Origin of the sequence: Streptomyces sp. B93 (assembly GCF_018070565.1) — a bacterium.
Classification (GTDB): Bacteria; Actinomycetota; Actinomycetes; order Streptomycetales; family Streptomycetaceae; genus Streptomyces.
Genome location: NZ_JAGPXL010000022.1, coordinates 55,778 through 105,845 on the forward strand (window position 1 = coordinate 55,778; position 50,068 = coordinate 105,845).

Below are 50,068 nucleotides of genomic sequence, written 5' to 3' on the forward strand. Positions count from 1 at the left end.
CTGGGTGTAGTCGGCGCCGGCGGCGAACAGACGCCCCCAGTCCGGGGTGGGCTCGACGAAGCCGACGCCCGCGAAGGAGAGGAAGGCGATGGTGAGGATCGTGCTGGGCAGCTGGTACGTGAACTGCACCAGCACCGGCGTGACGATGTTCGGCAGGACCTCCTTGCGGATGATCCGGCCCGGCGAGGCACCCGAGACCTTGGCGGCCTCGATGAACTCCCGCTCGCGCAGCGCCAGCACGACGGAGCGCACGAGTCGGGACATGCCCATCCAGCCGAGGATCCACAGCACGATCAGGATCGCCAGCGCCCGGAAGTACGTGGGCGTCTCGTCCCGCGGGTCCACGAAGAACGAGGTCACCACGGGCATGAAGGCGATGAAGAACAGCTGCGAGGGGAAGGACAGGAAGAAGTCCGTGACCCGGCCGAGCCAGTAGTCCGTGCGACCGGCGAAGTAACCGCCGACCAGACCGATGATGACACCGGTGACCGTCAACAGCACCGACACACCCAGCGCCATGAACAGCGACGTCCGCATGCCGTACACCAGCATGGCGAAGAGGTCACGGCCGTACTGCGGCTCCACGCCGAACCAGTGGTCGGCGGAGAGGCCGCCGAAGTAGCCGAGCGGGAGCCCGAAGTCGTCGAGGACGGGCTTGTCCGCGTACTCCGGGTCCTGGCCGTAGAGGGTGTACGGGTCGGTGCCGCTGATCGCGGTGAGCAGCGGTGCGGCCAGCGCGACGACGAAGAAGAAAATCACTACGCCGGCGCAGAACATCCCTGTACGGTCACGCCTGAAGCGCTGCCACATCAACTGCCCGGGAGAGCGACCCTCAAGCTTCTTGGGACTCTCGGCGACCTCGGAGGTCGCGTCGAGCTCGGGGTCCAAGGCGACCGCGGACCCGGAGCCCTCGGCCTTCGTCGGACTGGTCATGTGTGTTCTTCCCCCGGGGGGTTGGAGAGTTGAGCGCAGCACAGATACCGGCAGGTTCTGTGGTTTGGGGGAACTTTCGCCAAACGCATCAACGCGCGTCAAGGGCAGAAGGCATAGGGATCTCCCTACCGAGCTTTTTTTGAGCAAAAATTGCAAAGATTGACACCTGGGCGCGCTTGACAGCCGAGACTGAAAATCGACTTTCAACCCCAAAACGGACAATTCAATGGTTTACATGTCCGAAACTTGAGCGCAGCCATACCGATATCCGAACAGCGCGGAACAACCGCCATCACTCGCCCTTGCCGGGCGCCTCACAGGCACGCCGCGGACCCGGCTCCCCGTCATGGGAGCCGGGTCCGCGGCGGGAGCCCGTTACGGGCCCGTCAGGCGTGCTTGGCGCGGCTCGCGGCGCGGGCGCGCTCGCGGGCGTCCAGGTTGACCTTGCGGATGCGAACGGCCTCCGGGGTCACCTCGACACACTCGTCGTCGCGGCAGAACTCCAGGGACTGCTCCAGGGAGAGCTTGCGCGGCGGCACGATCGACTCGGTCACATCGGCGGTCGAGGACCGCATGTTCGTGAGCTTCTTCTCCTTGGTGATGTTCACGTCCATGTCGTCGGAGCGGGAGTTCTCACCGACGATCATGCCCTCGTACACCTCGGTGCCGGGCTCCACGAACAGCACGCCGCGCTCCTGGAGGTTCGTCATCGCGAACGCCGTGACGGCACCCGAGCGGTCGGCGACCAGCGAACCGTTGTTCCGGGTCTGGAGCGGACCGAACCAGGGCTCGAAGCCCTCGTGGATCGAGTGCCCGATACCGGTGCCGCGCGTCTGCGTCAGGAACTCCGTCCGAAAACCGATCAGTCCGCGCGAGGGCACGACGAACTCCATGCGCACCCAGCCGGAGCCGTGGTTGGACATGTTGTCCATCCGGCCCTTGCGGACGCCCATGAGCTGGGTGACGGCACCCATGTGCTCCTCGGGCACGTCGATCGTCATCCGCTCGACCGGCTCGTGGACCTTGCCGTCGATGTCCTTGGTGACGACCTTCGGCTTGCCGACGGTCAGCTCGTACCCCTCGCGCCGCATCGTCTCGACGAGGATGGCCAGGGCCAGCTCACCGCGCCCCTGCACCTCCCAGGCGTCCGGGCGCTCGGTGTCCAGCACGCGCAGCGAGACGTTGCCGATCAGCTCGCGGTCCAGGCGGTCCTTCACCTGGCGCGCGGTGACCTTGCGGTCCTTCACGGCGGCCTTGTTGTCGGCGCCCTTGCCCGAGCCGCCCCGCCCGACCAGCGGCGAGGTGTTGGTGCCGATCACCATGGAGATCGCGGGCTCGTCGACCGTGATCAGCGGCAGCGCGAGCGGGTTCTCCGGGTCGGCCAGCGTCTCACCGATCATGATCTCCGGGATACCGGCGACGGCGCAGATGTCACCGGGACCGGCCTTCTCGGCGGGCTTGCGGGTCAGCGCCTCGGTCATCATCAGCTCGCTGATCCGCACGTTGCTGACGGACCCGTCACGCTTCATCCACGCGACGGTCTGCCCCTTCTTCAGCTCGCCCTGCTGCACCCGCAGCAGCGCGATACGGCCGAGGAAGTTGTCCGCGTCCAGGTTGGTGACGTGCGCCTGGAGCGGGGCGCCCTCCTCGTAGACCGGGGCCGGGATGTGCTCCAGGATCGTCGAGAAGAACGGCTCCAGGCTGTCGCTGTCCGCCGGGACGGTGCCGTCCTGCGGCTTGGTCAGCGAGGCGATGCCGTCACGGCCGCAGGCGTAGACGATCGGGAACTCGATCTGGTCCTCGTCCGCGTCCAGGTCGAGGAACAGGTCGTACGCCTCGTTCACGACCTCGTCGATACGGGCGTCCGGCCGGTCCGTCTTGTTGATGCACAGGATCACCGGCAGCCGCGCCTGGAGCGCCTTGCGCAGCACGAAGCGGGTCTGCGGCAGCGGGCCCTCGGACGCGTCGACGAGCAGCACGACGCCGTCCACCATCGACAGGCCGCGCTCGACCTCGCCGCCGAAGTCGGCGTGGCCGGGGGTGTCGATGATGTTGATCGTGATCGGGTCGCCACCGGCCTTCGGGTGGTACTTCACCGCCGTGTTCTTGGCGAGGATCGTGATGCCCTTCTCACGTTCCAGGTCGTTCGAGTCCATGACCCGGTCGTCGACCTGTTCCAGCTGGTGCGCGGCGAAGGCACCGGCCTGCTTGAGCATGGCGTCGACGATCGTGGTCTTGCCGTGGTCGACGTGGGCGACGATGGCGACGTTGCGGATGTCGTGACGCGTTGCAGTCACAGCCATATTGCGGCGTACTCCCGGGATGGTGAGGACGGCTGCGCGTAGGTCTGCGTTACGCGCGCCCTGCCGGGCTTGACACGCCTCGGCCTTATCCCATGGTACGGGGCCTTTGGGTAGGGGGCTGCGTGGAGGGGGTTCGGGGGGGTGGGCCGGAGGTCCGGTGCTGGTGGGGCACCCTGCGGCACGACTGCCCGCGGCTACGTGGACGAGGGGCGGGGTGTGGGCTTCAGATAGCCCATGTCCTCGTAGACCGGGGTGGCGAAGCCGAAGGCGCCCGCGTTGGCGAGGTTCTTCTTCGTCGCGGTCAGCTGGGGGCGCTGGTACAGCGGGATGGAGCCCGCCGCCGCCCAGATGCGGGCGTCCGCCTTGCGCATCAGGGCGCGCGCCTCGCTCTCGTCCAGCGTGCCGACGGCCTGGTCGAAGAGCTGGTCGACCTGGTCGGTCCCCACCCGTGTGTAGTTCTGCTCGACGCTCAGCGAGCCGTCCGCCGCGGGCACCGGCTTGGCGTAGATCGGCCGCGCGTCCGTCGCCGGGAACGCCGACGTGGGCCACGAGTACAGGGCGAGGTCGTACTCACCGGACGCGATGTGGTCCTTGAAGTAGCCCTCCTCCTTGACCTTCGACACCTCGGTGCGGATGCCCACCCGGTCCAGCATCCGCCGGATCCGCTCCGCCACCGTCGCCAGCGTCTCCGACCCCGGCCCCGACGGCAGCACGAACCGCAGCGACAACGCCTTGCCGTCCTTCGCCAGCGGCCCCGCCCCCGCGGCACTGGACGGCGCCGCGGTCCCCTTGGGCGCGTACGCCCCCGGCGCGCTCCCCTTCAGGTGCTGCTTGCCGTCCTGGGCGAGTTCCTGGCCCTCGTCGCCCCCGCCCTCCCCCTTGTTGTCCTCACCGACGATGTACGTCCCGTCGTCGTCCTCAGCGGCGGACTTCTCCGGCTTGGCCTTGTCCGGCTTCTTCTCCCCCTCGGCAGCCTCCTTCTCCGCGCCCGCCGCCTTCTTCCCCTCCCCCGGCTCCCACCCGGCGTCCGCCAGCAGCGCCCGCGCCTCCTTCATGTCCTGGTCCCCCAGCGCCCCGCTGCCGTCCGCGTACGCCGCCTGTCCGGCGAGGGCGACATGGCTGCCGACGGGCTTCGTCGGCAGTCCCAGCGGCTTCAGCACCGTCCGCGCCAGTTCCCCGCGGTCCAGCGCCCGCGCCACCGCCCGCCGTACCCGCTCGTCCGCCAGCGGCCCCCCGGCGCCGTTCAGCGCGAGCTGGGTGTACGCGGGCTCCAGGGACTTGCGCACCTCGACGCCCCGGGCCCGCTCCACCCGCCGTACCGTCGCCGCGTCGACGTCGGCGACGTCGATCTCGCCCTTGGCCAGCGCGGCGGCCCGCTTCTCCCGCGGCACCGCGCTCAGCACGATCCCGTCGAGCTTCGCGGGCCGCCCCCACCAGCGCGGACTGCGGGTGAGGACGACCTCGTCGTCCTCCCGGTCGACCTTCTTCAGCGTGAACGGCCCGGCCGTCAGTTTCAGCTTGCGCCGCGCCCCCTCGTTGAAGGCGTCCGGCGACCCCATGACCTCCTTCGGGTACAGCGGCGAGAACAGCGACTTCCAGTCGGCGTAGGTGCGCCGGAAGGTGACCCTGACCTCCAGGTCGTTGTCGCCCCGTTCGATCCGCTCGATCCGCTCGTACCCGGCGTTGCGCGCCGTCCAGTACGCGCTGTCCTTCCCGGAGAGCGCCCGCCACTGCGCGGCGAAGTCCGCCGCCCCGATCTCCCGCCCGTTGCTCCAGACGGCCTGCTGGTTGAGCTTGTACAGGACGACCTGCTTGGGCTCGGTCTCGACGACCCTGGCCGATTCCAGATAGTCCGCGTTGATCTCCGCGCGCCCCGCCGCGTCCATCCGGTACATCGACGGCAGCACCGCCTGCGCGACCCGCGCCGTGGCCCCGTCGGCGTCGGCCTGGAAGGTGTTCAGCGTCTCCGGCACGGCGTCCACGGCCCACCGCAGCGTGCCGCCGTCGGCGATCCGGTCCCGCGCCGCGGGCGCGATGTCCGGCCCGGCCAGCGGCTTTCCGGCCGGGTCGGGCGAGCCGCACCCGGCGAGGGCGGGCACGGTGAGCGCGCCCGCGGTGAGGAAGACGGCCGAGCGCATCACCGTGCGCAGGCCGACGCCGTACTGGGACATCTCTGCTTACCTCCGGAGGCCGCAGGCGTTACGATCATTTTGGCGTTAATTGACAGGATCAGCCCGTATTAATGGGATTCGCCGGTACCGCAACGGCAACCGCCGCGAAGCCCACCCGTGCGGCGCAACCGCACCGGCAGTGCACCCACGCGCATCGGCCAATCGGTGCACGTCCCTTCCCACCGACCGGTGTGACGCGCAACACTCGCAGGCGCATGAACGTCGTCTGAACGTAGCCGCCCACGGCCGCACGGCCGACGGAAGTGAGGTCACGTCATGTCCGTGCACGATGAACTGACATCGGTCCAGCGCTGCCTCGACGACCTGACCAGGTACGTGAGCCGGCTGGAACAGCAGATGGGCAGCGGCGGAGTGGACATCCGCCGGGTCCGCGCCGACTGCGACCACCTGCGCGAGAGTGTGGCGCTGCTCCGCGAGTCGGCCGCCGCCCCGGGCACGGCCCGGCGCCCGGAGCTGGTCACCATCTCCGACGCCCCCTACGACAGCGCCCTGTGGACGGACACCGACGACGAGGGCCTGGGCGCCCGCAACCGCCACGCGCCCTGACCCCCGGCGCCGTACGCCGTAGCGCCGTAGCGCCGTGCGCTGTCCAGCCGTAGAGCCGACCCGACCGGAGTCAAGACTTGGCCACTGGTACGGAACCCCCGACAACAGAACCCCATCCGCCCGGCGCCGGTGTCCGGTCCGCCACCCGCGCCGCCATCACCGCCCCCCATCTGCGGACCGACCGCTGGTGGCTGGCCCCGGCCACCACGGCCCTCGGGCTGCTCGCCTTCATCGTGTACTCCACGTGGCGGGCCTTCGCCAACGCCGACTACTACGCGGCGCCGTACGTCTCGCCCTTCTACTCCCCCTGTCTGGCGGAGAACTGCGAGCCGATGAAGGCGGGCCCGAACTGGGAGATCTTCGGCAGCTGGTGGGGCCTGTCCCCCGCCATCCTGATCCTGATCTTCCCGCTCGGCTTCCGGCTGACCTGCTACTACTACCGCAAGGCGTACTACCGCGGCTTCTGGGCGTCTCCGCCGGCCTGCGCGGTCGCCGAGCCGCACCGCAAGTACACCGGTGAGACCCGCTTCCCGCTGATCCTCCAGAACGTCCACCGGTACTTCTTCTACGCGGCGATCCTGGTCGCGGGCATCCTCACCTACGACACGGTGCTCGCGTTCCGCGACGAGGACTACGAGTGGGGCCACATGGGCCTCGGCACCCTCGTCTTCCTCCTCAACATCGTCCTCATCTGGGCGTACACCATCTCCTGCCACTCCTGCCGCCATATCGTCGGCGGCCAGCTGAAGCACTTCTCCAAGCACCCCGTGCGCTACCGCATGTGGCGCTGGGTGGGGAGGCTCAACGCCCGCCACATGGCTCTGGCCTGGGCGTCCCTGGTGAGCGTGGCGCTCGCCGACTTCTACGTGTACCTGGTCGCGTCCGGTGCCTTCGACGATCCGCGCTTCTTCTAGTGAGTGGGGCCTTCTCTGATGACCGTGGTGGACCGACAGGAATGGGACGTCGTCGTGGTGGGCGCGGGCGGCGCCGGGCTGCGCGCGGCGATCGAGGCGCGCGAGCGGGGCGCCCGTACGGCGGTGATCTGCAAGTCCCTGTTCGGCAAGGCGCACACGGTGATGGCGGAGGGCGGCATCGCCGCGGCCATGGCCAACGCCAACGAGCACGACAACTGGCAGGTCCACTTCCGGGACACCCTGCGCGGCGGCAAGTTCCTCAACCAGTGGCGGATGGCCGAGCTGCACGCGCGGGAGGCCCCTGACCGGGTGTGGGAGCTGGAGACCTGGGGCGCCCTGTTCGACCGTACGAAGGACGGCCGGATCTCGCAGCGCAACTTCGGCGGCCACGAGTACCCGCGCCTCGCCCATGTCGGCGACCGCACGGGCCTCGAACTGATCCGCACGCTGCAACAGAAGATCGTCTCCCTCCAGCAGGAGGACCACAGGGAGACCGGTGACTACGAGTCCCGGCTGAAGGTCTTCCAGGAGTGCACGGTCACCCAGGTCCTCAAGGACGGCGAGAAGGTCTCCGGGGTCTTCGCCTACGAGCGGGAGAGCGGCCGTTTCCTCGTCCTTCAGGCGCCCTCCGTGGTGATCGCCACCGGGGGCATCGGCAAGTCCTTCAAGGTCACGTCGAACTCGTGGGAGTACACCGGCGACGGCCACGCGCTGGCGCTGCTCGCGGGCGCGCCCCTGCTGAACATGGAGTTCGTGCAGTTCCACCCGACCGGCATGGTCTGGCCGCCGTCGGTGAAGGGCATCCTGGTCACCGAGTCCGTGCGCGGCGACGGCGGGGTGCTGCGCAACAGCGACGGCAAGCGGTTCATGTTCGACTACATCCCGGACGTCTTCAAGGAGAAGTACGCCGAGACGGAGGACGAGGCCGACCGCTGGTACGACGACCCCGACAACAACCGCCGCCCGCCCGAGCTGCTGCCCCGCGACGAGGTGGCCCGGGCCATCAACACGGAGGTCAAGGAGGGCCGGGGCTCCCCGCACGGCGGCGTCTTCCTGGACGTGTCCACGCGGATGCCCGCCGAGGTGATCAAACGGCGGCTGCCGTCGATGTACCACCAGTTCAAGGAGCTGGCGGACGTCGACATCACCGCGGAGGCGATGGAGGTCGGGCCCACCTGCCACTACGTCATGGGCGGCATCGCCGTCGACTCCGACACCGCAGCCGCGCGCGGGGTGCCGGGGCTGTTCGCGGCCGGAGAGGTCGCGGGCGGCATGCACGGCTCCAACCGGCTCGGCGGGAACTCCCTCTCCGACCTGCTGGTCTTCGGACGGCGGGCGGGCTGGCACGCCGCGCAGTACGCGACGGCCGCCGACCGCGTCCCCGTCGACGAGGCGCAGATCGACGCGGCGGCGGCGGAGGCGCTGCGCCCCTTCTCCGCACAGGCCACGACCGACGAGCGGCCCACGGAGAACCCGTACGCCCTCCACCAGGAACTCCAGCAGGCCATGAACGACCTGGTGGGCATCATCCGCCGGGAGGCGGAGATGGAGCAGGCCCTGCGGAAACTGGCGGAGCTGCGCGAACGCGCCCGCCGGGCCGGGGTGGAGGGCCACCGCCAGTTCAACCCGGGCTGGCACCTCGCCCTCGACCTGCGGAACATGCTGCTGGTCAGCGAGTGCGTGGCGCGGGCCGCGCTGGAGCGCACCGAGTCGCGCGGCGGCCACACCCGCGAGGACCACCCGGCCATGGACCGCGCCTGGCGGCGCCTGAACCTGCTGTGCACGCTGACCGACGGCACCGGCGGTGCCGCCATCGCCCTCACCCGCGAGACCACCGAACCCATCCGCCCCGACCTGCTCGCCCTGTTCGACAAGGAGGAGCTGGTCAAGTACCTCGCCGAAGAGGAGCTGTACGAATGAGCGGCTACGACGCCCACTTCAAGGTGTGGCGGGGTGACACGGAGGGCGGCGGCCTGGAGGACTTCAAGGTGGAGGTGAACGACGGCGAGGTCGTCCTCGACATCATCCACCGCATCCAGGCCACCGCGGCGCCCGATCTGGCGGTGCGCTGGAACTGTAAGGCGGGCAAGTGCGGTTCGTGCTCGGCGGAGATCAACGGGCGGCCCCGGCTGATGTGCATGACCCGGATGTCGGTGTTCGGCCGCGACGAGACGATCACCGTGACCCCGCTGCGCGCCTTCCCGGTCATCCGTGACCTGGTGACGGACGTCGGCTTCAACTACGCCAAGGCGCGCGAGGTCCCCTCCTTCGTGCCGCCCGCGGACCTCGGTCCCGGCGAGTACCGCATGATGCAGGAGGACGTGGACCGCTCGCAGGAGTTCCGCAAGTGCATCGAGTGCTTCCTGTGCCAGGACACCTGCCATGTGGTCCGGGACCACGAGGAGAACAAGAAGGCCTTCGCAGGCCCCCGCTTCCTGATGCGCGTCGCCGAACTCGACATGCACCCGCTGGACGCCGCCGAGGAGTCCGGCCTGGACCGCAAGACCACCGCGCAGGACGAGCACGGCCTGGGCTACTGCAACATCACCAAGTGCTGCACGGAGGTCTGCCCCGAAGGCATCAAGATCACCGACAACGCCCTGATCCCGCTGAAGGAACGGGCCGTGGACCGCAAGTACGACCCCCTGGTCTGGCTGGGTTCGAAGATCAGGCGCCGCCGCGCCGACTGAGTACCGCACCGTCGGTCACCGTCCCGGTCGCGGCCCGCGTTTGCTGGTCATACGCTCCCAGATGTGACGCCATCCTTGATCCGGGGCCCGACGCGGCGGGGGAAGGGCCAGATAGCCGCGCGCATCGCTCAGGGGGTGCTCGGGGGCGGCATCGCGGTGCTGTGGCTCTGTCTGGTGCTGCCGAGGGTGGCACCGCGTGCCGGGGAGCCGGCCGCGGGGGCCGCCGCGCAGGACGAGGGCGGGACGTGGACCGCTGACCTGGTGCTGCCGCTGGTCGCGGCGGTGGCGGTGATCGCGCTGGCGGCCTACGGGTACGTACGGCGGAACCGGCGTGCCGCCACCCGGACCACGCCCGGCGGGACGGGGGCCGTCGGCTCGGTCGGCGCGCCGCTCACCGAACCCGACACCCAGGCGTGCGCGGCGCTGGTCGAGGCGGACGACTGTCTGCGCGCCAGCCGCGTGGAACTCGGCTTCGCGCGGGCCCGCTTCGACGCGTCCGGCCTCGCACCGTACGAGCGGGCCGTGGGGGCCGCCGGCACCGAGCTGCGGGCCGCGTTCGCGATCCGGCAGCGCTACGACGGCGGCGTACCGGAGGACCAGGCCGCGCGGCGGCAGGCGCTGGCCGGGATCGTCGGGCGGTGCGCGGAGGCGGGGCGGCGGCTGGACGCGGAGGCGCCGGGGCTGGAGCGGCTGCGGGAGGCGGACCGGGGGACGAGTGAGGCGCTGGAGGTGGCGGAAGGGCGCTTCCGGGAGCTGGCCGGGCGGACCACGGGCCTTGAGGCGGTGCTCGGCGACCTGCGGGAGCGGTACGCGCCCCTCGCGTCCGCCTCCGTCACCGGGTGTCCCGAACAGGCCAAGGACCGGCTGGTGTTCGCGACGATGCGGCTCAACGAGGCCCGGCAGAGCGTCGACCTGGGCGAACCGGAGCGTGCCGCCGGGCAGCTGCGCGCCGCCGAGGGCGCGATCGCGCAGGCCGCCGTCCTGGTCGCCGCTGTGGAGCGGCTCGGCGAGGAGCTGGCCGCCGCCGACCGGCTGGTTCCGGCCGCGCTGACCGGGGCGGAGGCGGAGGTCGCGGGCGCGCGGGAGCGGGTGGCGGCGGGCGTCGCGGAGGTGCCCGTGGGTGAGCTGCGGGCCCGGATCCGGCACGCGGACACGGTTCTGGGCACCGTACGCGAGGAGTTGACGGCCAGGCGGCCGTACGATCCGCTCGACCTGCTGCGGCGGATCGCGCGGGCCGTGCTGCCGCTGGCGGACGGGCGGGCCGGGGTGGTGGAGGCGGCCGCCGTGCTGGTGGCGCGGCACACCACCGCCGCCGCCGACGACTTCGTGGCGACGCACCTGGGCGGGGTGGGCGCCGAGGCGCGCACCCGGCTGGCCGAGGCCGTCCGGCTGCTGGCGCCCGGCCCGGAGCGCGACCCCCGGGCCGCCGACGAACTGGCCCGGCAGGCCCGGCACCTCGCCGAACAGGACGTACGCGTGCAGGGCAGCCCGTACGCGGAGGCCGCCGGGCCGGTCACGGGGTTCGGCGGGCCGCGCACCCGCGACCGCCGCGCCCCGGCCTGACCCATGACCGGATCAGAACGGCCAGACCCACGACAGGATCAGTACGGCCTGTTCAGAACAGGCTCAGCAAGGCCTCCGCGGGGTCGGCGAGGGTGTTCTCGCCGTCCGGCAGCGGCAGTTCGAACCACACCGTCTTGCCGCGCGGGGTGCGCCGGGAGCCCCAGGCTGCGGAGAGCAGGCCGACCAGTTGCAGACCCCGGCCGCCCTCGTCGGTGTCGCGGGCGCGGCGGCGGCGCGGCTGGACGAGTCCGGCGTCCCAGACCTCGCAGACCAGGGTGCGGTCCAGCAGCAGCCGGAGCCTTATCTCGCCCTCGCCGTACCGGAGGGCGTTGGTCACCAGCTCACTGACCAGCAGTTCCGTGGTGTCGACCAGGGGTTCGAGGTCCCAGCTGAGCAGCTGGCCGCGGGCGTACTCGCGGGCCCGGCCCACACTGCGCGGCTCACGCGGCAGGGTCCAGTCGCCGACGGACTCGGCGGGCAGTCCCTGCACCCGGGCCATCAGCAGGGCGATGTCGTCCTCGCCGTGGTGGGTGTCGAGGGTGTTGAGGACGTGGTCGCAGACGTCCTCCAGGGGGCGCGCGGGGTCGGTGAGCGCGCCGACGAACGCCTGCAAGCCCTCGTCGAGGGGGTGGTCGCGGCTCTCGACCAGACCGTCGGTGTAGAGGGCGAGCAGGGCGCCCTCGGGCAGTTCGACCTCCACCTCCTCGAACGGCTCCCCGCCGACGCCGAGCGGCATGCCCGGCGGTACGTCGAGCATCAGCGCCGCCTCGCCGGGCTCGACCAGGACGGGCGGCAGATGACCGGCGTTGGCGAAGGTGCAGCGCCGGGTGACGGAGTCGTAGACGGCGTAGACGCAGGTCGCGAGGTAGACCTCGGACAGGTCGGCCTCGCGGGGGCGGCGGGCGGCGCGGGTGGCCTGCTGGATGCCCCCCGCGGGCCCGAAGGCCTGCGCGGGGCCGCCGGGGGTGCCCAGGCCCCGGGCGATCTCGTCCAACTGGGAGAGCACCTCGGCCGGTTCCAGGTCGAGCTGGGCCAGGGTCCGTACCGCCGTGCGGAGTTCGCCCATGGCGACGGCGGCGCGCAGACCGCGTCCCATCACGTCCCCGACGACCAGCGCGGTGCGGTGGCCCGGCAGTTCGATGACGTCGAACCAGTCGCCGCCGACCTCGCTCGGCCGTCCGGTGGCGACGTTGCCGGGCAGGTAGCGGCAGGCGATGTCCAGTCCGGAGGCGACCGGGTCGCCGGGCGGGAGCAGGGACCGTTGCAGTATCAGGGCGCGTTCGTGCTCGCGCCGGTAGAGGCGGGCGTTGTCGATGCAGACCGCCGCCCGCGCCGCCAGCTCCACGGCGAGGTCGCGGTCCCGGTCCCCGAACGGCTCGCTGCCCTTCGTACGGGCGAACTGCGCGAGTCCTACGACGGTGTCGTGGGCGACCATCGGCACCGCGAGGGTGGACTGGACCAGGCCGCCCTCCTCGGCGGCGACCCTGCGTGGCCGTGCGGTGCGCAGGGCGTCCGCGCAGGGCGAGTTGAAGGGGTAGTGGTGGACGGCGCCGACGGAGACGGGCTGGCCGGTGCCGGAGAAGGGGGCGTCGGAGACGGCGCTGGCGAAGGCGACCCGGCGCAATTCGGCGCTGCCGTCGGGGAGGCCCGGCGGGGTCTCGTCGCCGACCAGCAGGCCCTGGTAGAGGTCGACGGTGGCGAGGTCGCAGAAGCCGGGGACGACCACGTCGAGGAGTTCGCGGGCGGTGGTCTCCAGGTCGAGGGAGTTGCCGATGCGGGCGCCGGCCTCGTTGAGGAGGGCGAGGTTGCGCCGGGCGGCGGCTGCCTCGCGGGCGGCGGCGCGGCGGGCGGTGATGTCGGTGCCCAGCCAGGCGATGCCGATGGGGCGTCCGCTGCCGCTGTGCACGCGGTAGAGGTTGACCGACCAGTGGCGGCGGTCCTCGGAGCCGGGCACGAAGCCCGTGATGTGCATGTCGGTGATGGACTCGCCGGTCTCCAGCACCCGGCGCAGGGTGGCCGAAACCCGCTCGGCCTCGCCGCGCGGCAGATAGTCGTGGACGCCCTTGCCGCGGTGGTCGTCGGGGGTGCCGCCGAAGATGGACGCGAACCGCTCGTTGGCGCGGCGCACCCGCAACTCGGCGTCGATCAGCAGGAAACCGAAGGGGGATTGGCCGAAAATCGCCTGCGAGGCGGCGAGGTCGGTCTCGATGCTGCGCAGCACCCGGACATCGACGACGATGCAGACGGCGGCCTTCTCCCCGCCCTCCGCCCGGGTCGGCATCACATAGACCTCGGCGAGCCCGTCGGCGCCGCGCCCGCCGTCCACGGGGTCCGGCAGCCGGACGGGGACGACTCCGGTCCACTCCCGCCCGTCGAGGATCTCGGCCATCTTCCGCTGCCCCTCGGCACGGCGGTCGGGGTCGATGAACGCCTCGATGGGGTCAAGGCCGACGGCACGGTCGGCGGGGATGCCGAAGAGCTGCTCGGCGCGGGCGCTCCACTGCTCGATCAGCCCGTCGGGGCCGATGGAGAAGGAGGCCACCTTGATGTAGTCGTAGATGGAGCCGGGCGGGCTGCTCTGCCACATCGCGTCACCGGGCGGCGCGCCCTCCGGCACCCCCGCGGCCAACGACCGCACGGCGTCGGAGACGTCGGCGGTCCGGACAACCCGGGTCCTCGACGCGTCGGGGCCGGGGACACCGGGGCCGGCGTCGGGGTCGGCCGGAGCACCGGCGGACCCGGCTGCGGCAGCCTCCGCGGCCCCGTCGTCCCTCGCGCCGTCCGACGGGTCCTCGGACTCCGTGGCCTTCGCTGGTATCTCGCTCACGCGAACCGTCCCCTCCAGCTCACCGCATCCGGCACCGGTCACCGGAGGCGGCTGCCCGCAGTATCCAGCACTACGGCGCCGCACGACACGGTGTTCACGATCACAGCACGGTCCTGGTGGCTTTCGGACCGGGCGGTGACAACACTCCCAGTCTTCTAACCAGCGGACACGCCCTCGAATCACGCCCGTCGACAACGCGTACCCGCAAGATCCGGCCGGGCCCGTTCACCGGGGCATCTCGGGCTCCTTGGGCACCGCCAGTTCGAACCAGACCGTCTTGCCGGTCTCCCCGGGCCGGGTGCCCCAACGACGCGTGGTGGATGCCAGCAGTTGCAGCCCGCGTCCGCTCTCGTCCTCGGGCCGGGCGGCGCGTTCTCGGGGCGGGTCGGGAACTGGGTCGGAGACCTCCACGAGCAGCGTCCCGTCGCTCGGTCCGGGGCGCACCAGGCGTACCCCGATGGGGCCGGTGGCGTGCCGCAGCGCGTTGGTGACCAGTTCGCTCACCAGCAGGGCGGCGAGGTCGCCGACATGGTCCAGGCCCCAGCCGCGCAGTTGGCGGCGGACCAGGCCGCGGGCGGCGCGCACCGCTCCGGGGTCCGCGGGGAACGTCCATTCGGCGTGGCCACCGGTGGTGTCCATCACGCCCATCACTTCCCAGCGGATGAGCCCGCCCCCACCCCCATGTCCGGTTTCATGGGGTTAATGGGCCCATACCCGATATCCGGGGCGCGCTATCGCTCCGGAGGGCTCGCCATCGCGCCGGGAGAGCCCGGCTGCCGCTCGGATGGGTGCGGCGTCAGGCCGGTGCGGGCCAGGGTCGCGCGGACCGCGGGGACGTCCTGGTCGAGCCAGTCGACGTCCCAGATCTCGGCGGGGGAGAGCCAGCGCAGTGCGTCATGGTCCTGGAGCGGCCGGGGCGCGTCGCTGCCGGGGCTCAGCCGGGCGGTCCAGACCCGCAGGACGTACGGCGGTCTCAGCGGCCACTCTCCCGGGACCGGCTCGCCGGGCTCGGCGTCGACGCCGAGTTCCTCACGGAGTTCACGGACCAGGGCGGCCTCGGGGGTCTCGCCGGGTTCGACCTTGCCGCCGGGCAGTTCCCAGCGCCCGGCCAGCTCGGGGGGCGCACTGCGGCGCGCGGCGAGCAGCCGGCCGCCGTCGGCGTCGAGGAGGGCGGCTCCCACGACCACGATCCGTTCACTCATGCGCCGGAGCCTACGGGAGGGTGCGCCGCCTCCTGCTCAGTCCTGGTCGGCGGGGGCTCCCTGGCCGATGCGTTCGACCCAGTAGAGCTGCTTGGGTCCGCGGCTGTCGAGGCTGTCGGCGATCTTCTGCGCCTCGGCACGGGTGGCGTACCTGCCGACGCGGTAGCGATTGCCGTTGTCGTCCTGCCGTATGACGAGCCAGGGGAGAGTGACCGTGCTGTCGTTCATCGCGCCCCTCCACTTCCCGTCCGCGGCCGGTGCCGGGCCCCACCCTCTAAGGAAACCGCAATCCGCATATGCCCGAGCGTACGCCTTACCTTCACGGAGCGAATACGGCTTTTCACAAAGAGGTACGCAACCGGCCACGCCCCAGGGGGCGCACAGCGCCGAACGCGCCGCCCGCCCGGCCCGGCGCATCCGGTCAGCGGCATGCCGTGCCGTTTCCGGCGCGTCCCGGGCGACCTGCGAGAACGACCGGATTCCAGCGCCGCGCACGCCGTCTCGGGACGGGCCGGTGCCGGGGGCAACTGCCGCCCGGGCGTGCACGCCCCATGCGCCGCTCTGTGCGCTACATCACTGCGCCGTACGCCGTACGGGCCGCGGCGGCGGGCTACTTCACGGGCAGGTGGTACGCGACCCGGTAGCGGTCCGCCGGAATGACCACGTCCGCCGTCTCCACGGGGCGGCCGGACGCGTAGAAGGTGCGCTGCACGACCAGGACGACATGGCCGGGGACACCGCCGAGGGCGTGCAGTTCCTCGGCGAGGCCGGGGCGGGCACCCACCTCCTCGGTGACGTTGTCCACGACGACATCGATGGCGGCCATGCGCTCGACCACGCCCATGCCGCCGAGCGGGCCCTCCTCGGGGAGCATCACGGGGGTGCGGCCGGTGAGGGCGAGCGGCTCCCAGGAGGTGGAGAGCATCATCGCCTCACCGCCCTCCCGGAAGACGTACCGCGTGCACATCACGCGCTCGCCGGTGCGGATGCCGAGCCGCTCGGCGATGGCGCCGCTGGCCTCGGTCTGCTCGCTGCTGGACTCCCAGGTGCCCCGGGACGCGGCGTCCGCCTGCTCCTGGCGGTACGGGGTGGCGCCGCCGGACGGGCGGTATCCGGAGCGGGAGATCTGCCGGGGCACGGGCCGCTCGCGGACGTAGGTCCCGGAGCCGGAGCGGCCCTCGACCAGCCCCTCGGCCATCAGCACCTTGCGCGCCTCCAGGGCCACGGTGTCCGAGACGCCGTACTCCTCGCGGATCCGGGCCTGGGAGGGGAGGCGGGTGTGCGGTGGCAGCAGACCGTCGACGATCTTCCTGCGGAGATCACCCGCGACACGCAGGTACGCCGGCTGCTCACCGAATGTCACTGGCCGCTCCCATCAGGTTGTACAGACAGCCACAGCGTGGCAACCCTGGGTTGGAGCGTGCAAGCAAGGGCCAGGGAATCACCCGATGTGATGACGTGCGGGTCGGGCGGGTTTCAGGCGTCCTCCGTCGCGTCCTCCGCGCCCTCGTCGTAGTCGTAGGCCGGAGGTGACGTGTCCAGACCAAGAGCTTCGCGGGCGGTGACGGTCGCCTCGCTGTCGTAGAACCCGTACGCGTTGTCGTAGTGCTCGTAGAAGGTGTCCACGTCCTTCGCGTCCGCCGCCTCGCGCCAGTCCTCCACGGCGGCCTCCAGTTCCCTCACCAGCTCCGCGAGGGGCCGCTCGGCGTCGGGCCCCCAGGTGTGCGCGCGCAGGACGCCGGTCTGCTCGTCGAGCACCGCGTGCACCTCGTCGGCCCACTCCCGGTTCCCCGGCAGGTCGTCCTCCGGGTAGGCCTCGGGCTCGGTGTCCAGCACCGCGTCGATCTCGCGGACCGCCTCCAGGTAGGCGAGCTGGTCGGCGTCCATGGCGGTGCCGTCGTTGCGCAGCGAGCCGGTGAGGCTGCCGCGCTCGTCCGTGTTGCCGAAGACGCAGGTGATCTCCCGGTCGCCGAGCCGCCAGCTCTGCGAGGTGGGCGAGAGGTAGTACACGTCGACGTGGTCGGGGACGGCCCACAGGTCCAGGGCGTAGTCCCCGAGCAGGGCGTAGCACTTCTCGTCGGCGATCTCCGTGACCCGGTCGTCCCCGGGGTAGCCGCCGTCCGGCAGCGCGACCGTGGCGAACACCTCGCCGTCGTGTTCGCCGGAGCAGGGCACCTTGTCGACGTCGTAGGTCACCCCCTGGAGGGACCCCGAGGGCGTGTCGAAGCAGTCGCCCTTGTCCAGGGAGAAGGCCGCGTTTCCCTCCCGCGCGCCCTCCTTGAACCCCTCCCAGAAGGCGGCGGCGCCGCCCGTGGCCAGCATCAGCGCCCACAGCGCCACACCGGCCGACGACAGCGCGGCCCCGGTGATCGCCAGCGCCTTGCCCCGCTGTCCCTTCCGCTTGATCTGCACCAGCGCGATCACGCCGAGCACCAGCCCGACGGCGGGCAGGAAGCAGAACACGCCCAGCACCAGCGCCGCGATGGCGACACCGTTGACGGGCGGCTGCGGCACGGGCGCGTACGGGTAGCCGTACCCGTAACCGTGCGGCGGCGGCCAGGGCGCCTGCTGCTGCGGGAACGGCGGCGGCGCGTACGGACCCTGCGGCGCGTACGGACCCTGCGGCGGCGGAGCCTGGTACTGGCCCTGCGGGTCCGGTGGCTGTGCGGGCCCGGGGGGCGGAGGAATGGACACGAGTACCGTGCTCCCGGTTGTGACGGCGGCTGAGCGGCGCGCGACGGGCGTACGCGGCTGGGCGCATGGTAAGCGGACGGGCGCCGGCGGCCGTGAGGGCCCCCATTGATGCAGGGCGTAAACGCCGGACAGCGCGCGGCGCAGGGAAGGTCTGGGAGGTGACCTGGCTGACGGCTCGCTCGGCCGCGGCAAGGAGGCCCGCTTTTGTGCCGAGGCGAAGGGCATGCCTGTCGCGCGGTGAAGGGACGGCGACCAGCAAACGAGCCTGCCGCTGCGTCCCGGTGCCCCGTAGTCGACGAATTGGCCGTGATCATCCCCGCATTCCCCGTACGCTACGAATGAGCGGTCGCCCCTGCCCACGCCGCGCCGTCGCGCCCCCTCGGAGTCACAGGGGCCCGAAGACCTCACACGGGATGCCATGTCTGCTGCCACACCAAGTGCCCCCTGCCGCGTTGTCGTCAGCTACGCGCGCGAGGACGAGCCGCACCGCAGGACGTTCCGGAAGCACGTCGCCGACATCGAGCGCGGTGGCGTCGAGTTCTTCGACGACCGGGACATTCCCGTGGGCGTCCCCTGGCAGCCCGTCCTCTTCGGTGCCCTGGAGCGGGCCGACATCGTGGTCCTGCTGCTCACCGCGGACTACGTGGCCTCCGACTTCTGCATGGAGGAGGAACTCGGCACGGCCATGCGGCGGTGGGAGGCCGGAGGTTGCCGACTGTTCCCCATCCATGTGGCGCCGTTCGTCCTGACGAACGGCTCTCCGCTCGGAAGGCTCCAGCGGATTCCCAGCGAAAAGCCCATCACGGGGTATGGAAGCGCGGCGGCGCGGGAGTGGCGAAGGGTCACTCAGGAGTTGCGAAAGCTGATCGAGGACGTGCAGGGCGCCATCGGTGGGCGCCCGGCGGCGACACCCCCTGTGGCGGGTACGGCGGCGAGGCACCCGCAGGACACGTCCGCCACCGTGACCAACAACGTCATCGGCAACTCGGTCGGCACCTCGACGGTGATCGGTGAAGTGCGGGGGACCAACGTGACGTTCAATCTGCCCCAGCCTCCCCCTGCCTCCGGGCCCCGTGGTCCGAGGCGCTCGCGGTAACCGGCGGACCCGGCGCCCGCCGGAGAGGTACAGGTAGGTCGCCTTGAGCAATTCTCTCCCACCCGTCCACAACACCGTCGTGGACAGCACGGTCGAGACCTTGGTCCAGATCGGAGTGCTCAATGGGGGGACGGTTGAGTTCAACTTCTTCCCGCAGTCCCCGTTACCCGTCGACCCGCTGGACGAGGCCGCCCACACCCTCGCGGAACGGGTGTTCCGGCAGTGGCGCGAGGAGGCCAACACCTGGGACATCGTCAACCCGGCCCCGATGCGTGTGCGTTGGCGGGCGAGCTGGCCGGACGCGGACCACCCGTCCAAGGTCGGCGGGGAGGTCACCGGAGACGGCGACCGGGTGGGCACCATGGCGGAGGCGTTCCTAGCTCTGGAGCAAAGGCGCCTTGTCTTGCTGGGCGAGTCGGGCGCAGGCAAGACGACACTCGCCGTCCTGCTCGCGCTCGACCTGCTGGCCCGGCGCTTCCAGGACGGCGACCGCGGGCCCGTACCGGTGATCCTCCGGCTGGAGACCTGGGACGCCGAGCGCGACCACCTGCACACCTGGCTGGCACGGCAGATCACCGAGGAGTATCCCGGCCTGCCGCGGGTCGAGGGACGCCACCCCGCCGCACTGCTGGTCTCCGACCGCAGAGTGCTGCCGGTCCTGGACGGCCTAAACGAACTCCCCGAACACCGCAGACACGCGGTCGTCCAACACCTCAACCAGGCACTCACAGACGGCGACCCGCTGATCCTCACCTCACGGACCGCCGAGTACCGGAGGGTGCGGGAACAGGCCGGGGTGGTCTCCTCGACGGCCGTCATCGAGGCCCTGCCGGTCGAGGGGCAGGACGCGGTCGCCTACCTCACGGGCGAGACGTCGCCGGGCCATGTGCACCGCTGGGCCCCGGTCTTCGAGGAGCTGTTGGAGAGCCCACCGGAGCCGGTCGCCCTCGCCCTGTCGAGCCCTCTGATGCTGTGGCTGGCCCGCCGGGTGTACGCGCTGCCGCCCGCCGATCCGGCCGAGCTGATCAGGACGGACAGGTTCCCGACCCGCGCCTCGATCGAGGAGCACCTGCTCGACCGCATCGTGCCCACCGTCTTCGCCCGGACACCGCACGCACCGGACCGGCTGCACGCCCCCGGCCTGTGGAACCCCGCCCGAGCCAGACGCTACCTGGACTTCCTCGCCACCCACCTGAGCGAGCGCCGAACGGCCGAACTGGCCTGGTGGCGGCTGCACCGTGAGCCGGTGGTCCTCGCTGTCGCCGTGCCCGTCGCGCTGGTGCTGTGCCTGCTCGTCGTCTGGACCGCCGAAGGGGTGGCGACATGGCTGCTCGGCAGCCCGTGGTCCGGACCTGAACCGGCCCACCCCGGGCCAAAGCTGGCGTTCGGCACGGGTCTGACCCTGACAGCGCTGCTCCTCGCGGTCCAGCGGTTCTGGTTCCGGCGCCACGACGGGCAGCCACGACGGCTAGCGAACCCCTTCCGCCTGGGCGCCGCCCTGCGGTCTGCCAGCCGGGCCGTCTCGGTGGGAAGGACGCTGCGCGCCGCCTCGCTGGTGCTGCTGCCGTCAGCGGCCTTCGCGGGGTACGCGCTGACGACACCGCACCCCGAGCCCTTCCTGGTGGCGACGGCGTGCTCGTCGCTCCTGGCACCCCTCGTCCTCGCGGCCGTCTCGGCGCCGTCCGACACCGCGGACGCGAGCGATCCCCACGCGCTGCTGCGGGACGAGCGCCGGGCGCTGCTGCTGTCGCTGGTCACGATCGCCCCGCTCATCGGCGTCGGACAGGGGGCGATCGACTGGTTCGCACCGGAGGAGTCGAGGGCCGTGGGGGTGTCGGCGCTGTTCGGCTGGTTCGGTTCGGCGGTGCTGCTCGTGGGCTTCAGCCCGTGGAGCAGGTGGGTGCTGGCGAAGGCGTCCTTGGCGGTCCTGGGCAGGGTCCCGTGGTCGCTGATGGAGTTCCTGCGCGACGCGCACCGTCTCGGGCTGCTGCAACGCGGGGGCGGTGTCTACCGGTTCCGCAACCTGCGGCTGCGGGACCACTTCGCCGGACGCCGTGAGGCCCCCGCACCGGACCTCGCGCACGCCTCCTTCGCTGCCGCTGGCAGGGCCCACCGGGCGGACCCGCGGTCCACGTCCTGGAAGGCGCTCGCCGACGACGACCGGACACCGCTCGGGCACCGCCCGAAGTGGACGGTGCGCGAGGACGAGCGGAGCTTCCACGCCGGGGGGCGCCACCGCGTGGTCCCGGTGGCGCACTGGAACGCGGTGTTCCTGGCCTCGGCACTGTCCTTCGTCATGTTCGCGGTGGACGGCAACTGGCGCATCGGGCTCCGGTACGTCGCGTTCTGGTTCGCGGTGGGGGTGGCCGCCATGGTCGTCAGGTTCCTGGCGGGACCGATCACCCTCGACCTGCGTCTGACGCATGACCACCTGACCTACGTGGTGGGCCGTCGCACCGGCGTCGTCCCCTGGGACGACATAGCGCTCGTCGAGGTGACGACGTACTCGCATCGAGGCTGGAAGGGCGCCGCCTACGGTGTGGTGATCGCCCTGCACCCCGGCGTCCCGACGCCGCACCGTTCCCTGCGGGCGGGCGACGGCCGGTTTCTCGTCCTGCCCCTCCTGTCGCTGAGCCCCTTCCCGCCGCCGGACCTGGAGGCCGCGCTGGCCCGGTTCGCGGGCGTGCGGTGGCGCCCGCCTTGGGTGCATTGACACGTCACGGCCCCGCCTCCTGGGCATGGATGAGTCACGGCCTGGACAAGTCGCCAGGCATCCGGCAGTTGGGGGAGGACACGATGGGGACGCTGATCGCGGTCGTGGGCAGCGCGGATGCCACCCGCACCTACAAACCGCCGCTCACCGGGGCGGAGACGGTGCCGCGCGCAGGTGAACAGCTCGGCCGGGCGCTGGCGGACGCCGGATGCGACCTCATGGTCTACTCCAGCGAGGCCCAGTTCGTCGAGGACAGTGTCGTCACGGGCTATCTGTCCCACGACGGCGTCCGGGACGGATCCGTCCACGTCCGCCCTCCGTACATGGACGGTGAGACGGACTTCCCGTTGCTGGCCGAACGGCCCGAGGTGTTCGACTTACGCTTCGAGACCGGTGACGACTGGGAGGTCGCCTTCTACCGGTCGCTGCGCGAGGTGCACGGCGTCGTCCTCATCGGGGGCAACCGGTCCACCCTGGTCACCGGCCTGGTCTGCCTCACGTTCGGCGTCCCGGTGGTCCCCGTGGCGTGCTTCGGCGGGGCCGCCCGCAGGGTGTGGGACGTCATGAACCGGGTTCCCCACCACGCCACCGCCGACGAGGTCTCCGCCATGGGTGCGGAGTGGCACGCCGACCTGGCGCCCCGCCTGGTACGCCTGCTGCTGGCGCAGCAACAGCGCAAGACCGCCGAGGAGCGCGCGCAGACCCGCGCCCGGCGCGGTGCCGTCTGGCGCAGCGCGCTCGGCATCACCGTCGGCCTGGTCCTGCTGTGCCTCGGGCTCGGAATGGTCCCTTTGGCCTACGCAGTCGACTCGAACGCCACCGTCAACCTCACCACGCTCATCGTCGGCGCCCTCACCACAGGCGCGGCCGGAGCGATCACGCGCAACACCTTCGACCACGGGGAGTCCTGGGCCCGTACGGCGGCCCTGGGCATGTCGGCGGGCGCCGTGGCCTTCCTGCTGTTCGTCTCCGCCCAACTGGCCGCGTCGCCCGGGATGCTGGCCGAGGAGGGCGCCAGACGCCTGCTGTTCTTCGTCCTCACGGTGGGGTTCGTGTCCGGCTTCACCTTCGACGCCGTCTACGACCGCCTGAAGCAGACGGAACCTGCCGCGCCCCAGGCGCCGGGACCGCATACCCCCGTCCCGCAGGTCCCGCCTTCCGACCCGCCCCAGGGAGCGTGACGCCCGGCCGGTAAGAAGCACCACACCCGCGTCAGCAGCCGCCGACCGAGCCAGCGCACGGCGACAGGAAGAGGCCACTGCCTCGACGAGCTGGCCCGCGCCGTCACCGGGGCGCTCGGCGGCAGGAGCGGTATCGCACCGCGCCTCTACCTGCGCAAGCTGGTCGCCGAGGTCCTGGACCACGTCGACGAGTACGAGGACTTCGCCCCCCGCAGCCACTACTCCCTCACCCTGCGCACGGTTGAACTCCGCGACACCGAACCCAACGCGGCCAGCGGTACTGCGACCGCCCCGGCGAGCAACGCGGCGGACGTTCACCTGGACCTGACGTGAGCGTCCGGATCGACGAGGAGAGCGTGCCCGACGCCATCGACCTGCTCGACCCCGTCATCGGTCACCACGTCGTCAACACCCTCGGCTGGCCCGCCCTGCGCCCCCTCCAGGCCGAGGCCGTGGCCCCCTGCTCCCCGGCGGGGACGCCCTACTCCTGGCCCCCAAGACGGGCGGCACGCGACATCCTCCTGGGGGAAGACCCGCCCGTGCGTCTCACGGGGCGGGCGAAGGCACGCCTGGCGGAGGCCAGGGAGGCGCATCTGGACACGGTGCACCCCGGGGGTACCGTCATCGCCCGCCGTCCCGACGGGGACGTCCGGTGGTGGACCTGGGCAGGCCATCGCGCCAACGCCACGCTCGCCGCCACCCTGCTGCCCGCGGTGTCACCCTACCGGCGGGCGCACGCCCACTGGATCCGGCTCCGTGACGACCTCAGCCGTGGGGACTGGGCCACCACCCTGGCCCAGGCGCCCGAAGGCCTGAGCTTGCCCGAGATCGACGGGCGCGCGGTGCGCGGCCTGAAGTTCGCCGAGGCTCTGCCCGCCAGACTCGCCGAGGCGACACTGGCCGCCCGCACGGTGGATGAGGCGGGCGCCCGCGCCACCCTCGAAGAGCCAGTTCGGTTCACCAACCTTCAGTCGGAGCCCTGAGTGTGCGTGGTCTCCTCGGCCCAGCTCTGACGGACGACACCGGCCCTGCGCGGATGCGCCTCGCCCTCGTGGTGGGCAGGGTCGATGACCCGTGACCCACCCCGAGGGCGAGGACTCTCACGGTGCCTCAAGTGCCTGACGCGAGGTCAGAACTGAAGGGCCCAGGCGTCGATCCGCCCCGTGTCGTACGTCGCGTTGTCGCTGACCCTCAGCCGCCAGGTGCCGTTGGCGGTCTCCGAGGAGGCGTTGACGGAGTAGGTGGTGTTGATGTTGTCGGAGCTGCCGCCGGTGCCGTAGCCCTTGAGGGTGTACGCCGTGCCGTCGGGGGCGATCAGCTGGACCTGGAGGTCACCGATGTAGGTGTGGACGATGTTGACCTCGACCGCCAGGCTGGAGGGCGCGTTGCCGGAGACGCCCGAGACGGTGATCGGGGACTCGACCGTGGAGTGGTCGGCGATCGCGTAGTCACCGGTGTTCTCGAAGCGCGGGCCGGGCGGGGTGACCGGGCCGCCGCCGACGTACAGCAGGCGGTTGGGGGAGCCGCTGCCCGGGTTGCCGACCACGTTCGGGGTGGCGGCGGCGACCAGCGCCGAGGACACCTGGGAGGGCGTGGCGGACGGGTTGTCGGCGAGGTACAGCGCCGCGGCCCCGGCGACGTGCGGGGTCGCCATCGACGTACCGGAGATGGTGTTGGTGGCCGAGTCGCTGGTGTGCCAGGCCGAGGTGATCGAGGAGCCCGGGGCGAACAGGTCCAGGACCGTGCCGTAGTTGGAGTAGCTGGCGCGGGCGTCGCTCGAGGTGGTGGCGCCGACCGTGATGGCCTCCGTCACGCGCGCGGGTGAGCGGGTGGAGGCGTTGGTGGACTCGTTGCCCGCCGCGACGGCGAAGGTGACGCCGGAGGCGACGGCGTTGCGCACGGCGGTGTCGAGCGCGGTGTCCGCGCCGCCGCCGAGGGACATGTTGGCCACCGCGGGCTTGACCGCGTTGCGGGCCACCCAGTCGATACCGGCAACGACCTGAGCCGTCGTACCGGAGCCGGAGTTGTTCAGCACGCGGACGCCGACGACCCGGGCCTTCTTGGCGACGCCGTAGGCGTTCCCGGCGACCGTGCCCGCGACGTGCGTGCCGTGGCCGTTGCCGTCCTGGGCGGTGTTGTCGTTGTCGACGGCGTCGTAGCCGTAGGAGGCCCGGCCGCCGAAGTCGCCGTGGCTGATGCGGACACCGGTGTCGATGATGTACGCGGTCACGCCCTGCCCGGCGGAGTCCGGGTAGGTGTACGAGCTGTTCAGCGGGAGGTTGCGCTGGTCGATCCGGTCCAGGCCCCACGAGGGCGGGTTGGGCTGGGTCGCGGCGATGGTGAAGGTGCGGTTCTGGACGACCGAGGCGACGGCCGGGTCGGCGGCGAGACGTTTCGCCTCGGCCTCGGAGGCCTCGACCTCGTAGCCGTTGAGGGCCTTGGTGTAGGTGCGCTCGATGCTGGCGCCGTACTTCTTGGCCAGCGCGCGGCCCTCGGCGGTGCCCGAACGGGCCTCGTCCGCCTTGAGGGTCACGATGTAGCTGTCGGCGACGGCGTTGGCCGCGCCCTCGTACTGGATGTGGCCCTCCGTGGCCGGGGCGGCGCCCGCGGGCAACGCGGACATCAGGCTCGCGGCGAGGGCCGCGGTGGTGACGGCGCCCAGGGCGGCCAGTCTTCGCCGGGCGGCGAACAGGGGAGTACGCATCACTGCCATCTGAGGGGTTCCTCCGCAATCGGTGGTGCGCTGGTGGGGGGGCGTGCGGGGGTGGTGCACGGGTGGCACTGACGCACGGATGATCAGGTCCATGTCAATCGCGGGCGGCATGCCGTGGTGCTGGTTCCGTGCTCGCCTGCCGCGCCGGTGCGTCAGCCGAAAGATTGAGGGATCCACAGGAATTACACAAGGGGCCCTGCGCGGACGGGAGTCCGAAGAGCGTTGTCAGTGGGCGCCGTTACGGTGGCAGCGACTTGATCGACAAGGCCGTCCGGCGGGGAGCCGGGTGAGGGGGTGCGCAGTGCGTGACGAGGACACGTTCGTGATGCCGGACACCTGGCGGGAGCTGGCCCTCCCGAGGCGGGACGGGGCCCGGCGGGCGGCCGGGGAGCCGCATCCCGAGGGCCCGGAGCAGGTGACGCGACGGCTGCGGGAGACCGCCGACCGGGTCGAGCGGCTGCTCGCCGAACCCGACAGCGAGCCACGGATCGTCGAGGCGGTCCGCGCCCATCGGAACGGCACCCCGGATCCGCTGGGCGCGGCCGTCCTGGCCGCGGTGGCGGCCGACTTCGACGTCCGCCAGGGCGTCTTCGTGGACGCCTGGGCCGCCGCCCACGGCATCCCGTTCGCCGCGCGGGCCGTGGTCGCGTACTTCACCCTCGGGGCGACCGGCGGCGACAGCAGCGGCTACACGGGCTCCCGGCTGCGCTTCGCGACCGCGCACCACCGCGTCTGCGAGTGGTACCCCCGGCCCCACTTCGCCGACCGCATGCGCGAGTTGCTGGCCGCCACCGACGACGACACCTACCGGCGGACCGTCGACGAGCTGGCTGACCTGCGGACCAGCGAGCGCACCCGTATCGCCGTGTCCTACCTGCTGCCCACCGAGCGGGACTGGTCCACCGAGTGCACCACGGGCCCGCTCACGGCCGACGAGCAGTTGCGGGCGATGCTGCTGGCCTCGCTGCACTCAGCGGCACAGCTGGCCCACTTCGGCGAACGGGTCCGGCTCGCCTGGAACGGCTGGCGCCTGCCGCTCGTCGCCTCCCTCGCCGAGAGCACCGGCCCCGACTTCGCGCCGCTGGTCGCGCACCTGGTCGAGTACGACCACCCGGACGACTTCGCCGCCGTCCTGGTCGAACTGCCGACGGACGACGCCTTCGGCATCCTCCTCGCCAACGTCGGCCTCAAGCACGTACGCCCCCACCTGCTGGCGGCGATGGGGCGCTACCCCGTGCGCGCGCTGCGGCTGCTGGGCACGGCGGCCGGCGGCACCGGCAAGGCCGCGCCCAACCTCCGGTACCTGCTGGCGGGGCACGTCCGGGCGCACCGGGAACTGACGGCGGCCGTCCTGCCCGGCCTGCCCGCGGAGGTCGCCGCGCGCGTCGAGCCGCTCCTCAGCGGCGCGGACCGGGTGGCCGACGCCCCCGCCGAGGCGCTGCCCGACCTGCTGGTCAGCCCGCCATGGAGAAGGAAGCGCACGGCGCGCACGGCGCGCAAGGCGCGCGTGGCGACCGAGGTCACCCTGCCCGAGCCCCGGGTCGCCTGGGCCGCGGGCGAGCAGGAGGACTGGGCGAGCGTCCTCGACGGCCACTGGAGCGGCCTGCGGGACTGGTCGCGGGAGATCCGGGTCCTCCAGACCGGCGGCGGACGCTCGGGCGTCGGGGACGCCCCGTTGTTCGTCCACGGGCCCGAGGACGTGGTCAGGCCGCTGCTGGCCCGCTGGGCCCCCGAGTGGTGGTGGGACGGCGAGCGGATGCTCAAGCCGGTCGCCGCCCGGCACGGACTGCACGCGGTGCCGGTGCTGCTGCTCGGCACCGCCCGGCGCCCGGCCACCATCGGCCCGCTGCTGCTGCCGTATCTGCACGTCGACGTGGCCGGGCGGCTCTGCGACTGGCTGACGCGGCTGAAGGCCGTCCGCTCCGTCGCCCGCGCCTGGCTGTCCCGGCACGGTCTGGCCGCCGTCCCCTTCCTCGTCCCGCACGCGGTGGGTCCGGTCGGCCGGGAGCGCGGTGGCGCCGGTCAGGCGCTGCGGCTGCTGGCCGCCGAGTACGGCGCGGAGACGGTGGTGAAGGCGGCCGACGCGTGCGGGCCGCGGGCCGCGGACATCGTCGGGGAACTGCTGGCCGCCGACCCGCTGGAGAGCGCGCTCCCGGCCAAGGTGCCCGCCGTCGGCGACTGGGCCGACCCGGCGCTGCTGCCGCAGATCCTGCTCACCGGGGGCGGCGCCCTGCCCGACGACGCGGTGGGCCACGTCCTGACGATGCTGGCGCTGTCCAGGCCCGGCGAGGTCTACCCCGGTGTCGACGTGCTGACCGCGCACTGCACCGCGGACTCCCTCGCCGCCTTCGCCTGGGGCGTGTTCGAGCAGTGGCGGTTCAACGGGATGCCCGCCAGGGAGAGCTGGGCGCTGCACGCCCTGGCCTGGTTCGGGGACGACGGGACCGTCCGCCGTCTCACGCCCGTGCTGCGCGCCTGGCCCGGTGAGAACGCGCACCACCGGGCCGTGGAGGGCCTGGACGTCCTCGCGGCCATCGGCACCGACCTGGCGCTGGCCCAACTGCACTCCATCTCCCAGCGGGTGCCGTTCAAGGCCCTCAAGGTCCGCGCCCAGGAGAAGATCACCGAGGTCGCCGAGGGCCTCGGGCTCACCCGGGAGCAGCTCGGCGACCGGCTCGTCCCCGACCTCGGCCTGGACGCCGACGGCGGCACGGTCATCGACTACGGCACCCGCCGCTTCACCGTCGGCTTCGACGAACGGCTCCGCCCCCTCGTCCGCGACGCCGACGGCAGGCTCCGCAAGGCGCTGCCCGCTCCCGGCGCCCAGGACGACCCCGGGCTGGCGCCCGCCGAGCGCAAGCGGTTCGCCGCGCTGAAGAAGGACGTCCGCGCCGTCGCCGCCGACCAGCTGGGGCGGCTGGAGGCGGCGATGGTGACGGGGCGCACCTGGCCCGCCGCCGAGTTCCGTGAGCTGTTCGTGGCGCATCCGCTGCTGTCGCACCCGGTCCGCCGTCTGGTGTGGTCGCGGGAGCTGGACGACGAGGTGACCGCGTTCCGGGTGGCCGAGGACCGCACCTTCCGCGGCGTCCACGACGACGAGGTGACGCTGCCCGAGAAGTCGTCCGTCCGGCTGGCCCACCCGTACCACCTGGGTGACCAGGTGGCCGCCTGGGCCCGGGTGTTCGCCGGCCACGGGATACTCCAGCCGTTCCCGCAACTCGGCCGGGACGTGCACACCCTCACCGAGGAGGAGGCCGCGGGTGACCGGCTGACCCGGTTCGAGAACACCACCGTCCCGGTCGGCAGACTGCTCGGCCTGGCCACCCGGGGCTGGGAGCGCGGGACGCCGGGGGACGCGGGCATCCAGGCCACGTTCTCCCGACGCGTCGACGACGGCCACGAGCTGGTCTGCGACCTGTCCCCGGGCATCGTCATCGGCATGCCGGACCTGAGGGACGACCAGGTCTTCCGTGCCGTCCGGCTGTTCCCCCGCGGCAGCCGCCTGGGCGACCTCGACCCGGTCCTGGTCTCCGAACTGCTCGCCGACCTCACCGGGGCGACCGCCCCGTGACCGGGCCGCGGCGCCTGAGGGGGCCTCACACCTCGTCGTGCTGCCCGAGGAAGCGGAAGGCGCCGTCGCGCACCTGGTAGAGAAAGGTCGAGCCCACCGGCCGCAACGCGTGCGTCCTGTCCTGGAGGAAGCGGATCCGCTTGGCCACCCCGTCGTGGTCGAGGCGGAAGAGCCGCTCGGCGATCTGCCCGGGTTCGATGCCGTCGCTCCCGCCGAGGCCGCCGATGGCGCGCGCCACCAGGTGCACGGCGTCGTACGCCTCGGCGGCCCAGCGGCCGGGGCCGGCGCCGTAGCGGCGGCGGTGCGCGGCGGTGAACTCCTTGGCGGCCTTGGTCGCCTTCGACGGCGACTCGGCGTACGGGGCGGCGGAGTAGGGCGCTTCGAACACCCAGCCCTCGGCCGCGTCGCCCGCCTCGTCGAGAAAGGCGGACCGCATCACCGGCTCGTATCCGGCGCGGGGCCCGGTGAAGCCCTCCGCCACGAGGGCACGGGCGCAGGCGGCGGCGCGGCCCGGTGCGGTACCGGCGTAGACGAAGGCCTGCGGGCGGGCGGCGAGCGCCGCGCGGACGGCGGGACGGAAGTCGTCCTCGTCTGCGGCGACGGGGTAGGCGGTGGCGGTGCCCTCGGAGGGCGGGGTGCCCTCCAGGTACCTGGCGATCTCGAAGGCGGTCTCACCCCCGGCCCGGTCCTCGATGACGGCGGTGCGTTCGGTGGGGCGCACCCGGGTCAGATAGTCGAGCACCCCGAGGTGGCGGTAGGCGTCGCCCGCCCGGGTCACGCACAGCGTGCGCTGCTCGGCGGTGCTCAGTCCGGCCGCGTCGGAGTCGACCGACACCAGGAGGACCGGCAGCGCGGCGCCCCCGTACAGCGGCGCCGCGACGGCCGCGGTGGCCGTCGTGGTGGGGCCGATGACCGCGCGGACGCGGGAGTCGTCGATCAGCCGCCGCGCGGTGCTCTTCGCGCGGCCCTCGTCGCCCGCGTCGTCGTAGGTGGCCAGGGCGAGCCGGAAGGCGGCGTCGGCGCGGGCGTTGTGGGCGGCGACGGCGAGCCGCGCCCCGTGCTCCTGCGCCGTGCCCGCGGCGCGCTGGGGTCCGCTCAGGTCGGCGTGGAGGGCGAGGGTGTGGGTGGGCGTCCCGGCGGACGAGGCGCCGCCGGTGGCCGTGGAGCGCCGCGCGAGCAGTACGGCGGCCCCGGCGCCGGAGGCGGCGAGGACCGCCGCCACCGATCCCCCGACGGTGAGGACCCGGCGCCGGGTGGTCCCCGGCACGGGCACCGTCTCCGGTTCCCCGTCCGGCACGGCGGGCGCGGCGGCGCGCGGCGGCGGCACGAGGGCGCGCGCCGAGCGCTCGGCCACCAGCCGCAGCACGTCCGGCGGCAGCCAGTCGCCCGGCGGGGCGGCGGTCTCCTCCAGTACGTCGCTGAGCGCGGCGGCCGTCGGCCGGTCGCCGGGGTCCTTGGCGAGGCACTCGACGACCGCGTCCCGCGCCTTGGGCGGCAGCAGCCGGTCGAGGCCGGTCAGATCGGGTTCCTCGTGGACGGTGCGGTACAGCACGGCGGCCGGGTCCCCGGTGCCGAACGGGCGCCGCCCGGTCGCGGCGTAGGCCAGCACACAGCCGAGCGAGAACACGTCGCTGGGCGGCCCCACCGCGCCGCCGGAGGTCCGGGCCTGCTCGGGCGAGAGGTAGCCGGGGGTGCCGATGATCGCGTCGGGCGCGGTCAGCGCGGTGGTACCGGCGCCCTGTGCGATACCGAAGTCGATCAGCCGGGGCCCGTCGCGGGCGAGCAGGATGTTGCCGGGTTTGACGTCCCGGTGCACCAGGCCCGCCGTGTGCACCTCGGCGAGGGCGGCCGCGAGCCGGGCGCCGAGGGTGCCGACGGTCGGCGCGGGCAGCGGTCCGCGGCCGTCCACGGCCTCGGTGAGCGCGGGGCCGGGCACGAAGGCGGTGGCCAGCCATGGCTCGCGCGCCTGCGTGTCGGCCGCGGTCACCGGCACCACCCAGCGTCCGGTGAGCCCGGTGGCCAGCCGCACCTCGCGGCGGAACCGGGCCCGGAACGCCGGGTCGGCGGCGTACTCGGCGCGGATCATCTTCAGCGCCCGCAGGGCACCGTCCGGGGTGCGGGCCAGATAGACGGTGCCCATGCCGCCGGCGCCGAGCCGGGCGAGCAGCCGGTGCCCGCCCAGGGTCTCGGGGTCGTCGGCCCTCAGCGACTGCATCGTGCCTCCACCGCCCCTAGGGCACGTTCAGGGGGCCGACGTAGGTGAACCGTCCGCCGTCGACGCGGTAGTGGTGGACGGTGGTGGCCTGGAGCCTGTTGTTGGTGAAGGTGTACGTCGTGGTCAGTCCCTTGTAGCGGCTCTTGGCGACGGCCTCGGCGACCTGGGTGCGGCCGGGGCGCTCGCCGCCCTTCCCGGCGAGGCCGCCGAGCTGGTGGAGGATCAGGCGGGTGGTGTCGTACGCCTCGGCGCCCCAGACGCCCGGCGCGGCGCGGTAGCGCTCTTGGTGGGCGGTGGCGAAGGCGCGTACGGGCTCGGCGTCGGGCGCGATGTACGACGTCAGGGTCTGCCAGCCGTCGGCGGCGGGGCCCGCCGCGGCGGTGAACGCCGTGGTGGCCGAGGCCGCGTCGACGAACCGCGGGCCGGTGAAGCCCCGGTCGGCCAGCGTCCGGGCGACGGCGGCGGCGCGTTCGGCGGTCCCGGTGTAGAAGAAGCCGTCGATGCCGTGGTCGAGCATGTCGTCGACCACGGGCGAGGCGTCGGTGGCGGCGGCGGGCACGATCCGGGTGTACAGGTTCAGCCGCATGCCCTGGGCCGCGCTCTGGGTGATGAGGGTGTGCTCCATGCCGGTGATACCGCCCGCGCGGTCGACCAGCAGGCCGGGGCGGAACGAGCCGCCGGTGCCGAGGGCGTGGACGGTCGTGTACGAGGCGTAGGCGGTGACGGGGGTGGCGTGGAAGTAGCGCTCGTCCTGTCCGAGGGCCGTCAGCGCGGCGCTGGTGGAGACCTCGGACACGGTCAGCAGCGGTACCCCGGCGGCGTTGTAGATCTCCATGACGGCCTCCGCGGAGTCGTACCCGGTCGGGCCGACCACGGCGAGCATCTCCCGCTCACCGGTCAGCTGCCGGGCCGCGCCCCGGGCGCGGGCCGCGTCGCCCCGGTCGTCGACCACCCGCAGTCCGGCGGTGAACGGCTTGTCGGCGCGGGAGTTGAACTGCTCCACGGCCAGCCGCACCGCCCGCTCCTGGGCCCGCCCCGCCGCCTTCTCCGGCCCGCTGAGGTCGGCTTGCAGCCCGATCAGCCAGGGCTGTGCGGCCGGGGTCTCCTTCCCGTCGTCGTCGCGCAGCGCGGCCCACAGTCCCGCGCCGCCGCCCGCGAGCAGCACGGCCGCGCCGCCCGCGCCCAGCAGGAGTGCCCTGCGCCGTCCCACGCCCCGCGGTACCAGGGTCGGCTCGATCCCGGGCAGGGTGAGCATCTCGGCGGAGCGTTCGCCGATCATGGCCACCACGGGGTCCGGCAGCCAGGCGATGGACCCCTCGGGGGCGTCCTCGACGACGGCGGCGTCCACCTCCTCGGCGGTGGGCCGCTCCCCCGGCTCCTTCGCGAGGCACCGTTCGAGCAGCGCCCGCAGTTCGTCGTCCTCGACGCCGTCCAGGTCGGGGGTGTCGTGGACGGTGCGGTAGAGCAGCGCGTCCACCGCGCCGGTGCCGAACGGCGGGCGCCCGGTGGCGGCGTACACCAGCACACAGGCGAGCGAGAACACGTCGCTCTCGGGCCCGACCCGCCGGCCGCGGGCCTGCTCAGGGGAGAGGAACCCCGGGGTCCCGACGACCATGCTGTCCGCGGTGAGGGCGGTCTCCTCCACCGCCGTGGGCCGCGCGATGCCGAAGTCGATCAGCCGGGGCCCGTCCGGGGCGAGCAGCACATTGCCGGGTTTGACGTCCCGGTGCACCAACTCGGCCTCGTGGACGGCGGCCAGGGCCCGCGCGAGCACCTTGCCGAGCACCCGCACCGCCCGCGCGGGCAGCGCCCCGCACTCCAGGACCGCCTCGGCCAGCGAGGGCCCGGGCACGAAGGCGGTGGCCAGCCACGGCACCGCGGCCTCGGTGTCGGCGCCGAGCACCGGCACCACCCACGGGCTCCGCACCCGCCCGGCGGCGACGGCCTCTCGCCGGAACCGGGCCCGGAACTCCGGCTGGTCGGCGTACTCGGGCTGGATGGCCTTGACCGCGGCGAGGTCCCCGTCCCGCTCCACGCGGGCCAGGTACACGACACCCATGCCGCCCGCGCCCAGCCGCCCCAGCAGCCGGTGGTCGCCGAGCCTCGACGGATCGCCCGGAAGCAACCGCTCCATCACGCACCGTCCTTGGTGTCCTGGCCGTCCTGGCCGTCCTCGCCGGAGTCCCCGGTCCCCTCGCCGGAGTCCCCGGGGTCCCCCACGGGCCGCCCGATCTCGTCCTGCACCCGCGTCATGACCGTGGGCCCCGCCGTCCCGGCCATGTCCTCCAGATCGGCCTCACTCCACCCGCGTCCCCCGCACACCGAGGTGCTGGCGGTCACCGACCCGAGCTGGGACTGCCGCCACCAGTACTCGTACGGTCCGCCGCGGGTGTCGCTGACGCACTTGCCGGACTCGATCAGCAGGTCCTCGCTGTGGTTGTTGGCCCCTTCGCCCCCCGCGTGCGCGGACGACGTCAGCTCGACCAGCCGCTCCCCCTGGCGCAGCGTCTGTTCCCGGCAGCCGAGCGCCTCCTCCAGCATCCGGGCCTGCTCCCACGCCGCGTCCAGCCCCGTGCGGTGCACGGTGACGGTCGCCGACATCCGTACCTCCCCCTTGCCGCCCCCGGCGGGCACCACGTAGTGCCGGGTCAGCGAGGCCAGCACGTCCTCGGGCAGCGGCTCCCGCTGCCAGACGCAGTCCTCCCCCAGCACCGCCCAACGGCTCGGATCGCTCTCGTACGGCGTCCCGCGCACCGCCCGCGACCCGAACATCTCCGGCCCTCCGATCACCCTCCGGATCAGCGCCCGCGCCTCGGCCGCCGTACCGGGGAGCTTGCCCGGGTCGGCTTCGACGGTGGGGTCGGTGACGGGCATCGGCTCGGACTCCGCGGACGCCTCCCCGGACGACGCGGCCCCCGACGCACCGGCCTTGACCTTGCCCTTCCCGTCGTCTTCTCCCCCGTCGGTGCAGCCCGCCACCAGTAATCCGCACACCGCCAGAGCGCCCCAGAGGCGCAGCACCCGCACCCGGTCCACGCCCTCACCCCCCAGTTCCGTTTCCGGCGGCCGCGGTCGACGGTCGCCCCATGTCCGTACCGATGCCACGGTGGTCGTCGACGGTTCCCCGTCCCGGGCGTCAGTACGAGGTCAACTCTCGCGGAGCGTACGACAGTTCGGAAGTCACGGAGAGATGAAGCCGGTGAAATCCGAGGCAGTCGTCTCTCCCGTCACTCAGTCATCACACGTCACAGTTTGATCACGCGACGTTTTCTTCACATGTCCATGGCAAAGGTTGCGCAGAGCAAAAGTTGCGGTGGGGATGACGTGAAACCCGGGGTGGGGTCGTGGGCTTGAGACGGGTGCGTCGCTTGGGCGGCGGACGGGGAAGTCGGATGCGGACGCTGGTGTCCGCGCTGACCGCGGGGACGGTCCTGGCGACGCTGCCCGCCTGGGGGCCGCTCGCCCAGGCAGCGGCGGCGGACGAGGCCAGGCCGCCGCTGACCGAGGGGCAGCGGGCGCTCGCCGAGGCCGCCGAGTCGGGCCGGCGGGTGGAGGTCGTCGGGGAGCGGTCGGAACGGACGACGGTCTACGCCAACCCGGACGGGTTCACCTTCACGCTGGAGGAGTCCGCGGTGCCCGTGCGGGTGCCGGCGCCCGACGGGGGCTGGCGGGCACCCGACGCCACCCTGGAGGTGCGCCCGGACGGCGGTGTGGCGCCGAAGGCCGCGGCCGTCGAGATGGAGTTCTCCGGCGGCGGGAGCACCGCGCCCCTGGCGAGGATCTCCGCCGGGGGCCGCTCCCTGGAGCTGGGCTGGCCGGGCAGGCTCCCCGCGCCCGAACTGGACGGGACCAGCGCGCTGTACCCGGAGGTGCTGCCCGGCGTCGACCTCAGGGTCACGGCGTCGGTGGAGGGCTTCCGCCATGTGCTGGTCGTCAAGACGCCCGAGGCGGCCACCGCGCCGGAGCTGCGGGAGATCGACTACGCCCTGGGGACCGAGGGCCTGGACATCGTCAAGGGCGGCGCTGGCAACCTGACCGCGGTCGACGACGACGGCAACCGCGTCTTCCGCGCCCCGCCCGCCCAGATGTGGGACTCCGCCGGGGCCGAGGCCGCCGCGGACCCCGAGGCGTCCGGAACCCGGACCATGTCCCTGGCGGATGCCCCGGCCGTGAGCGGGACCGACCCGGCCCCGGAGCCGGCCGAGACGGCCGAGACGGCCGAGACGGCCGAGCCCGCAGTCCCCGGTGCCGAGCCGGGCGCGGGCGACAACGTCACCACCATGGACGTGGAGGTGTCCGACACCGCGCTGACGGTGATCCCGGACACGGAGATGCTGACGGGGACCGGTGCCGCGGACTTCCCGCTGTACATCGACCCGACGGTGACCTGGGGCGAGTCCGAGCGGACCCTGCTGCGCAGCGACGGCTACGAGTCCTACGGCTGGGGCAACGGGGAAGACGGCCTGGGCAAGGGCGTCGGCAAGTGCGGCACCTGGAACGGCTACTACTGCGGGCCGGGCTATGTGCAGCGGCTGTACTTCGAGTTCTCGCCCGCCAGCCTGAAGGGCAAGCAGGTGCTGGACGCCACCTTCCGGGTGACCGAGCCCTGGGCGTTCCAGTGCGACCCGCGCTGGGTCGACCTGGTCCGCACCAACAACATCTCCTCCTCCACCACCTGGTCGTCGCGGCCGACGCACCTCGACCTGATGGGCGACCGGCATGTATCGGCGGGCCGGGGTTCGCTGTGCGACCCCAACTCCCCGGACGCGCCGATCGAGTTCAACGACAACCCCGAGGAGACCAACGAGAACCTCACGCCGACCGTGCGGAGCTTCGCGGCGGGCAAGTTCTCGCGTCTGACGCTGATGCTGAAGGCGCACGACGAGACGGACACCTCGGCGTGGAAGCGGTTCAAGAACGACGCCGTGCTCGCGGTCGACTTCGTGGGTCTGCCCGCCAAGCCCACCGGGATCGGCCTGGTGACCGGCTCGGGCACGGTGTGCGAGACGAGCGAGTCGGACCCCGCGGTCGTCTCCGACCCGACCCCGAGCCTGACGGCCACCACCCAGACCGAGTCGGGCGGCGAGAAGGACGCCCAGCTGCGGATCTACTTCGACGTCGACCACAAGAACACCGACGGCACCTGGTCGGACACCACCGCGGGCAACGGCGACCTGCGCCCGTCCAGCGGGTACGTCGGTGACGGGGTGAAGCTGTCCATGTCCTGGTCGACGCTGACCGAGGGCAAGCTCTACCGGTACCGGGCGTGGGTCCGCTCGTACTACAACAGCGGCGGCAGCTATCTGTCGGGGCCGTCGAACGCCTCGACGACCGGCTGGTGCTACTTCAAGGTCGACGCGACCGCCCCCAAGGCGCCGAAGATCACCCTGGCGAGCCCGTACTCCGTGTGCACGGACACCGCGTGCGCGCCGGGCGGCGGCCCCGGCCAGAAGGCCACCCTCACCTTCGCGCCCGCCACCGGCGACAGCAACAACGTCGCCTACCAGTACAAGCTGTCCTCGGCGGACGCCTGGTCGGCCGCGGTCAACGGTTCGACGGTGACCCAGGGCGTCACCCCGACCCGGTCGGGCACCTACAGCGTGTACGTCCGCGCCAAGGACGACGTGGGGCGCTGGGGCGCCCAGGGCGTGGTGGACTTCCTGGTCGCCGCGGGCGAGGGACCGGTCGGCCGCTGGCACTTCGACGAGGCGAGCGGCGTGGCCGTCGACAGCGCCACGGCCGACGGCACCGACGACGCGACCCTCGGCGGCGGAGCCGTACGCGACGACCGGGGGCGGCGCGGACTGCTGACCCATGACGCCGAGGGGCAGCCACTGCCGGAGCTGGTCACCGACAAGGGGCTGGCGCTGAACGGCACCACCGGCTACGCGGAGACCGGCGCACCGGTGCTGGAGACCCGCTCCGCCTACACGGTCTCCGCGTGGGCGCGGCTGGACAAGGGCGACACCAACGCCTCCGTGCTCGCGCAGCCGGGGCCCGAGGGCAACACGTTCATGCTCTGGTACCTCGCCGACGTGAAGCTGTGGTTCTTCGGCGTCCTCGACGCGGACGGCTCCACCGTCCGGGGCAGGTACTCGTCCTACGCCGCCCAGACCAACGTGTGGACGCACCTGGCGGCCAGCTACGACCCGGCCAAGGGTGAGCTGATCTTCTACGTGGACGGCCGCCGGCAGGGCCAGCCCTTCACGACCGGCACCACCTCCTGGGCGTCGAACGGCGGTTTGCAGGTCGGCCGTTACAAGTTCCCGAGCGGCAACTCCACCTACCACTTCCCCGGTTCGATCGACGAGGTCGCCGTCTGGCAGCGGGTGCTGACGCACGAGGAGGTCGCGGACGAGACCCGGCTGCTGGTGTCGGAGAACCACGCGGGCGTGGAGCTGGTGGCGGACTGGAACGCCGCCCGGGGCAGCGGGACGACCGTCGCGGACACCACGTCCGGGTACGGCCGGGACCTGACGCTGACCGGCGGGGCGGCACTCGCCGACGAGGCGATCGTCCTGGACGGCGTGGACGACGCGGCCACGGCCCCGGGTCCGCTGGTCTACGACCACGCCCCGTTCACCGTGTCCACGCTGGTCGAGCTGGACTCCGCGAAACTGCTGGGCAAGAGCGTCGGTTACACCGGCCAGGTCCTCGGCCAGCGCACGGCGGACGGTTCGGCCTGGGGCTTCTGGTACGAGCTGACGGGCAAGGACACGGTCCTCGACGAGGACACGCTGGAGGAGCGCACGGTGCCGGTCGGCGTCTGGCACTTCGGGCGCCTGAACGCCGACGGCACCTGGTCGTCGGTAGTCTCCGACGAGGTGGCGGCCCTGGACAGCCCGGTGCGGCTGACCGGCATCTACGACTCGGTGTACGGCACGATCAGCCTCTACCTCGGCTACGGGCGCAACGGTGACGCCAAGGCGTTCACCGTCCAGCTGGGCACCGGGGACTTCGCGATCGGCAAGGGCTTCACGGGCGGCGCCTGGAAGCACTTCCTGCCCGCCCGGGTCTTCGAGGTCCGGCTGTGGGCCGGGGCGATGGCGAGCCCCGAGCAGATCGAGACCCGCGTGGGCGACTGAGGACGACCCTGCGGCGCCGCCTGAGCGGTGGCGGCGCCGCACGCACCACGAGCTGACTTTCACGGACTACGGGGCAGGGGCTGGCGACATGGCATTTGGCATAGGCACATCAAGCAGGGCACGGGATAGGGGAAGACGGGACGAGGGAAGACGGGGCCGGGGAAGGCGGGGCCGCACCGCGACCGTGGCCGTCCTGGCGCTGTCCGTCCTCGTCCCCACCGGTCTGGTCGCCCCGGCCGCCGAGGCGGCGCAGCGGGCGCTGGGCCGCCCCGACCTGCCCGAGCAGCGCGTCAGCAAGGTCAGGGAGGTCGACGGGCCCGGCGCCGAGAAGGCCCGCGCCAAGGTCGCCAAGGGCAAGAAGGCGGACGCCGAACGCACCCGCCGGGCCCGCACCGAACAGACGGTGACCTGGCCCGGCCAGGGCGACGCCCGCCTCGAACTCCATGCGGCCGAACGTGCCGAGGCCCGCCCCGGCGGCCTCCCCGTCACCCTCGCGCCCGCCAAGGGCGCCCGCGCCGCCGACCCCGGCACCACGGCACGCGTCACGGTCCTCGACCAGAGGACCGCGCGCGCCGCGGGCGTCACCGGCGTCCTTCTCACGGCGGAGGCCGACCGGTCCGGCAAGGCCCGGCTCAGCGTCGACTACGGCGGCTTCGCCTCGGCCGTCGGCGGCGGCTGGGGCTCCCGGCTGCGCCTGGTGAGCCTGCCGTCCTGTGTCCTCGAGACCCCGGACGAGGCCGCGTGCCGCACCGCCACCCCACTGCCGTCGCACAACGACCTCGCCGGCCAGTCCGTCAGCGCCACCGTCACCCTGACCGGTGGCACCGACGGCCCCTCGGCGCAGCTGACCGGCGCGGCCTCGGCCGGGGCCTCGGTGTTCGCGGTGACCGCGACCGACCCGGGCGCGGGCGAGTCCCCCTCGGGCTCCGGCGACTACTCGGCCACCGAGCTGTCGGAGTCCTCGTCCTGGGAGGCGGGCGACAACTCCGGCACCTTCTCCTGGAGCCACGACTTCAACATGCCGCCCGCCGCTGCCGGACCCACCCCGGAGCTGTCCCTCGGCTACGACTCGGGCAGCGTCGACGGCCGCACCGCCGCCACCAACAACCAGGGCAGCGCGGTCGGTGAGGGCTTCAGCGTCACCGAGTCGTACATCGAGCGCTCCTACAACGCCTGCGACGACGACGGCCACAAGGACGTCTTCGACACCTGCTGGAAGTACGACAACGCCCAGCTCGTCCTGAACGGCAAGGCCAGCCGTCTGGTGAAGGTGTCCGGCACCTGGGACAGCACCTGGCGGCTGGAGAACGACGACGCCTCCGTGGTGACCCGTTCCACGGGCGCCGACAACGGCGACGGCAACGGCGAGCACTGGACCGTCATCACCGGCGACGGCACCAAGTACGTCTTCGGCCTCGACAAGCTCGACGGCGCCACCGACCAGCGCACCGGGTCCACCTGGACGGTCCCCGTCTTCGGCGACGACTCCGGCGAACCCGGCTACGGCAACGGCGACGCCTTCGCCGACCGGGCGGCGACCCAGGCCTGGCGGTGGAACCTGGACTACGTCGAGGACACCCACGGCAACGCCGCGACCTACTGGTACGCGAAGGAGACGAACCACTACAAGAAGAACAAGGCGACCACCGCCAACGCGGCCTACACGCGCGGCGGTTACCTCAAGGAGATCAAGTACGGGCTGCGCAAGGGCGCGCTGTTCACCGACGACGCCGACGCCAAGGTGACCTTCGGCCACGCCGAGCGCTGCACCGCCGCCGACTGCTCGTCGCTGACCAAGGACACCGCCAGGAACTGGCCCGACGTGCCCTTCGACGCGATCTGCACCGACGGGGACACCGACTGCCTGGCCTCCGGCCCCTCGTTCTTCTCCCGCAAGCGGCTGACGAGCGTCGCCACCCACTCCTGGAACGCCGCCACCGGCGCCTACGACCCGGTGGACTCCTGGGCGCTCACTCAGGAGTACCAGGACGGCGGTGACATCGGCGACACCTCCGACCACGTGCTGACGCTGAAGTCGATCCGCCGCACCGCCAAGGCCGGTGACACCGCCATCGCCCTCAACCCGATCACGTTCACCTACCAGTGGCGGGAGAACCGGGTCGACGGCACCGACGACATCCTGCCGCTGACCCGCCCCCGGATCTCCACCGTCACCTCCGAGACCGGCTCGATCACCACGGTCACCCTCTCCTCGCCGGAGTGCGTGCGCAGCGAGGTGACGGGCGCCGCCGAGGACACCAACACCCGCTCCTGCTACCCGAGGTACTGGAACATCAACGGCTCCTCCGAGGCGTCGGTGGACTGGTTCCACAAGTACCGGGTGCTGGCCGTCGTGGTCTCCGACCCGGCCGGGCACAACGACGCCGTCGAGTACGCCTACGACTACAAGGGCGCCGCCTGGCACTACAACGACGACCCGCTCACCCCCAAGGCGGAGCGCACCTGGTCCGGCTGGCGCGGCTACCGCGAGGTCACCGTCCTCACCGGCGCCGCGCACACCACCCGCTCCAAGACCGTCTCCCTCTACATGCAGGGCATGCACGGCGACAGGAAGAAGGACGGCACCACCCGCTCCGTCTCCCTCGCCCCGCTGGCGTCCCCGTCGATCGGGGTGGCGAGCATCACCGACAGCGACCAGTACGCGGGCACGCGCCGCGAGCACGTCACCTACGACGGCGCCACGCCGATCACGGTGGAGATCAACGACCCGTGGTCGAAGGAGACGGCACGCCAGAGCGCGCCCGACGCCGCCGACCACGTGGCCCGCTACGTCCGCTCCGGGAAGTCCACCACCCACACCTACCTGACCGCCTCGGGCACCTGGCGGGCCCGCTCGGTCGCCACGACCTACGACGACTACGGCATGCCGGTCACGGCCGACGACTCCGGCGAGGTCGGCAAGGGCGGCGACCAGACCTGCACCCGCACCTGGTACGCCCGCAACGCCGCGGCCGGGATCACCGACCTGGTCTCCCGGACCCGTACCGTCGGCCAGTCCTGCTCGGCGGCCGACAGCGCCCTGGACCTCCCGGCGACCCCGGCGGCCCGCGGCGACGTCCTCAGCGACACCGCCACCGTCTACGACGACCCGGCCGCCACCACCTGGTCGGCGTCCCAGACCCCGGTCAAGGGCGACGCCACCTGGACCGGCCGCGTCTCCGGCTACGCGGCCAGCGCGGGCTCCGACGGCCTGCGCCCGGCCGCCGGCTGGCAGCGGACGGCGACCACCACGTACGACGCCCTGGGCCGGGCCGTCGACGTCACCGACGCCGAAGGCCACACCACCAGCACCGCCTACACGCCCGCCACCGCGGGCCCGCTGACCAAGACGATCGTCACCGACCCCCTCGGCCACAAGGTCACCAGCTTCCTGGACCACCGGCACGGCCAGGAACTGCGCGTGTACGACGCCAACCTGAAGAAGACCGAGACCGCCTACGACGCCCTCGGGCGGCTCACCGCGGTCTGGCAGCCCAACCGCAACAAGGCCGCGGGCTACAGCGCGAACACCACGTACGCGTACCGCATCAGCGCCACCGAACCGTCGTACGTCTCCACCTCGACCCTCAAGCGGGACGGCGAGACGTACAACACCAGCTACGAGTTCTACGACTCGATGATGCGCCCGATCCAGACCCAGTCCCCGACCCCGGTCGGCGGCCGCATCCTCACCGACATCCGCTACGACACCCGCGGCCTGGAGTACGAGAAGTACGAGGACATCTTCGACAGCGCCAGCGCCCCCAACGGCACCTACACCCGTGAGGAGTACGGCGAGGCGCCCCGGCAGACCGAGACGGTCTACGACGGCGCGGAACGGGCCGTCAGCAGCACCCTGTACGTGTACGGGGTGAAGAAGTGGTCGACGACCACGACCCACACCGGTGACTCCACCGCCAGCAGCGCCGTGCGGGGCGGCTCCGCGACCCGCACCATCACCGACGTCCGCGACCGGACGGTGGAGACCCGCGAGTACGCGGGAACGAGCCCGGCCGACCCCCAGTTCGGCGGCGGCGCGGGCACGGCCTCGTACACCAGCACCCGGTTCACGTACACGCTGGACGACATGCAGACCGGGGTCACCGGCCCCGACGGCGCCAAGTGGACCTACGGCTACGACCTGTTCGGCCGCAAGACCAGCGCGGACGACCCCGACAAGGGCCTGACGAGGCTGTCCTACGACAAGATGGACCGGCCGACGCAGACCACCGACTCCCGGGGCCGGTCCGTCATCACCGGCTACGACGCCCTCGGCCGCACCACCGGCACCTGGAAGGGCTCGAAGACCGACGCCAACCAGCTGACCGCGTACACCTACGACGGGCTCCTCAAGGGCGAGGCGGACGCGAGCATCCGCTACGTCGGCGGCAAGGCGGGCAAGGCGTACACCGAGACCGTCACCGCCTACGACAGCATGTCCCGCCCCACCACCACCGAACTGACCCTGCCCGCCTCCGACCCGCTCGCCGCGGCGGGCGCCGCCACCGTCCGGTTCGAGACGCACTACAACATCGACGGCACCCTCCAGAGCGCCAGGGAACCCGCGCTCGGCGGCCTCCCCTCGGAGATCGTCGACTACGGCTACACCGGCACCGGCCAGCTCACCTCCCTGGGCGGCAGCACCGGCTACCTCCTCGACGTGGACTACTCCCCCGTCGGTGAGACCCGGCAGGTCGTCCTCGGCACCGCCAACACCGAGGCCCACAAGAAGGCGTACATCACCAACACCTGGGAGGAGGGCACCGGACGGCTCCTCGGCAGCCACGTCACGGACCAGACGCACCCCTACAAGCTCCAGAACCTCCTCTACACCTACGACCAGGCGGGCAACGTCACCTCCGTCGCCGACACCAGCACCCTCGGCGGCACCGCGGCACCGGAGACCCAGTGCTTCACCCATGACGGCCACCGCCGGCTGACCGAGGCCTGGACGCCCGCCTCCCAGAACTGCTCCGACACCCGCAGCGCCAGTGCCCTGGGCGGCCGGGCCCCGTACTGGACCAGCTACACCTACAACGACGCGGGCCAGCGCACCACGGAGACCGCCCGCACCGGCGCCGCCACCACCACGACGACCTACTGCTACGAGAAGACGGCCCAGCCGCACGCCCTGACCGGCACCAGCAAGACCGCGAACTGCGCCGCCCCGGACCGCGCCTACGACGTCGACAGCGCGGGCAACACCACCACCCGCCCCGACGGCACCGCCAGCCAGTCCCTGGTCTGGTCGGACGAGAACAGGCTGGCGAGCCTGACGGAGGACGCGACGACCACGGACTACCTCTACGGCGCCGACGGCACCCTCCTGATCCGCGCCACGCAGAACGGCGAACGCGTCCTGTACGCGGGCGCGACCGAGCTGCACCTGCGCGCCGACGGCACCACCTGGGCGCAGCGCCACTACGGCTCCGACGAGCTGACGGTGGCCGTCCGCTCCAACGAGAGCGGGACCAGCCAACTCAGCTATCTGGTCGCCGACGAGCACGGCACCGCCGCCCTGGCCATCGACGCCACCGACCAGGCGTACTCCCGCCGCTACCTGACGCCGTTCGGCGCCCAGCGCGGCAGCACCACCGGCACGGCCTGGCCCGACGACAAGGGGTTCCTCGGCAAGACCACCGACACCGGCACCGGCCTCACCTCGGTCGGCGCCCGCCAGTACGACCCGGCGGTCGGCCAGTTCATCAGCGTCGACCCGCTCCTCCAGACCGGCGTCGGCCAGACCCTCAACGGCTACAGCTACGCCGTCCAGAACCCGGCGACCGTCGCCGACCCGTCCGGTCTGGGCGTCCCCGAGTGCAACGAGCCGCAGAAGTACGGCATCACGTGCCGGGGCGGCATTCCGGTCAGCTCCGGCAAGAAGAAGCCCGGCAACTCCGAGGGACCGGTCAGGGCCTGCCGCTGCGGCGGCCGTCCCCCGCTGGTCAAGGGCAACACCAAGCCCGCCGGCCTCGGCGGCATCCCCGGCCGCCGCAACATCAGCCTGCCGTCCACGCCCGCCCCGAAGGGCTGGCTCAAGACGGTCCCGCCGCCCAACCCCGGTCCCGCGCCGAAGAAGGACGACGGCTTCTGGGGCAAGCTGAAGGGCGCGGCGCGCGGCACGGGCGGCTGGCTGAAGGACACGTTCACCACCTGGGACGGATGGAAGAACCGGGTCATACCAGGACTGGCCTTCGGAACGTGCGTGGTGGTGTCGGCGGGTGTCTGCACCGTGGCGGGCGTGGTCGCCGTGGGGACGACCTTCGTCGGCGACGGCCTGACCACCGGCAGCTGGAACTACGCCGCGGCGGGCAAGAGCCTGGCCTGGACCCTCGCGGGCGGCGGTGTGGCCCGCGGCCTGGCGGGCAGCTGGCGGGGCTCGGCCTTCGTCAGCCGGACCCGGGTCAAGACGGTCTCCGAGATGGAGAACGTCACGATCTACGGCTACCGCAAGACCGTCGACTGGGGCGCCACCCAGGCCAACATGACCCTCAACGTCGGCAACTCGCTCACGTTCTGCGGCGTGGGCGCGGCCAGCCCGGGAGCGTCGGCGGGCTGGTGCTAGCGGCCGCCCGCCGCCGAGCAGGCACATGAGAACCTGAGGCACCACCGAGGGCCAGGAACGGAAGAGAGCGAGCGATGACGAAGCCAGCACCACCGGGTCGAACCGTCCTCCGCCGCCGTTCCTGGCCCGTCCTGTGCGCGATAGCCGGCACGGCCCTCGGCATCGGCATGCTGGCGGCCGTCTGGAAGGTCACCTCGGTGAACGGCTTCCGCACCGGCTGGCAGGGCATCCCCGTCTACCTGGCGCTGGTGGCGGTCCTGGGCAGGATCGCCACCTGCAAGGTCGTCCTGCGCGAGGACTCCCTCGTCGTCGTCAACCCCCTGCGCACCCACACCCTCCCGAGGTCCGCCGTCGCCAAGGCCGACGTGGACGACCACGGCACCCTGGAACTGCACCTCCTGGACGGCGACAAGCCCGTCCCGTCCTTCGCGTTCGGCGGCTCCCTCGTCGACCGTGTCAAGGGCACCAGCGAGCAGGCCGCGCGCACCATCACGGCCTGGCTGAACGGCCCCGGCGCCGCGCCGCACCCCGCGCCGCCGCGAACCCACTGGACCCGCTCCCCGTACGGCGACACCGCCCTCGCCCTGTGCGCGGTGACGGCGGCCGTCGGCGGGGTGTGGATGGCGCTCGGCGGGGGTGCGTAGGGCCGCCGCCGCTACTTGGACGGCCCGCGCCGTGCCGGTGCCGCGTTCCTGCCCGCCGCCGAAGCGGGCCGCGAGTGGCTCGGGGTGGCCGGGGAGGCGGAGTTCCCCATCGGTGAGACGAGCCCCCTGGGGTCGGCGACCGGGGAGACGGGCGCGGCGAACGTGGAGAGCGGGCTCACGAGGGCGGGGTCCCCGGGGGCCGTACTGCTGGAGCGGCTCACCGGCTCCGACCGCTCGGGCCGTCTGCCCCGTTCGACGTCCGACGCGGCGGCCTTGCGTGGGACTGCGTCCAGGGCCCTGTCGACGGCGCCGTCCTGGTTGAACGCGGGTGTCATGTCGAGGGGCGGCAGCTGGGGAGCAGCGCGCTCTCGGCCCTTCTCCTCCCCCGCGGGGGGCTTCTGCTCCCTGAGCAGTTCCCTGCCGTAGGCGTTGTTGGCGTACATCGCGGCCACCGGCATCCGGCCCTGCTGGAACGCCTTCCACAGGGCCGTGTCCTTCTCCTTGTGCTTCATCAGCGCGCGCAGCACCGCGTCCTCGAAGGCCTCCCGTTCGGCGCCACGCAGCTCCAGCATCCGGGAGCCGAGGCCGGCGAACCTCTCGTTGGCGCGCCACTCGCGGCGGGACTCGCGTGGCGCGGTCGGCTGCTGCCCGGCCGTCGGCCACTGGGCCGCGGGCCCCGCCCCGTACCCCGCCGGAGCCGGGCCGCCCGCCTCCGGTGCCGCGGCGGCCGGGCCGTCCCCTCCACGCCCGCGCAGCCACCGCCACAGCCGCCGCAGTCCCTCCAGCAGCGCCCGCCCGCGGCCCTCGTCCGGCCCGTGCTCCATCCGCAGCATCCGCCGCGCACGTCGTCTCGCCCGTACCCTCTGGACCAGCGACGGCCCGCTCCGTCCGCCGTCCTGGGGGCGGGGGTTGGCATCGGCCACGGTGCCCCTCGTTTCCTCGTCGAAGGTGCTGACACCTGGGACAACGGGCCGCCGCGACGGACGGTTCAACCTCCGGCGTCCAGCGCGCGCAGGCTCGCCCGCATGTCGTCGGCCTCCGGGTGGGCGACCTCCTCCAGCAGCGCGAGCGCGCCCCGCCAGGCCGCGCGGGCGGCGCCCAGGTCGCCGAGGGCCCGGCAGGAGGCGCCCAGGTGGCGCAGTACATCGGCCTCCAGGTAGCGGTCCCCGATCTCCCGGAACAGCGCCGCCGACGCCTCGAAGCACCCGACGGCCGCCTCGTACCGGCCGAGCTGGTGCAGGGCGTAGCCCAGGGTGTCCCGGGTCGACGCCTCGCCGTAGGCCTCGCCGATCTCGTGGTACAGCGCGATGCCCCGCTCACAGCGTTCCAGGGCCCGGTCGTGCTCGCCCATCAGGATGTACGTCCAGGCGACCTGGTTGAGGACGCTGGCCTCACCACCGGGGTCGTGCCCGGCCCGGTACAGCTCGCGCGCGCGGTCGTAGTGGCCGAGGGCGACCCCGTACGCCCCCGTCCTGTTCGCCCGGTAGCCGAGGGCACGGCGGGTGTGCGCCTGCCCGAGCAGGTCGCCGCTCTTCTCGAACAGCTCAAGGGCGCGTTCCTGCGACGCCAGTGCCTCGCCCACGTGGTGGAGCTGGGCGTGGGCGAAACCCAGCCCGCACAGGGAGTACGCCTCGCCCGTGAGGTCCCCGACGGCGCGCGCGGCCTCCAGCGCGACGGTGTTGATCTCCTTCAGGTCCTGCCAGAAGCCCAGGCGGTTGAAGTACACGTCCAGGGCGTAGGCCGTGCGCCAGGCGTGGTCGTGGAAGCCGTGGGCGGCCGCGTGCTCGACGACCGCCCGCAGGACGTACCGCTCTGTGCGCAGCCAGGCGGTGGCGTTCTTGCGGTCGTTGAACCGCAGGGCCGCGCTGTCCGTCGTGGCCCCGGGAGGCGGGAGCATCCGGCGGAGCGGGTCGAGGGCGGAGGCCGCGTGGTGGGCGGTGTGGAGGTAGTGGTCGTGCATCCGCAGCAGCGCCTGCCGACGCCGGTCCCCGGTGTCCTCGGCGGCTGCGATCTCGGCGGCGTAGGCGCGCAGCAGGTCGTGGAAGACGAAGCGGCCCGGGGCCCGCTCGGTGAGCAGGCTGGCCCCGGTCAGCCCGGCGAGCAGGGCCCGCGCCCGGCTCCTGGGGACACCGGCCAGGGCGCTCGCCGCCGCCGTGCCGATGTCGGGGCCGGGGTGCAGGGACAGCACCCGGAACAGGCCCGCCGACTCCTCGGGCAGCGCCCGGTACGACCAGGAGAAGACCGCGCGGACGTCGGTGCCGACCTCACCGCCCGTGAACGCGTCCAGACTGCCGTGGCTCTCCCTCAGCTCCCCGGCGATGTCCGTGAGGCGGAACTCCGGGTGGTGCGCGGCGCGGGCGGCGACGACGGCCAGGGTCAGCGGCAGCCGGGCGCACAGTCCGACGATGTCGTCGGCGGCCTCCGGTTCCGCCTCCACCCGGGCCGCGCCCAGCCTGCGGGTCAGCATCTCGCGGGCCTCGGCGGCCGTCGGCAGGCCCAGGGTGAACGGGTGGGCGCCCTGCCCGACGACCAGTCCGCTCAGCCGGTTGCGGCTGGTGACGATGGTCAGACAGCCCGCGGTGCCGGGCAGCAGCGGCCGTACCTGGTCCGCGTCGCGGCCGTTGTCGAGGACGATCAGGACCCGGCGGTCCGCGAGGACGCTGCGGTAGAGGGCGGCCCGCGCGTCCAGGCCGTCCGGGATGGAGTCCGGGGCGGTCCCGAGCGCGACGAGGAACACCGTGAGCGCGTCGGCCGGGTCCAGGGAGCCTTCCCGGTCGTGGCCGCGGAGATTGACGAAGAGGCTGCCGTCGGGGAAGCGGTGGGCGACCCGGTGCGCCCAGTGCACGGCCAGGGTGGTCTTGCCCGCCCCCGCCATGCCGTCGACCAGGGCGACCACGGCGGTGTCCGGGCACCCCTCGGCGGGCAGCAGCCTGGCCACCCGGTCCAGTTCGGCCCGCCGCCCGGTGAACGTCGGCAGGTCGGCGGGCAGCTGGGACGTGTACACCACGGGCGTCCGGGGCGCCGGGTCCGTTGGCTCCCCGTCGGCCGGGGGGCCGTCGGTGGCCGGGAGGTCGTCGGTGGCGGGGTCCCCGGCCAGTACCCGGGCGTGCAGGGCCCGCAGGGACGGGCCCGGTTCGACGCCGAGTTCCTCGACCAACGTGCGGCGGGCGGTCGCGTAGACCTCCAGCGCCTCGGCCTGCCGCTCACACCGGTACAGGGCGAGCATCAGCAGCTCGCAGACGTCCTCGCGCAACGGATGCGCGTCGCGCAGCGCCACCAGGTCCGGCAGCACCGCGCTGTGGCGGCCCAGAGCGAGTTCGGCGCGCAGCCACGCCTCCTGGACGTGCAGGTGCCGGGCTTCGAGGCGGGTCCGCTCGGACCGGGCGTACGGCCCCGGCACCCCGGCCAGCGGGGTGCCGCGCCACAGGTCCAGCGCGGCGCGCAGCAGCTGGGCGGCGGTGCGGTGGTCCCCCGCGGCCTGCCGCAGCCCGGCCCGGTGCACCTGGTCCTCGAACCGGTCCAGATCGCTGGCGACCGTGTCCCTCCCGCCCAGCGCGTACCCGTCGCCGAGGGACACCACCGTCCGGGACGGCCGCCCCGGCGCACGGTCGGGCTCCAGCAGCCTGCGCAGGCGCGAGACGTACGTGCGCAGCACCGGGACGGCGCCGGGGGGTGGATCGTCGTCCCAGACGCCGTCGACCAGGTCGTCCAGGCTCACCGCCCGGCCGCGGCGCAGCAGCAACAGGGCCAGCACGGCGCGCTGTTGGGGTGAGCCGAGAGCCAGTTCCGTGTCCCCGAGCCAGGCCCGCAGCGGCCCGAGCACGGAGAACCGCAGCGGCTGTAAGGGCGGGTGACCCGCCGCGGGGTCGAAGGCCTCCACGGCTTGGACCCTAGCGACTGTCCCGCGATGTTCGGTGTTGCGTTGTTCACACCGTGAACCTGACCGCCTTGAGCCAGAGTTCGTTGTCCAGGGTGCCGCCGAAGACGTAGCCGCCCGGTTCGTGGCACTTCAGGCCGTGCCATCCCTGGGAGTGGACATGGGCGTTGGCGCAGACGGCGCCCTCGCCGACGTTGATGGCGAAGCCCAGCAGGTACGGGGCGTCCTTCTTGGTGGTGTTGATGTAGAGGTCCGTGCCGTCGACCGCGCTCGGCCACGGGGTCTGCCACCAGCCCTTGTCGTGCCGGTAGGCGTTGGCCGCCGTGCCTTGCGTGCCGGACACCGCGAAGTTGAGGGCCCGGATCTTCCGGTCGCCCTCCACCACGCCGGCCGTGGCGCCGTCGCACACGACCTCCTGCCAGCCGACGCCCTCGACGAAGGCCCGGTAGCAGATGTGCCGGCCCGGCTCCTTGGCGGCGAGCTTCGAGACCACGAGGGCAGCGGTCTGGGGGGTGGGGGTGGGGGTCGGCTTCGGTGTGGGGGT

At 72.7% G+C, this 50,068-nt stretch carries 29 protein-coding genes and 1 pseudogene (1 of these 30 only partly in view); 14 read left to right on the forward strand and 16 right to left on the reverse strand.

Annotated features, from left to right (window positions below; all coding sequences use genetic code 11):
- The 3 genes from KBY47_RS21570 to KBY47_RS21580 all read right to left on the reverse strand — a co-directional run.
- Window positions 1-933, reverse strand: partial view of an ABC transporter permease gene (locus tag KBY47_RS21570; RefSeq protein WP_210923121.1) — the 5' portion only. It extends 114 nt beyond the left edge of the window; 933 of the gene's 1,047 nt are visible here — the first part of the coding sequence; the start codon lies at window positions 931-933; its stop codon lies off the left edge, out of view.
- 386 nt (window positions 934-1,319) lie between these two features.
- Window positions 1,320-3,236, reverse strand: coding sequence for a translational GTPase TypA (typA, locus tag KBY47_RS21575; protein ID WP_210923135.1), 1,917 nt, complete (start codon window positions 3,234-3,236; stop codon window positions 1,320-1,322).
- A gap of 194 nt (window positions 3,237-3,430) precedes the next feature.
- On the reverse strand, window positions 3,431-5,407 hold the full coding sequence (locus KBY47_RS21580) for an ABC transporter family substrate-binding protein (RefSeq protein WP_210923137.1): 1,977 nt from the start codon (window positions 5,405-5,407) through the stop codon (window positions 3,431-3,433).
- Window positions 5,408-5,683: 276 nt separating this feature from the next.
- On the opposite strand from KBY47_RS21580, the gene KBY47_RS21585 reads away from it, so the two are divergent.
- The 5 genes from KBY47_RS21585 (at window position 5,684) to KBY47_RS21605 (ending at window position 11,141) form a co-directional block, all read left to right on the forward strand.
- Window positions 5,684-5,974: a hypothetical protein gene (locus KBY47_RS21585; protein WP_210923139.1), complete on the forward strand. Its 291-nt coding sequence runs from the start codon at window positions 5,684-5,686 to the stop codon at window positions 5,972-5,974.
- A gap of 77 nt (window positions 5,975-6,051) precedes the next feature.
- Complete coding sequence (locus KBY47_RS21590; protein WP_210923141.1) at window positions 6,052-6,888, forward strand: hypothetical protein; 837 nt, start codon at window positions 6,052-6,054, stop codon at window positions 6,886-6,888.
- An 18-nt stretch (window positions 6,889-6,906) separates the two neighbouring features.
- A complete protein-coding gene (locus KBY47_RS21595; RefSeq protein WP_210923143.1) occupies window positions 6,907-8,808 on the forward strand; it encodes a fumarate reductase/succinate dehydrogenase flavoprotein subunit in 1,902 nt (633 codons plus the stop codon).
- Window positions 8,805-9,578 carry a succinate dehydrogenase/fumarate reductase iron-sulfur subunit gene (locus KBY47_RS21600; protein ID WP_210923145.1) on the forward strand — a complete coding sequence of 258 codons (774 nt, stop codon included), beginning with the start codon at window positions 8,805-8,807 and terminating at the stop codon, window positions 9,576-9,578. Before KBY47_RS21595 ends, KBY47_RS21600 begins: the two co-directional genes overlap by 4 nt.
- 63 nt (window positions 9,579-9,641) lie before the next feature.
- Complete coding sequence (locus KBY47_RS21605; protein ID WP_308405225.1) at window positions 9,642-11,141, forward strand: hypothetical protein; 1,500 nt, start codon at window positions 9,642-9,644, stop codon at window positions 11,139-11,141.
- Between the two features lie 52 nt (window positions 11,142-11,193).
- Here the strand turns inward: KBY47_RS21605 and KBY47_RS21610 are convergent, their stop codons facing one another.
- From KBY47_RS21610 to KBY47_RS21635, 6 genes are all read right to left on the reverse strand, one after another.
- The gene (locus KBY47_RS21610) at window positions 11,194-13,968 is read right to left on the reverse strand and encodes a SpoIIE family protein phosphatase (RefSeq protein WP_210923147.1); all 2,775 of its coding nucleotides are present in this window, start codon (window positions 13,966-13,968) and stop codon (window positions 11,194-11,196) included.
- Between the two features lie 225 nt (window positions 13,969-14,193).
- Window positions 14,194-14,616 carry an ATP-binding protein gene (locus KBY47_RS21615; RefSeq protein ID WP_210923149.1) on the reverse strand — a complete coding sequence of 141 codons (423 nt, stop codon included), beginning with the start codon at window positions 14,614-14,616 and terminating at the stop codon, window positions 14,194-14,196.
- Window positions 14,617-14,699: 83 nt separating this feature from the next.
- Window positions 14,700-15,170 carry a (deoxy)nucleoside triphosphate pyrophosphohydrolase gene (locus KBY47_RS21620; protein WP_210923152.1) on the reverse strand — a complete coding sequence of 157 codons (471 nt, stop codon included), beginning with the start codon at window positions 15,168-15,170 and terminating at the stop codon, window positions 14,700-14,702.
- A gap of 36 nt (window positions 15,171-15,206) precedes the next feature.
- On the reverse strand, window positions 15,207-15,398 hold the full coding sequence (locus KBY47_RS21625) for an SPOR domain-containing protein (protein WP_210923154.1): 192 nt from the start codon (window positions 15,396-15,398) through the stop codon (window positions 15,207-15,209).
- 382 nt (window positions 15,399-15,780) lie between these two features.
- A complete protein-coding gene (locus KBY47_RS21630; RefSeq protein WP_210923156.1) occupies window positions 15,781-16,533 on the reverse strand; it encodes a GntR family transcriptional regulator in 753 nt (250 codons plus the stop codon).
- A 113-nt stretch (window positions 16,534-16,646) separates the two neighbouring features.
- Window positions 16,647-17,864 (reverse strand): DUF4190 domain-containing protein, encoded by a 1,218-nt coding sequence (locus tag KBY47_RS21635; protein ID WP_210923158.1) that lies wholly within the window; start codon window positions 17,862-17,864, stop codon window positions 16,647-16,649.
- 418 nt (window positions 17,865-18,282) lie between these two features.
- Here KBY47_RS21635 and KBY47_RS21640 point away from each other — a divergent pair, with 418 nt between their 5' ends.
- The 5 genes from KBY47_RS21640 to KBY47_RS21660 all read left to right on the forward strand — a co-directional run bounded on the left by KBY47_RS21640 (window position 18,283) and on the right by KBY47_RS21660 (window position 23,837).
- Window positions 18,283-18,960, forward strand: a complete 678-nt coding sequence (locus tag KBY47_RS21640; protein WP_210923160.1) for a toll/interleukin-1 receptor domain-containing protein — start codon at window positions 18,283-18,285, stop codon at window positions 18,958-18,960.
- Between the two features lie 43 nt (window positions 18,961-19,003).
- Entirely contained in the window at window positions 19,004-21,673 is a 2,670-nt protein-coding gene (locus KBY47_RS21645; RefSeq protein ID WP_210923162.1) for an NACHT domain-containing protein, read from the forward strand.
- A gap of 83 nt (window positions 21,674-21,756) precedes the next feature.
- Window positions 21,757-22,854 (forward strand): hypothetical protein, encoded by a 1,098-nt coding sequence (locus tag KBY47_RS21650; RefSeq protein ID WP_247695022.1) that lies wholly within the window; start codon window positions 21,757-21,759, stop codon window positions 22,852-22,854.
- A gap of 90 nt (window positions 22,855-22,944) precedes the next feature.
- Window positions 22,945-23,187 (forward strand): BREX system ATP-binding domain-containing protein, encoded by a 243-nt coding sequence (locus tag KBY47_RS21655; protein WP_210923182.1) that lies wholly within the window; start codon window positions 22,945-22,947, stop codon window positions 23,185-23,187.
- Entirely contained in the window at window positions 23,184-23,837 is a 654-nt protein-coding gene (locus KBY47_RS21660) for a hypothetical protein (protein WP_210923164.1), read from the forward strand. Before KBY47_RS21655 ends, KBY47_RS21660 begins: the two co-directional genes overlap by 4 nt.
- 146 nt (window positions 23,838-23,983) lie before the next feature.
- Here the strand turns inward: KBY47_RS21660 and KBY47_RS21665 are convergent, their stop codons facing one another.
- Window positions 23,984-25,567, reverse strand: a complete 1,584-nt coding sequence (locus tag KBY47_RS21665) for a S8 family peptidase (protein WP_282108432.1) — start codon at window positions 25,565-25,567, stop codon at window positions 23,984-23,986.
- Between the two features lie 301 nt (window positions 25,568-25,868).
- On the opposite strand from KBY47_RS21665, the gene KBY47_RS21670 reads away from it, so the two are divergent.
- On the forward strand, window positions 25,869-29,138 hold the full coding sequence (locus KBY47_RS21670) for a DUF4132 domain-containing protein (RefSeq protein ID WP_308405226.1): 3,270 nt from the start codon (window positions 25,869-25,871) through the stop codon (window positions 29,136-29,138).
- Window positions 29,139-29,163: 25 nt separating this feature from the next.
- Here KBY47_RS21670 and KBY47_RS21675 read toward each other — a convergent pair whose 3' ends face one another.
- From KBY47_RS21675 to KBY47_RS21685, 3 genes are read right to left on the reverse strand one after another with little or no spacing between them, the layout of a single operon-like run.
- Window positions 29,164-31,353, reverse strand: coding sequence for a bifunctional serine/threonine-protein kinase/ABC transporter substrate-binding protein (locus tag KBY47_RS21675; RefSeq protein ID WP_210923170.1), 2,190 nt, complete (start codon window positions 31,351-31,353; stop codon window positions 29,164-29,166).
- Window positions 31,354-31,369: 16 nt separating this feature from the next.
- A complete protein-coding gene (locus tag KBY47_RS21680) occupies window positions 31,370-33,487 on the reverse strand; it encodes a bifunctional serine/threonine-protein kinase/ABC transporter substrate-binding protein (protein WP_210923171.1) in 2,118 nt (705 codons plus the stop codon).
- On the reverse strand, window positions 33,487-34,389 hold the full coding sequence (locus KBY47_RS21685) for a hypothetical protein (protein ID WP_210923172.1): 903 nt from the start codon (window positions 34,387-34,389) through the stop codon (window positions 33,487-33,489). The genes KBY47_RS21680 and KBY47_RS21685 overlap by 1 nt, the downstream gene beginning before the upstream one ends.
- A 356-nt stretch (window positions 34,390-34,745) precedes the next feature.
- Here KBY47_RS21685 and KBY47_RS21690 point away from each other — a divergent pair, with 356 nt between their 5' ends.
- The 3 genes from KBY47_RS21690 to KBY47_RS21700 all read left to right on the forward strand — a co-directional run bounded on the left by KBY47_RS21690 (window position 34,746) and on the right by KBY47_RS21700 (window position 45,647).
- Window positions 34,746-38,438, forward strand: a complete 3,693-nt coding sequence (locus KBY47_RS21690; protein WP_210923173.1) for a LamG-like jellyroll fold domain-containing protein — start codon at window positions 34,746-34,748, stop codon at window positions 38,436-38,438.
- 88 nt (window positions 38,439-38,526) lie between these two features.
- Window positions 38,527-45,003, forward strand: a complete 6,477-nt coding sequence (locus tag KBY47_RS21695; RefSeq protein ID WP_247695023.1) for an RHS repeat-associated core domain-containing protein — start codon at window positions 38,527-38,529, stop codon at window positions 45,001-45,003.
- Between the two features lie 74 nt (window positions 45,004-45,077).
- The gene (locus KBY47_RS21700) at window positions 45,078-45,647 is read left to right on the forward strand and encodes a PH domain-containing protein (RefSeq protein ID WP_210923174.1); all 570 of its coding nucleotides are present in this window, start codon (window positions 45,078-45,080) and stop codon (window positions 45,645-45,647) included.
- Between the two features lie 11 nt (window positions 45,648-45,658).
- On the opposite strand, the gene KBY47_RS21705 is transcribed toward KBY47_RS21700, so the two are convergent.
- The 3 genes and pseudogenes from KBY47_RS21705 to KBY47_RS21715 form a co-directional block, all read right to left on the reverse strand.
- Window positions 45,659-46,471, reverse strand: a complete 813-nt coding sequence (locus KBY47_RS21705) for a hypothetical protein (RefSeq protein WP_210923175.1) — start codon at window positions 46,469-46,471, stop codon at window positions 45,659-45,661.
- Window positions 46,472-46,635: 164 nt separating this feature from the next.
- Entirely contained in the window at window positions 46,636-49,527 is a 2,892-nt protein-coding gene (locus KBY47_RS21710; protein ID WP_210923176.1) for a BTAD domain-containing putative transcriptional regulator, read from the reverse strand.
- Between the two features lie 46 nt (window positions 49,528-49,573).
- Window positions 49,574-50,068: pseudogene (locus KBY47_RS21715) on the reverse strand (hydrolase); the annotation flags it as partial.

What these genes read in the sequence shown, in the direction of transcription:
- KBY47_RS21580 (WP_210923137.1), bottom strand. Translation starts at nt 5,407, where the DNA reads ATGTCCCAGTACGGCGTCGGCCTGCGCACGGTGATGCGCTCGGCCGTC.
- KBY47_RS21695 (WP_247695023.1), top strand. Translation starts at nt 38,527, where the DNA reads ATGGCATTTGGCATAGGCACATCAAGCAGGGCACGGGATAGGGGAAGA.
- KBY47_RS21640 (WP_210923160.1), top strand. Translation starts at nt 18,283, where the DNA reads ATGTCTGCTGCCACACCAAGTGCCCCCTGCCGCGTTGTCGTCAGCTAC.
- typA (WP_210923135.1), bottom strand. Translation starts at nt 3,236, where the DNA reads ATGGCTGTGACTGCAACGCGTCACGACATCCGCAACGTCGCCATCGTC.
- KBY47_RS21690 (WP_210923173.1), top strand. Translation starts at nt 34,746, where the DNA reads ATGCGGACGCTGGTGTCCGCGCTGACCGCGGGGACGGTCCTGGCGACG.
- KBY47_RS21625 (WP_210923154.1), bottom strand. Translation starts at nt 15,398, where the DNA reads ATGAACGACAGCACGGTCACTCTCCCCTGGCTCGTCATACGGCAGGAC.
- KBY47_RS21650 (WP_247695022.1), top strand. Translation starts at nt 21,757, where the DNA reads ATGGGGACGCTGATCGCGGTCGTGGGCAGCGCGGATGCCACCCGCACC.
- KBY47_RS21665 (WP_282108432.1), bottom strand. Translation starts at nt 25,567, where the DNA reads ATGGCAGTGATGCGTACTCCCCTGTTCGCCGCCCGGCGAAGACTGGCC.
- KBY47_RS21600 (WP_210923145.1), top strand. Translation starts at nt 8,805, where the DNA reads ATGAGCGGCTACGACGCCCACTTCAAGGTGTGGCGGGGTGACACGGAG.
- KBY47_RS21680 (WP_210923171.1), bottom strand. Translation starts at nt 33,487, where the DNA reads ATGGAGCGGTTGCTTCCGGGCGATCCGTCGAGGCTCGGCGACCACCGG.
- KBY47_RS21705 (WP_210923175.1), bottom strand. Translation starts at nt 46,471, where the DNA reads ATGGAGCACGGGCCGGACGAGGGCCGCGGGCGGGCGCTGCTGGAGGGA.
- KBY47_RS21675 (WP_210923170.1), bottom strand. Translation starts at nt 31,353, where the DNA reads ATGCAGTCGCTGAGGGCCGACGACCCCGAGACCCTGGGCGGGCACCGG.
- KBY47_RS21595 (WP_210923143.1), top strand. Translation starts at nt 6,907, where the DNA reads ATGACCGTGGTGGACCGACAGGAATGGGACGTCGTCGTGGTGGGCGCG.
- KBY47_RS21700 (WP_210923174.1), top strand. Translation starts at nt 45,078, where the DNA reads ATGACGAAGCCAGCACCACCGGGTCGAACCGTCCTCCGCCGCCGTTCC.
- KBY47_RS21615 (WP_210923149.1), bottom strand. Translation starts at nt 14,616, where the DNA reads ATGGGCGTGATGGACACCACCGGTGGCCACGCCGAATGGACGTTCCCC.
- KBY47_RS21585 (WP_210923139.1), top strand. Translation starts at nt 5,684, where the DNA reads ATGTCCGTGCACGATGAACTGACATCGGTCCAGCGCTGCCTCGACGAC.
- KBY47_RS21620 (WP_210923152.1), bottom strand. Translation starts at nt 15,170, where the DNA reads ATGAGTGAACGGATCGTGGTCGTGGGAGCCGCCCTCCTCGACGCCGAC.